The sequence below is a fragment of the Mesorhizobium sp. L103C105A0 genome, from assembly GCF_000502215.1.
Taxonomy (GTDB): domain Bacteria; phylum Pseudomonadota; class Alphaproteobacteria; order Rhizobiales; family Rhizobiaceae; genus Mesorhizobium.
On the sequence record NZ_AYXF01000017.1, the window covers coordinates 55,400 to 105,843 of the forward strand.

Annotated in this window: 57 protein-coding genes and 3 pseudogenes (1 of these 60 cut by a window edge); 11 read left to right on the plus strand and 49 right to left on the minus strand. The window is 62.2% G+C overall.

Annotated features, from left to right (window positions below; translation table 11 throughout):
* Together X727_RS137600 and X727_RS137595 are read right to left on the minus strand one after the other, a co-directional pair.
* Positions 1-550 carry the start of a bifunctional 2',3'-cyclic-nucleotide 2'-phosphodiesterase/3'-nucleotidase gene (locus tag X727_RS137600; RefSeq protein ID WP_023835253.1) on the minus strand. The gene continues 1,430 nt to the left of window position 1, outside the view, so the window shows 550 of its 1,980 coding nt (coding positions 1-550); its start codon is at positions 548-550; the stop codon falls past the left edge of the window.
* Between the two features lie 141 nt (positions 551-691).
* Positions 692-1,957, minus strand: a complete 1,266-nt coding sequence (locus X727_RS137595) for an NAD(P)/FAD-dependent oxidoreductase (protein ID WP_023668902.1) — start codon at positions 1,955-1,957, stop codon at positions 692-694.
* 177 nt (positions 1,958-2,134) lie between these two features.
* Here X727_RS137595 and X727_RS137590 point away from each other — a divergent pair, with 177 nt between their 5' ends.
* Entirely contained in the window at positions 2,135-2,800 is a 666-nt protein-coding gene (locus tag X727_RS137590) for a 5-formyltetrahydrofolate cyclo-ligase (RefSeq protein WP_023691270.1), read from the plus strand.
* Here X727_RS137590 and X727_RS137585 read toward each other — a convergent pair.
* Entirely contained in the window at positions 2,797-3,270 is a 474-nt protein-coding gene (locus X727_RS137585) for an Lrp/AsnC family transcriptional regulator (RefSeq protein ID WP_023668897.1), read from the minus strand. The two genes, X727_RS137590 and X727_RS137585, sit on opposite strands and share 4 nt — an antisense overlap.
* Positions 3,271-3,425: 155 nt before the next feature.
* Here X727_RS137585 and X727_RS01000000165150 point away from each other — a divergent pair.
* Positions 3,426-4,465 (plus strand): annotated as a pseudogene (locus X727_RS01000000165150) (alanine dehydrogenase).
* Positions 4,466-4,739: 274 nt separating this feature from the next.
* On the plus strand, positions 4,740-5,873 hold the full coding sequence (locus X727_RS137580; protein ID WP_155923624.1) for an outer membrane beta-barrel protein: 1,134 nt from the start codon (positions 4,740-4,742) through the stop codon (positions 5,871-5,873).
* Between the two features lie 387 nt (positions 5,874-6,260).
* Here X727_RS137580 and X727_RS137575 read toward each other — a convergent pair whose 3' ends face one another.
* The 6 genes and pseudogenes from X727_RS137575 to X727_RS137555 all read right to left on the minus strand — a co-directional run bounded on the left by X727_RS137575 (position 6,261) and on the right by X727_RS137555 (position 10,280).
* Positions 6,261-6,728, minus strand: coding sequence for a DUF1203 domain-containing protein (locus X727_RS137575; protein WP_023745030.1), 468 nt, complete (start codon positions 6,726-6,728; stop codon positions 6,261-6,263).
* 134 nt (positions 6,729-6,862) lie between these two features.
* A pseudogene (locus X727_RS1000000169255) lies at positions 6,863-6,955 on the minus strand (OmpA family protein); the annotation flags it as partial.
* 31 nt (positions 6,956-6,986) lie between these two features.
* Positions 6,987-7,550 (minus strand): GNAT family N-acetyltransferase, encoded by a 564-nt coding sequence (locus X727_RS137570; RefSeq protein ID WP_023682574.1) that lies wholly within the window; start codon positions 7,548-7,550, stop codon positions 6,987-6,989.
* A 5-nt stretch (positions 7,551-7,555) separates the two neighbouring features.
* Positions 7,556-8,407, minus strand: a complete 852-nt coding sequence (gene sseA / locus X727_RS137565; protein WP_023691267.1) for a 3-mercaptopyruvate sulfurtransferase — start codon at positions 8,405-8,407, stop codon at positions 7,556-7,558.
* 95 nt (positions 8,408-8,502) lie between these two features.
* Positions 8,503-9,246: an alanyl-tRNA editing protein gene (locus X727_RS137560; RefSeq protein WP_023745027.1), complete on the minus strand. Its 744-nt coding sequence runs from the start codon at positions 9,244-9,246 to the stop codon at positions 8,503-8,505.
* Entirely contained in the window at positions 9,246-10,280 is a 1,035-nt protein-coding gene (locus tag X727_RS137555) for a cysteine synthase A (protein ID WP_023672785.1), read from the minus strand. The genes X727_RS137560 and X727_RS137555 overlap by 1 nt, the downstream gene beginning before the upstream one ends.
* 323 nt (positions 10,281-10,603) lie before the next feature.
* On the opposite strand from X727_RS137555, the gene X727_RS137550 reads away from it, so the two are divergent.
* On the plus strand, positions 10,604-11,425 hold the full coding sequence (locus X727_RS137550; RefSeq protein ID WP_023672784.1) for an SDR family oxidoreductase: 822 nt from the start codon (positions 10,604-10,606) through the stop codon (positions 11,423-11,425).
* 70 nt (positions 11,426-11,495) lie between these two features.
* The gene (locus tag X727_RS137545) at positions 11,496-12,476 is read left to right on the plus strand and encodes an alpha/beta fold hydrolase (protein WP_023835255.1); all 981 of its coding nucleotides are present in this window, start codon (positions 11,496-11,498) and stop codon (positions 12,474-12,476) included.
* 94 nt (positions 12,477-12,570) lie between these two features.
* On the opposite strand, the gene X727_RS137540 is transcribed toward X727_RS137545, so the two are convergent.
* The gene (locus tag X727_RS137540; protein WP_023835256.1) at positions 12,571-14,007 is read right to left on the minus strand and encodes a DEAD/DEAH box helicase; all 1,437 of its coding nucleotides are present in this window, start codon (positions 14,005-14,007) and stop codon (positions 12,571-12,573) included.
* A 407-nt stretch (positions 14,008-14,414) separates the two neighbouring features.
* On the opposite strand from X727_RS137540, the gene X727_RS137535 reads away from it, so the two are divergent.
* Positions 14,415-15,947 (plus strand): acyl-CoA carboxylase subunit beta, encoded by a 1,533-nt coding sequence (locus X727_RS137535; protein ID WP_023734050.1) that lies wholly within the window; start codon positions 14,415-14,417, stop codon positions 15,945-15,947.
* Between the two features lie 6 nt (positions 15,948-15,953).
* Positions 15,954-17,024, plus strand: coding sequence for a M48 family metallopeptidase (locus tag X727_RS137530; protein ID WP_023835257.1), 1,071 nt, complete (start codon positions 15,954-15,956; stop codon positions 17,022-17,024).
* A gap of 25 nt (positions 17,025-17,049) precedes the next feature.
* Here the strand turns inward: X727_RS137530 and X727_RS137525 are convergent, their stop codons facing one another.
* Entirely contained in the window at positions 17,050-19,050 is a 2,001-nt protein-coding gene (locus tag X727_RS137525; RefSeq protein ID WP_023835258.1) for a hypothetical protein, read from the minus strand.
* Entirely contained in the window at positions 19,047-20,600 is a 1,554-nt protein-coding gene (locus X727_RS137520; RefSeq protein ID WP_023835259.1) for a bifunctional ADP-dependent NAD(P)H-hydrate dehydratase/NAD(P)H-hydrate epimerase, read from the minus strand. Before X727_RS137520 ends, X727_RS137525 begins: the two co-directional genes overlap by 4 nt.
* Before the next feature lie 385 nt (positions 20,601-20,985).
* Here X727_RS137520 and X727_RS137515 point away from each other — a divergent pair, with 385 nt between their 5' ends.
* Positions 20,986-21,324 (plus strand): P-II family nitrogen regulator, encoded by a 339-nt coding sequence (locus X727_RS137515; RefSeq protein WP_006205430.1) that lies wholly within the window; start codon positions 20,986-20,988, stop codon positions 21,322-21,324.
* A gap of 58 nt (positions 21,325-21,382) precedes the next feature.
* Positions 21,383-22,792, plus strand: coding sequence for a type I glutamate--ammonia ligase (gene glnA / locus X727_RS137510; RefSeq protein ID WP_023672775.1), 1,410 nt, complete (start codon positions 21,383-21,385; stop codon positions 22,790-22,792).
* Positions 22,793-22,930: 138 nt separating this feature from the next.
* Here glnA and X727_RS137505 read toward each other — a convergent pair whose 3' ends face one another.
* Positions 22,931-23,971, minus strand: coding sequence for a glutamine synthetase beta-grasp domain-containing protein (locus tag X727_RS137505; RefSeq protein ID WP_023688423.1), 1,041 nt, complete (start codon positions 23,969-23,971; stop codon positions 22,931-22,933).
* Positions 23,972-24,287: 316 nt separating this feature from the next.
* Here X727_RS137505 and X727_RS137500 point away from each other — a divergent pair, with 316 nt between their 5' ends.
* Positions 24,288-24,485 (plus strand): DUF2735 domain-containing protein, encoded by a 198-nt coding sequence (locus tag X727_RS137500; RefSeq protein ID WP_023688422.1) that lies wholly within the window; start codon positions 24,288-24,290, stop codon positions 24,483-24,485.
* Between the two features lie 93 nt (positions 24,486-24,578).
* On the opposite strand, the gene X727_RS137495 is transcribed toward X727_RS137500, so the two are convergent.
* From X727_RS137495 to X727_RS137460, 8 genes are all read right to left on the minus strand, one after another.
* Positions 24,579-26,465 (minus strand): MFS transporter, encoded by a 1,887-nt coding sequence (locus X727_RS137495; RefSeq protein ID WP_023682590.1) that lies wholly within the window; start codon positions 26,463-26,465, stop codon positions 24,579-24,581.
* Positions 26,466-26,643: 178 nt separating this feature from the next.
* Positions 26,644-27,435, minus strand: coding sequence for an ATP12 family chaperone protein (locus tag X727_RS137490; RefSeq protein ID WP_023755197.1), 792 nt, complete (start codon positions 27,433-27,435; stop codon positions 26,644-26,646).
* 11 nt (positions 27,436-27,446) lie between these two features.
* Entirely contained in the window at positions 27,447-28,364 is a 918-nt protein-coding gene (locus tag X727_RS137485; RefSeq protein ID WP_023835260.1) for a DMT family transporter, read from the minus strand.
* Positions 28,365-28,366: 2 nt separating this feature from the next.
* Positions 28,367-29,347 (minus strand): RluA family pseudouridine synthase, encoded by a 981-nt coding sequence (locus X727_RS137480; protein ID WP_023726804.1) that lies wholly within the window; start codon positions 29,345-29,347, stop codon positions 28,367-28,369.
* Positions 29,348-29,480: 133 nt separating this feature from the next.
* Positions 29,481-29,855, minus strand: coding sequence for a fluoride efflux transporter CrcB (gene crcB / locus X727_RS137475; protein ID WP_023688419.1), 375 nt, complete (start codon positions 29,853-29,855; stop codon positions 29,481-29,483).
* Between the two features lie 53 nt (positions 29,856-29,908).
* The gene (locus tag X727_RS137470; protein WP_023835261.1) at positions 29,909-30,739 is read right to left on the minus strand and encodes an aspartyl/asparaginyl beta-hydroxylase domain-containing protein; all 831 of its coding nucleotides are present in this window, start codon (positions 30,737-30,739) and stop codon (positions 29,909-29,911) included.
* Between the two features lie 183 nt (positions 30,740-30,922).
* A complete protein-coding gene (locus tag X727_RS137465) occupies positions 30,923-32,233 on the minus strand; it encodes a replication-associated recombination protein A (protein ID WP_023835262.1) in 1,311 nt (436 codons plus the stop codon).
* A gap of 47 nt (positions 32,234-32,280) precedes the next feature.
* Positions 32,281-33,774: a DegQ family serine endoprotease gene (locus tag X727_RS137460; protein ID WP_023835263.1), complete on the minus strand. Its 1,494-nt coding sequence runs from the start codon at positions 33,772-33,774 to the stop codon at positions 32,281-32,283.
* Positions 33,775-33,914: 140 nt separating this feature from the next.
* On the opposite strand from X727_RS137460, the gene X727_RS137455 reads away from it, so the two are divergent.
* Entirely contained in the window at positions 33,915-34,541 is a 627-nt protein-coding gene (locus X727_RS137455) for a hypothetical protein (protein WP_023752307.1), read from the plus strand.
* Positions 34,542-34,623: 82 nt separating this feature from the next.
* On the opposite strand, the gene rplQ is transcribed toward X727_RS137455, so the two are convergent.
* The 28 genes and pseudogenes from rplQ to tuf form a co-directional block, all read right to left on the minus strand.
* Positions 34,624-35,055 (minus strand): 50S ribosomal protein L17, encoded by a 432-nt coding sequence (rplQ, locus tag X727_RS137450; RefSeq protein WP_023691248.1) that lies wholly within the window; start codon positions 35,053-35,055, stop codon positions 34,624-34,626.
* Between the two features lie 101 nt (positions 35,056-35,156).
* Positions 35,157-36,167 (minus strand): DNA-directed RNA polymerase subunit alpha, encoded by a 1,011-nt coding sequence (locus tag X727_RS137445; RefSeq protein WP_023682599.1) that lies wholly within the window; start codon positions 36,165-36,167, stop codon positions 35,157-35,159.
* 102 nt (positions 36,168-36,269) lie between these two features.
* Positions 36,270-36,659 carry a 30S ribosomal protein S11 gene (gene rpsK / locus X727_RS137440; RefSeq protein WP_023825601.1) on the minus strand — a complete coding sequence of 130 codons (390 nt, stop codon included), beginning with the start codon at positions 36,657-36,659 and terminating at the stop codon, positions 36,270-36,272.
* A 126-nt stretch (positions 36,660-36,785) separates the two neighbouring features.
* Positions 36,786-37,154, minus strand: coding sequence for a 30S ribosomal protein S13 (rpsM, locus tag X727_RS137435; protein WP_006205445.1), 369 nt, complete (start codon positions 37,152-37,154; stop codon positions 36,786-36,788).
* 211 nt (positions 37,155-37,365) lie between these two features.
* On the minus strand, positions 37,366-37,974 hold the full coding sequence (locus X727_RS137430; RefSeq protein WP_023701778.1) for an adenylate kinase: 609 nt from the start codon (positions 37,972-37,974) through the stop codon (positions 37,366-37,368).
* Positions 37,971-39,311, minus strand: a complete 1,341-nt coding sequence (gene secY / locus X727_RS137425; protein WP_023672761.1) for a preprotein translocase subunit SecY — start codon at positions 39,309-39,311, stop codon at positions 37,971-37,973. The genes X727_RS137430 and secY overlap by 4 nt, the downstream gene beginning before the upstream one ends.
* A gap of 257 nt (positions 39,312-39,568) precedes the next feature.
* Entirely contained in the window at positions 39,569-40,039 is a 471-nt protein-coding gene (gene rplO, locus X727_RS137420; RefSeq protein ID WP_023672760.1) for a 50S ribosomal protein L15, read from the minus strand.
* A gap of 22 nt (positions 40,040-40,061) precedes the next feature.
* Positions 40,062-40,259: a 50S ribosomal protein L30 gene (rpmD, locus tag X727_RS137415; protein ID WP_006205449.1), complete on the minus strand. Its 198-nt coding sequence runs from the start codon at positions 40,257-40,259 to the stop codon at positions 40,062-40,064.
* Positions 40,260-40,283: 24 nt separating this feature from the next.
* The gene (gene rpsE / locus X727_RS137410; RefSeq protein WP_006333394.1) at positions 40,284-40,847 is read right to left on the minus strand and encodes a 30S ribosomal protein S5; all 564 of its coding nucleotides are present in this window, start codon (positions 40,845-40,847) and stop codon (positions 40,284-40,286) included.
* A gap of 154 nt (positions 40,848-41,001) precedes the next feature.
* On the minus strand, positions 41,002-41,361 hold the full coding sequence (rplR, locus tag X727_RS137405; protein WP_023682602.1) for a 50S ribosomal protein L18: 360 nt from the start codon (positions 41,359-41,361) through the stop codon (positions 41,002-41,004).
* Positions 41,362-41,501: 140 nt separating this feature from the next.
* The gene (rplF, locus tag X727_RS137400) at positions 41,502-42,035 is read right to left on the minus strand and encodes a 50S ribosomal protein L6 (RefSeq protein ID WP_023682603.1); all 534 of its coding nucleotides are present in this window, start codon (positions 42,033-42,035) and stop codon (positions 41,502-41,504) included.
* 41 nt (positions 42,036-42,076) lie between these two features.
* A complete protein-coding gene (gene rpsH / locus X727_RS137395; RefSeq protein ID WP_006205453.1) occupies positions 42,077-42,475 on the minus strand; it encodes a 30S ribosomal protein S8 in 399 nt (132 codons plus the stop codon).
* Between the two features lie 12 nt (positions 42,476-42,487).
* A complete protein-coding gene (gene rpsN, locus X727_RS137390; protein WP_010909282.1) occupies positions 42,488-42,793 on the minus strand; it encodes a 30S ribosomal protein S14 in 306 nt (101 codons plus the stop codon).
* Positions 42,794-42,820: 27 nt separating this feature from the next.
* Complete coding sequence (gene rplE, locus X727_RS137385) at positions 42,821-43,420, minus strand: 50S ribosomal protein L5 (protein ID WP_023672755.1); 600 nt, start codon at positions 43,418-43,420, stop codon at positions 42,821-42,823.
* On the minus strand, positions 43,413-43,727 hold the full coding sequence (gene rplX, locus X727_RS137380; RefSeq protein WP_013531428.1) for a 50S ribosomal protein L24: 315 nt from the start codon (positions 43,725-43,727) through the stop codon (positions 43,413-43,415). Before rplX ends, rplE begins: the two co-directional genes overlap by 8 nt.
* 12 nt (positions 43,728-43,739) lie before the next feature.
* Positions 43,740-44,108 (minus strand): 50S ribosomal protein L14, encoded by a 369-nt coding sequence (gene rplN, locus X727_RS137375; protein ID WP_006205457.1) that lies wholly within the window; start codon positions 44,106-44,108, stop codon positions 43,740-43,742.
* A gap of 72 nt (positions 44,109-44,180) precedes the next feature.
* A complete protein-coding gene (rpsQ, locus tag X727_RS137370) occupies positions 44,181-44,420 on the minus strand; it encodes a 30S ribosomal protein S17 (protein WP_010909280.1) in 240 nt (79 codons plus the stop codon).
* A gap of 11 nt (positions 44,421-44,431) precedes the next feature.
* Entirely contained in the window at positions 44,432-44,632 is a 201-nt protein-coding gene (gene rpmC / locus X727_RS137365; protein ID WP_006205459.1) for a 50S ribosomal protein L29, read from the minus strand.
* A gap of 13 nt (positions 44,633-44,645) precedes the next feature.
* Positions 44,646-45,059 (minus strand): 50S ribosomal protein L16, encoded by a 414-nt coding sequence (rplP, locus tag X727_RS137360; RefSeq protein ID WP_006205460.1) that lies wholly within the window; start codon positions 45,057-45,059, stop codon positions 44,646-44,648.
* A 26-nt stretch (positions 45,060-45,085) separates the two neighbouring features.
* Complete coding sequence (gene rpsC / locus X727_RS137355; protein ID WP_023672753.1) at positions 45,086-45,811, minus strand: 30S ribosomal protein S3; 726 nt, start codon at positions 45,809-45,811, stop codon at positions 45,086-45,088.
* Complete coding sequence (gene rplV, locus X727_RS137350) at positions 45,811-46,200, minus strand: 50S ribosomal protein L22 (RefSeq protein ID WP_006205462.1); 390 nt, start codon at positions 46,198-46,200, stop codon at positions 45,811-45,813. Before rplV ends, rpsC begins: the two co-directional genes overlap by 1 nt.
* A gap of 2 nt (positions 46,201-46,202) precedes the next feature.
* The gene (rpsS, locus tag X727_RS137345) at positions 46,203-46,481 is read right to left on the minus strand and encodes a 30S ribosomal protein S19 (RefSeq protein WP_006205463.1); all 279 of its coding nucleotides are present in this window, start codon (positions 46,479-46,481) and stop codon (positions 46,203-46,205) included.
* 16 nt (positions 46,482-46,497) lie between these two features.
* Positions 46,498-47,339, minus strand: a pseudogene (rplB, locus tag X727_RS01000000165155) (50S ribosomal protein L2).
* Between the two features lie 22 nt (positions 47,340-47,361).
* Entirely contained in the window at positions 47,362-47,655 is a 294-nt protein-coding gene (locus X727_RS137340; protein ID WP_023672751.1) for a 50S ribosomal protein L23, read from the minus strand.
* Positions 47,652-48,272 carry a 50S ribosomal protein L4 gene (gene rplD, locus X727_RS137335; RefSeq protein ID WP_023672750.1) on the minus strand — a complete coding sequence of 207 codons (621 nt, stop codon included), beginning with the start codon at positions 48,270-48,272 and terminating at the stop codon, positions 47,652-47,654. The genes X727_RS137340 and rplD overlap by 4 nt, the downstream gene beginning before the upstream one ends.
* On the minus strand, positions 48,272-49,000 hold the full coding sequence (gene rplC, locus X727_RS137330) for a 50S ribosomal protein L3 (RefSeq protein WP_023691244.1): 729 nt from the start codon (positions 48,998-49,000) through the stop codon (positions 48,272-48,274). The genes rplD and rplC overlap by 1 nt, the downstream gene beginning before the upstream one ends.
* A gap of 61 nt (positions 49,001-49,061) precedes the next feature.
* The gene (rpsJ, locus tag X727_RS137325; RefSeq protein WP_010909272.1) at positions 49,062-49,370 is read right to left on the minus strand and encodes a 30S ribosomal protein S10; all 309 of its coding nucleotides are present in this window, start codon (positions 49,368-49,370) and stop codon (positions 49,062-49,064) included.
* A 69-nt stretch (positions 49,371-49,439) separates the two neighbouring features.
* Positions 49,440-50,444 (minus strand): elongation factor Tu (gene tuf / locus X727_RS137320; protein WP_031204767.1); only part of this gene is annotated, 1,005 nt, incomplete at its 5' end.

Sequence of the window (50,444 nt, forward strand, 5' to 3'; positions counted from 1 at the left end):
TGTCGAGGATGACATAGGGCCTGAGGTAGAGCTTGTCGTCGCGCGGTTTGGCGGCAAGCTCGGTGCCGCGGATCAGATTGGCGCAGACGAAGGGGAAATTGGCTCCGGCCAGCACCTTGTCGAGGAACGACAGGCCGTAATTGAACTCGTGATTGCCGAGCGTCGAGCATTCATAGCCCAGCAGGTTCATGCCCTTCATGATCGGATGCAGATCGCCTTCCTTGAGGCCCTTCTCATAGGCGATGTAATCGCCCATCGGATTGCCCTGCAAAAGATCGCCATTGTCGATCAGCATCGCATTGGTGGCTTCCTTGCGCACCGCCGCGATCAGTGAGGCCGTCCGTGACAGGCCCATCGTGTCGTTGGCTTTGTCGGCGTAGTAGTCGTAAGGCAGCACATTCACATGAATGTCGGTGGTCTCCATGATCCTCAGATGCGCCTGATTGGCCTGCGCGCGGGCGGAAAACGGATGCAGCATGATCAGCGCCCCGCTGGCGGCCGTACCGGCAAGAAAACTACGGCGGGAGACGGGGTAATTGAGATGCGGCATTGGTTTTCCTTCCCAGCGACGTGACAAGATCCCAGCCCCGGGCGGAAGCTTCGCGCCGAAAACCGGCCATGTCCATCGGGAAGTCAGTCGATCAGCAAAAGGTGACGGCTGGATGAATATCCTTGGCCGCGGTTGAGAACCTCAGCCCTTGTCATCGTCGCCCTGGGTGATCAGCCGCGCGCTGCGCTGGCCGGTGAAATAGATCCATAGCCAGCTAAGCGACACCGAGAGCCGGTTGCGGAAACCGATCAGGAAGTAGATATGCGCCACGCCCCACAGCCACCAGGCAAGCCATCCCGTGAGCTTGATCGAGCCGAAATCGATCGCGGCTGCCCACTTGCCGATCGTCGCCAGGTCGCCGGCATGTTTGTAGCGGAAAGGCCGCGGCGCGCCATCGCCGGCCAGCCGCGCCCTGATCGTCGCGGCGACATGCTTGCCCTCCTGCTTGGCCGAGGGCGCCACGCCGGGCACCGGTTTGCCGTCCGGCCGCAAGACATGCGCGGTGTCGCCGATGACGAAGATTTCAGGACTGTTCGGCACGGTCAGATCGGGCTCGACCATTACCCTGCCCGCCCGGTCCACCGGCGCGCCCAGCCACTCTCCCGCGGGTGAAGCCGCCACGCCGGCGGCCCACAGGATGGTTCGCGCCGGCAGATGCGTATCGCCAAAGACGACGCCTTCGGCATCGAGGCGCGTGACGGCGCGGCCAAGCTCGACCGTGACGCCCCGCCGCTCCAGCGCCTTGCGCGCATAGTCGGACAGCTTTGGCGCGAAATTGGCTAGGATCCTGTCTCCGGCCTCGACCAGCACCACACGCGCCTCACGCGTGTCGATGTTGCGGAATTCGCCGCGCAGCGTTTCATGCGCGAGTTCGACAATGGTGCCGGCAAGCTCCACGCCGGTCGGGCCGCCGCCGACGATGACCAGTGTCAGCAGTGCCTGGCGCTTGGCCGGATCGGTCTCGCGCTCGGCCTGCTCGAAGGCGAGCAGGATGCGCCGCCGAATGGTGGTTGCGTCTTCAAGCGTCTTCAGCCCGGGCGCGAAAGGCTCCCATTCGTCGTGGCCGAAATAAGCATGACGCGCGCCGGTGGCGAGCACCAGCGTGTCGTAGGGAACAGAACTGCCGTCCTCAAGCAGCACGCGTTTGCCTGGACGGTCGACGCCGGTGACGTTGCCGAGCAGCGTCGTCACGTCCTCGCGCTTGCGCAGCAGATGACGGATCGGCCAGGCAACTTCCGAGGTCGCCAGCGAGGTGGTCGCCACCTGGTAGAGCAGCGGCTGGAAAAGGTGATGGTTGCGCTTGTCGATCATGGTGATGCGCACGGGTGCGCCGGCCAGCGCCCGCGTGAGTTCGAGACCGCCGAACCCTGCGCCGACGACAACGACATGATGGCTGGTTTCACTCATCGCATTCACCCCTGTTTGTCTCCCTCTATCTAGCGATTTTTGTGCACCGCAACAATGTCGCGGCGAGCTAGATTGCCGCTTAAGGCTGCCCAGGACTCGTCGCCGGATGTCGCGAATGCCTATGTCGGCAAGCATGGACGGGTATAGCCTTGCAGGCTGGAACCACGGGAGTGAAGCATGGCCAACGACGATGACAAAGATGGCAAAGGGCGGGGGCAATATTCTTCGCCGCCTTGCTTCATGCACGAACTCGATCCGGAATTTCGCGCGCCATTGACCGACTGGACCGATGTGCGCCGTTGGCGCAAGGCCGAGCGCGAGCGTCTGATCGCGGCACGGTTGGCGGTTTCCGCCGATGCGCGGGTGGCGATGTCGCGGGCTATCGCCGAAGGGCTCGACGCGGCAATCGGCGACATTGCCGGCCGCATGGTCAGCCTCTATTGGCCGTTTCGCGGCGAGCCGGACCTGCGGCCGTGGATGGCGTCGATCAACGAACGCGGCGGCCGCACGGCGCTGCCCATCGTGATCGAGAAAGGCCAGCCGCTGATCTTCCGCGCTTATGTGCCCGGCGACCGGCTGGAAAAAGGCATCTGGAACATCCCGATCCCGGCCGAAGGCGAGCCGGTGCTGCCCGACATCGTCATCTCGCCGATCGTCGGCATCGACCCGCGAAACTACCGCCTGGGCTATGGCGGTGGCTTCTTCGACCGCACGCTGGCTGCCATGCCGTTCAAGCCATTGGTCATCGGCGTCGGCTACGAACTGCAGCGCATAGCCACCATCTACCCGCAGCCGCACGACATCCCGATGGACCGGCTGGTGACCGAGGCTGCTCAGGGCTAGGCCAGTTCCGGCTTCATGCCCATGGCGGTCCGGTCGACGATCTCGCGCAAGGCGAACGATGAGTTGATCTTGGTCACATGCGGCATCGCCGACAGCCACTCCTTGTGGATGCGCTCATAGTCGACCAGGTCCTTGGCGGCGATGCGCAGGATGTAGTCGTATTCGCCCGACATCAGGTGGCACGACAGCACATTCGGGCAGCGCTTGATCGCCGCCTCGAAATCCGACAGCGTCTTTTCGAACTGCCCCGACAGCGATATGTGCACGATCGCCGTCATCTGGTGGCCGAGCGCGGCATTCGAAAGCCGGGCATGATAGCCGCGGATGGTGCCGGATTTCTCCAGATTGTCGAGCCGGCGCGAACAGGCCGACTGCGACAGGCCGACCCTTTCAGCGAGCGCCGCATTGGGTATGCGGCCATCCTTCTGCAGTGCCTCGAGAATGGCGATATCGATCCTGTCGAGCGGCATTTACAGTGATTCCTGCGAAAATTATGCAATTTCGCGCAACGATTATCGAAACACGTCACCTCGCGCAAGCGCATTCGCAAACACCTGCGCAACGATTCGTGGTTCACTCGGTTGATACAGGGAACGAGCCCGAAGGGCCGGATCAGGAGAAGACTATGCGCGTCGGCTGCCCCAAGGAAATCAAGAACCACGAATACCGAGTCGGCCTGACGCCGGGCTCCGTCCGCGAATATGTCGCGCATGGCCATGAAGTGCTGGTCGAAAGCGGCGCCGGCGCCGGCATCGGCGCCGATGACAATGCCTACCGCGCCGCCGGCGCCACCATCGCCAGGACCGCCGCCGACGTGTTCGCCAAGTCCGACATGATCGTCAAGGTCAAGGAGCCGCAGCCCAACGAATGGGCGCAGCTGCGCGAGGGCCAGATCCTCTACACCTATCTGCACCTGGCCCCGGATCCGGAGCAGACCAAGGGCCTGCTCGCGTCCGGCGTCACCGCAATCGCCTATGAGACCGTAACCGACGACCGCGGCGGNCACGCCGCTCTTCCGATCGGGACCCGGACCGGAAGCGCAAAACGCAGCTTGCCGGCGCGGCCATGCTCGGCGGCGGCGTCGTCGGCCTGCATGCCGCCCGCATGGCGGTCGGCCTCGGCGCCGACGTCACCATCATCGACCGCTCGATCCCGCGCCTGCGCCAGCTGGACGACCTCTTTACCGGCCGCGTCCACACCCGCTACTCCACAGTCGAGGCGCTTGAGGAAGAATGCTTCTCGGCCGACATCGTCGTCGGCGCCGTGCTCATCCCGGGTGCTGCTGCACCCAAGCTGGTCACTCGCGAAATGCTGTCGGGCATGAAGAAGGGCTCGGTGCTGGTCGACGTCGCTATCGACCAGGGCGGCTGCTTCGAGACTTCGCACGCCACCACCCATGCCGAGCCGACCTATGAGGTCGACGGCGTGATCCATTACTGCGTCGCCAACATGCCGGGCGCCGTGCCGGTGACCTCGGCGCACGCGCTCAACAACGCGACGCTGCATTATGGCCTGCAGCTGGCCGACAAGGGCCTGAAAGCGCTGGTCGACGACCACCATTTGCGCAACGGCCTCAATGTCCACAGGGGCAAGATCACCAATCGCGCCGTCGCCGAAGCACTCGGCTATGAGCTGGTCGAACCGAAAGTGGTTCTGGCTGCCTGACAGACGCCTTAATCGACTCAAGCAGTTCTGCCTCCCTCACCCGCCGGTTGCGCCGGCGGGTTTTTTATTGGCCGCGTGCTCACAAATTGCGGGCTCTAAGGCAACATCACGGCGAAACGGCCCGGCTTGGCGGTGCTTTTGCCTGCCGATGTGGCATTTTTGTCATTCCAATATTGGCGAGCGTCCTGTTAGAACACGGACGGGTTTGTTCTTATGCTAAGGGGCTAAAATGTTCATCTCTGCTAAATCCGTTCTTCTCGGGGCCGTTTCGGCAATGGCTTTGATATCGGTAGCGCATGCCGCCGATGTTGTGCAGCCGGTGGAAGAACCTGCCGGTTTCAACTGGAGCGGCGCCTATGTCGGCATCGGCGGCGGCTTCGGCGCCACCGTGCATCGCATCAGCGTCGACCCGGTGATCGACTTCAACGGGATCGGCGGCAACGGCGTGTTTGGCGAAATTACCGCCGGCTACGACTATATGGTCTCCGAGCGCTTCCTGCTCGGTGGCTTCATCGACGCCAACATCGGGAATATCGGTCCGTCGATCAGCCTTCCGGGCGCTGATATCGACCTGACGAACGCTTATGGCTTCGACGTCGGCTTGCGCGCCGGCTATCTCTTGAACCCCGATACGCTCGGCTATGTGCTCGGCGGCTACACCTGGAACCATTTCAAGCTCGAGGGTTCGGGCTTTGCCGACGGTCTCGATTTCACGGAGAACCGTGGCGGCTATGTCGTCGGCGTTGGCATGGAAACCGTGCTGCGCGGCAACTGGACGATTAAGACCGAGTACCGCTACGCCAACTATGGCGACGACTCGGTGGCTGACCTCGGCATTATTGGCGGCCCGGGAACCTCTCTGGATGTCGAGCCATCCAGCCACACCTTCCACATCGCGGCCAACTACCGCTTCGGCGCCCAGGATGGCGGTCTTGAAAATGCGATTCATNGCGGCGAAGGCGTGTTCGGCGAGGCGAGCATCGGTTACGACCATGATTTCGGCGGCTGGGTCGCCGGCGTTCTGGTCGACGCCCGCTATTCCGGCATACGCTCGAAGCTGGACATTCCGGGTGGGTCGATCAAGGGCGATACCGACTATGGCTTCGATGCCCTGGCCCGCATCGGCGCCAAGGTCAACGAATCGACGCTGGCCTATGTCCTCGGCGGTTACAGCTGGCAGCATTTCGACCTGCATGCCTCCTCGCCCGTTGGCGACATCGTCGACTGGGGCTCGAGCGGCTTCTCGGTCGGTGGCGGCCTGGAAACGGCCGTTTCCAGCAACATGACGCTTGGTCTCGAATACCGCTATTCGCAGTATGAGAAAGAGGATTTCGGGTCGGACGGCTTCCTCACCGACGAGCCTTCCTTCCAGACCGTTCGCGTCGGCGCGAAGTATAAATTCAACTAAACGCCGCACACACACACGGCAAAGGCCCGTCGGTCAATTCCGGCGGGCTTTTTCTTTGCGCAAAATTCCTGGCGCCGGCATTGAACAGGCTGGCGGACAACAAAAAAGCGGAGCCAAAGCCCCGCTTCCTCGTTGTCGAGATCGCCGCCGGTTCATCCGCGGTCGGCAAACCCATCGACACTCGTCTTTTAATGGACGAATGCGACGGGAGTGCGACAGTTCACCGGCAGTCGGCGCGCCACCAGGCCGGCGACAATCGCGGCGCTTGTGTGAAGTGCTTCACATCAGCCATTCGAAAAACATGTGCAGACAGGGATGCCAACTTGACGGCTCGTGCCGTCACACGGTTCCCAACTGCCCGCCAGACCACCGGCGGGCATCTTTTTGTCAGAAACGCTCGATGCGGCACTGATAACAATTGTTGCGCGCCGAGCGGACGTGGACATAGGCGATGTCAGCGCGCTCAAACAGCGTCTCTGCCCGCGCCGCAATGCCGCCAGTCGGAATGACGCCGCCGCTGCCATAGACGATGCGGTCATCCGCACCATAGCCGCGCACGATATAGCCGCTGCTCTCAAGCATCTCTGGAAGCGCTTCCGTCTCGGCTGCGCGTTCGCATTCCTGCGCATGCAGGAAGATCGGTCCTGTCTCGGCGTAAGGCTGCAACGCCGGAAATGGCCGATAGGCCATGATCAGATAGCCATCGCCTTCGGCGACGTTTCTCAGGCAATGCCGGCACGGCACCCCGTCGCCATCTGAAACCTTCCGCTCCGGCGTTTGCCCGTAGGCGTCCGGCCCGCCGCGCTGCAGCGCTCTCACATCTTCTGTCGGCAAGGCTTTGAACTGGACGGTCATGGCTAAATCTCCGGTGTGGTTGACCGGAAATTATGCCCCCGCCGAGGTGCTTCCCACCCGATTCCTGTCAACTGTCAGCAGCCCGGCCAGTCTCAGGCCGGACTGCTTCGGCATTGGGCAGGTCCCGCGCCGGCTCAGCGGATGAAATCGTCGAAGCGGCGCAGCGTCACCCGGCGCCTGCGCCAGTTCTCGTCCTGGGTCGGCACGAGCAGGAATTCCTCGCCATGAACGGTCGGTTCGGCCTTCAGTCGGAGAAAGTCACGGCCGCATGACGCTGGCCGAGCGCTCGGCGAACGACAGCGGATGCACGGTCTCCTTCTTTTGCGCCACCGGCGCAAAACCGAGCTTCTGGTAGAGCGGCAAGGCAGCCGGATGGTCGAGCGTGCAGGTCTGCACCGTTACCCGTTTCGGCCCATACGACCATGCTGCGGCAATCGCCGCACCGAGGAACCAACGGCCGATGCCTTGCCCGGTCGCATGTTCCATCATACCGAAATAAGCGAGCTCGACCTCTTCCGGCAGATGCGGCTTGAGGTCGAAGAACCCGGCTGGCGCGCCGTCAAGATAAAGCACCCGGATGTCGCGGTCCTCGCGGTGGATCCCGGCGGCAAGCTCGTCATCGTCCAGCCTCAGCACATTGACCCAGTGCCATTTGCGCCCGACCCGATCCATCAGATAGCGGTAGAAATGCAGCGGAATGTCCTTGGTCCTGAGCAGCGCGATCTGCCTGTTGTAGGGCAAGGGCGGCGAATAGGCCGGCGGCACATGCATTTCCAGAAACGTGACCGTAACCTCGATGTCGTCCAGCGCGCCATTTTCCATTGCCATCATTCCTTGCCCGTCACCACGGGCGTGTCTGCCAGCCCGCCCCATTCCGTCCATGAGCCGTCATAAAGGCGGTTGTCGGTGTGGCCGAGCGTCTCCAGCGCCAGAGTGACGACAGCCGCCGTGATGCCGGAACCGCAAGAGGTGACGACCGGTTTCGACAGATCGATACCGGCATCCTCAACGGCCTTGCGCAACTGGTCCTTCGACAACAGCGCGCCATCCTGTGACAGCGCCGAATAAGGCAAATTGTGCGCGCCGGGCATGTGGCCGGAGCGAACACCCGCGCGGGGCTCTGGCTCGGCGCCGGTGAAGCGGCCCGCGCCTCGGGCGTCCGCAATCTGGCTCTCGCCAGTCTCGACGATGCGGCGCATGTCGGCAAGGCTGGCGACGCGAGCGGCATCGAAATCGGCATGAAACACATTCGGCGCGATCTTGGTCGGCTCCGCCGTCACCGGCCGGCCCGCCGCCTTCCAGCGGTCGAAGCCGCCGTCGAGCACATAGACCTGGAACACGCCCATGACGCGGAACATCCACCAGGCGCGCGGCGCCGAGAAGAAACCCGGACCGTCATAGACGACAATGGTGTCGTCGGCCGAAATTCCCATGGCGCCTACATATTGCGCGAAATGCTGTGGCGAGGGCAGCGTGTGCGGCAGCTTGGCATCAGGATCGGAGGCCGCATCATGATCGAAGAATCGCGCACCCGGAATATGCGCAGCCTCATACTCGGCGCGCGCATCGCGCTTCTGCGCCGGCAGATACCAGGATGCATCGACGATCGTCAGGCCGGGCTCGCCAAGACGGCTCTGCAACCAGTCCGCATCGACGGTGAAAGGGCTGTCATCGGCCATTGTTCTTCTCCTGCTCCGCCTTGGCGAAGCATTGCTTCCTGTTGACCATGATCTTCCCCGAAAACCAGCTTCCACTTTTCGGGATCATGGTTCGTTCAAGCTACCGGCATTGGTCCGAAGCGAATGCGAAAACGCCGGTTTTCGCGGCCCTTCTTCTCGATCTTGCCGATATGGATTTCACCGACTTCGCCGGTGCTTTTGACATGGGTGCCGCCGCAGGGCTGGCTGTCGATCGAAGCGTTGTCGCCGATGCAGACCAGGCGGATCTTGCCGGTGCCGGCGGGCGGCCGGACAGTCTTGGATTTCACCAGGCCAGGATTGGCTGCCAGTTCCTCGTCGGTGATCAGCCTGATGAAGATCGGATGATCGGCTCGCACCAGTTCCATCAGCCCGGCGGTGACGTCTTCCCTGGTGAAGCCGGCATCGGGAGCGTCGAAGTCGACGCGGCTGTCATCTTCGGAAACCGCAGCACCGGTAATCGGAAACGGACAGACGACGGTGAGCAAATGGCAAGCTGCGTGCATGCGCATCAGGAGATGCCGCCGCTCCCAGTCGATGGCGAGTTTCACCCGCTCGCCGACCTCGGGTGCCGGCTGCTCCGGCGCCGGCACATGGATGATCTCGTCCTTGGTCTCGCCGGTGATGGTGGCGGCAATGGCGATGCGGCTGCCGTCGGCGCGCTCTAATGTTCCGGTATCGCCAGGCTGGCCGCCCGATGTGGCATAGAAGATGGTCCGGTCGAGAATGATGCCGCCGCGCTCGTTGATGGCGACAACAGTGGCGTCGGCCGCTCTGAGATAGGCGTCGTCGCGAAACAGCGCTTCTGTTCTGTGCGCCATCAGGCGACCTTCTCATACGGCACCGGAATTGTGCTGCGCTCATCCATCCAGCCCGGCACCGGCAGGTTCTTCTCGCGCAGGAATTCCGGGTTGAACAGCTTCGACTGGTAGCGCGTGCCATAGTCGGCAAGGATAGTCACGATGGTGTGGCCGGGGCCAAGCTCGCGCGCCAGCCGTATCGCGCCGGCAATGTTGATGCCGGTCGAACCGCCGACGCACAGGCCTTCTTCCTGGATCAGGTCGAAGACGATCGGCAGCGCTTCCTCGTCCGGCACCTGGAACGAGAAGTCCGGCGTGAACCCATCGAGATTTGCCGTGATGCGCCCCTGCCCTATCCCTTCGGTGATCGAGCTGCCGTCGGACTTCAATTCGCCACTCGTGTAGAAGGAATAGAGCGCCGCACCCAGCGGATCGGCGAGCGCGATCTTGACGTTGCTGCTCCTGGCCTTCAGCCCGAAGGCGACGCCGGCCAGCGTTCCGCCCGAACCCACCGCCGAGACGAAACCGTCGACCTTGCCGCCGGTCTGCGTCCAGATTTCTTCCGCCGTGGTGCGGATATGGCCGTCGCGATTGGCAACGTTGTCGAACTGGTTGGCCCAGATCGCGCCGTTCGGCTCCGACCTCGCCATCTGCTCGGCTAGCCGCCCGGACAGTTTCACGTAGTTGTTGGGGTTCTTGTAAGGCACCGCCGGCACTTCGATCAGCTCGGCGCCAAGCAGCTTGATCGTGTCCTTCTTTTCCTGGCTCTGGGTGTCGGGAATGACGATCACTGTGCGATAGCCCAGCGCCTTGGCAACCAGCGTCAGGCCGATGCCGGTATTGCCGGCCGTGCCTTCGACGATGACCCCGCCCGGCTTCAACAGCCCGCGCTGTTCGGCGTCGCGGATTATGAACAGGCCGGCGCGATCCTTGACCGACTGGCCGGGGTTCATGAACTCGGCCTTGCCCAGGATCTCGCAGCCGGTCTGCTCCGAGGCCTTGTTGAGGCGGATCAGGGGCGTGTTGCCGATCGCTTCGATCACAGAACGGGGCATCCGGGATTCCTTATGTAGCTGCGGCGAGACCCTAGAAACCCGAAGCTTGCGTTTCAAGGTAAGAATTCGCCTGGTCCAGAGCATGATGCCGAAAAGTGTGAGCGGTTTTCGGCCGACATCAACTCTATTCCCTTGATTCAGAGTCGGATGATGGCAGGTCTGTTCGATCTGCCATCATCCGACGCTGGGCGCATTTCGGGCACTGCAATCTCCCGCGGCCGGACATCGCGCGATGACGATCATTTCAACCAGTACGGAAAAGCGCTCTTTTCATTCGATTTTTTCACCGCTAGAGCACTAATGACAGATCGGCAGGGCGCAGAATGACACTTTACCGGGCCAACCCGAAGCACGGCGTCGCCTGGATAACCGGCGGCAGCAGCGGCATCGGCCGTGCGCTGGCAAAGGACCTCGCGGCAAAGGGCTTTGTCGTCGCGGTCACCGCACTCGACGGCGACCCACTCGACGCGCTCATCGTCGAGACGGCGCAGATGCCGGGACGTGTCGTGGCCTACCCTTGCGACGTCACCGATGAGCCGCGCATGGCAAGCACGGTGGCGGCGATTGAAAAGGAGCTCGGGCCGATCGTGCTCGCCGTCTTCAACGCCGGCAACTACATCGCCACGCCCGGCGAAGACCTCAGGGTCCGCGACTTTCGCCAGACCTTCGAGGTCAACTATTTCGGTATCATCAATGGCCTCGTCCCGCTCATGGAGCGCATGCGCATCCGTGCGCGCGGCCATATCGTGCTTGTCGGATCGGTCACAGCCTATTTCGGCTGGCCGACCACGGCGGCCTATGGCGGCTCGAAGGCGGCGATCAACATCCTGGCCGAGTCGCTGAAATACGATTTCGACAAGATGAATGTCCGGATCCAGGTGATGAATCCGGGCTTCATCGACACCCCGCTGACCGAAAAAAACATGCTGCCAATGCCGGGACTGATGCCGGTCAACCGCGCCTCGCGCCGCATGCTGCGCGGCATCGAGCATGGCGGCTTCGAGGTTACCTTCCCTCACCGGCTGAGCTGGGGGCTGAAGCTGCTGGCACTGCTGCCAAGGCCAGTCTGCCGGTGGTTCATCAGCACGGCGACCCGCTGGACAGGGCGGCCGCTGAATTTCGACCGCAAGCCGCCGAACGAATAGCTGTCCACAGCCCGGCTGTTGCCTGACTGCACCGGCCGCCATAGGCTTTAGAATTGTTGTGGTGTCTGAGATGGGGCGACGGATCGTGCTTGCGGTGCTGGGCGTCGTCATCATCCTTGTCCTGGCCCTCCTGCTTGGTCCGCGCGTTCCCGTCGACACAACAATCAGCTTCGACCCCAAGGTGATCGGCGACGATCCGCAAGCGTATATCGCGCGTGAAGAGGCTACCGTTCCCAACGTCCGCGACGCGCTCGAGAAAGAAATCATCTGGGCCGATCCGATGGTTCACGCCAGGACGGCATTGGCGATCGTCTATATCCATGGCTTTTCGGCATCGAAGGGCGAGGTTCGCCCGCTGGCCGACGAGGTCGCCGACCAACTCGACGCCAACCTTTTCTACACCCGCCTCACCGGTCATGGTCAGGACGGCGCTGCTATGGCGCAAGGCAGCGTCAATGCCTGGATCAACGACTATGAGGAGGCGCTCGCCATCGGCCGGGCCATCGGCGACAAGGTGATCGTCATCGGCACCTCGACCGGTGGATCGCTGGCGGCATGGGCGGCGACTGAGCCTGGCGCATCGGACGGCGTCGCTGCAATCGCATTCATCTCGCCGAATTTCGGCGTCAGGGCTGCAGGCGCCGAGCTGCTGACCATGCCCTGGGGCAGGCAGATCGCCGAGTTCGTCGGCGGCAAGGAGCGCAGCTTTACGACCCGCAACGCGCTGCACGAGAAACTCTGGACGCACACCTATCCAATGGCGGCCGTGCTACCGATGGCGGCGCTGACCAACCTTGCCTACGCAGCGCCTGTGGAGAAGGCAACCATACCGGCGCTGTTCATCTTCTCGGATTCCGACAAGGTGGTGCGCCAGGATCGCACCCGCGAAATCGCCGGCCGCTGGGGCGCACCGCATGAACTGGTGCCCGTCGACGACAATGGCGATCCCGACAACCACGTCATTGCCGGCGACGCGCTGTCGCCCTCGACCACGGCATTCCTGGCGCAGCGGATCGTCGTGTGGGTTCAGGCAACTACCGGGCAGCCCTAAACGAAAAAGGACGGCCGAAGCATTGCCCCGGCCGTCCTCATATTCAATCGTCAGCAATCAAGCCAGGCTCGACGAGCCTGACCGGTTCGTCTGATCAGGCAGCCCGCGCCGCGGGCCGCTTGCCGCCGAAGCGGCGCTTGTTGTTGCCCTTGAAGGCCTTGGCGCCTTCCGGCTTGCGCTCGCTTGCACCCGCAAAGGCCGGCTTGTCACCAAAACGCTTCTTGGCGAAGCCGTTGTTCTGGCCACCGGGCCGCCTGCCGTCGCGACGGCCATTGCGGTCGTTGCGATCATTGGCGGGCTCGAAGCGCTCGTTCTTTTCGGCCGGATTGCGCACCGGATCCGGGCTGCCGAGATGGTCGGCAACGATCGGCAGCTTGCTGCGGATGATGCGCTCGACCTGACGCAGCTTGCTGTTTTCGGAAGGATCGCAAAGCGTGATGGCGATGCCGTCCATGCCGTTACGGCCGGTACGGCCGATGCGGTGGACATAGCTTTCGGCCTCATCCGGCAGGTCGAAATTCACCACATGGCTGATGCCGGGAACGTCAATGCCGCGCGCCGCGATGTCGGTCGCCACAAGAATGCGCACCGAGCCCTCGCGGAAATCGTTGAGCGCCTTCTGGCGGGCGTTCTGCGACTTGTTGCCGTGGATGACGGCGGCCTTGAAGCCGTCGCGTTCGAGGTCCTTGGTCACCCGGTCGGCGCCATGTTTGGTGCGCGAAAAGATGATGACGGACTTCATCGCTTCGTCGGCGAGCATCGTCGACAGCACCTGGCGCTTCTGCTTGGTGCGGGCAAAGACAACGCCCTGCACGATTTCGGCAGCAGCGGTGCTCTGCGGCGCGACTTCGACGCGGATCGGGTTCTTCAACAGGCCCTTCGCCAGTTCGGCGATTTCATTGGGCATGGTGGCCGAGAACAGCACCGTCTGACGGTCGGGCGCGGTCGCCTTGGCGATCCGCTTGACGTCGTTGATGAAGCCCATGTCGAGCATGCGGTCGCCCTCGTCGAGCACCAGCCATTTGGTGTCGGAAAGGATGAGGTCGCCCTCGCGCACCAGGTCGGTCAGGCGGCCGGGCGTGGCGATCAGGATGTCGACGCCGGGCGCAACCTTCTTCACCTGGCTGAAGCGCGAGACGCCGCCAAGCACGAGAGCGGTTGAGACATGCGCGCCCTTGGCGAGGATCTTGATGGTGTCCTCGATCTGGACGGCGAGTTCGCGCGTCGGCGCCAGGATCAGCGCACGGGTGGTCTTGGCCCGGCGCTTGGTGCCGAGCGCGATGATCTTCGACAGGATCGGCAGCGCGAAGGCCGCGGTCTTGCCGGAGCCGGTCTGGGCGATGCCGAAGATATCACGGCCTTCCATCTGCGGCGGGATCGCCTGCGTCTGGATCGGCTTCGGCTCGGTGAAGCCGGCGCCATGCGTCGCCTTGAGCAGCGCGCCGGTGATCCCAAGAGCTGCGAAACCGGTAAGGTCCGCAGTGGTGCCGGTCGAGATTGCGTTACCGGCTGAGGTGTTTTCGTCGGTCAAAATAGTCTTCTTTCACGCGGTCTTGGCCGCAAACATCGATGGCGGCAGGGCGCAACCTGCCGTCGAAAAATTTGATATGAAACGACAAGGCGGGCGGACGGTAACGTCCACTCGGCTGCGCTGTCGTGCCCGCAGGCGTCATGCCACGGGGCTCTTTCGCCACTTCGTGATGTATCGGAAAGAGAGGCCGATATACCGGAAAGAGGGAAAACAGACGCAACCAGTCTCATTTGTCGAGAAGGCCGGAATCTCCGGCCCAAGCGCCTATGGGCTGCATATGGCTGAGTTCGCTCCGGAATGCAAGGGGCCACATGTTGCAGCGCAATAATCGAGGCCGAAAGCGGCGCTTGCACACGCCTGCAGGCATCATTACCACAAATGCAGCTGCCATTTCTGGAGACCGAGCGATGAAGGACGTGCTGAAGGAACTCGAGCGCCGCCGCGAGATCGCCCGCATGGGTGGCGGCCAGGCCCGCATCGACGCCCAGCACAAGAAGGGCAAGCTGACGGCGCGCGAACGTATCGAGGTCTTTCTCGACGAAGGCTCGTTCGAGGAGTTCGACATGTATGTCGAGCATCGCTCGACCGACTTCGGCATGGAGAAAACCAAGATCGCCGGCGATGGTGTCGTCACCGGCTGGGGCACCGTCAATGGCCGTCCGGTCTATCTCTTCGCCAAGGACTTTACCGTCTTCGGCGGCTCGCTGTCGGAGGCGCACGCCGAAAAGGTCATCAAGGTGCAGGAGATGGCGCTGCGTAATCGCGCGCCGATCATCGGCATCTACGACGCCGGCGGCGCCCGCATCCAGGAAGGCGTGGCGGCGCTAGGCGGCTATGCCGAGATCTTTCAGCGCAACGTGCTCGCATCCGGCGTCATTCCTCAGATTTCCGTGATCATGGGCCCGTGCGCCGGCGGCGACGTCTATTCGCCTGCGATGACCGACTTCATCTTCATGGTGCGCGACACCTCTTACATGTTCGTCACCGGGCCGGATGTGGTCAAAACGGTCACCAACGAGACGGTGACGGCCGAGAGCCTTGGCGGCGCGTCCGTCCACACGACGAAATCCTCGATCGCCGATGGCGCCTACGACAATGACGTCGAGGCGCTGTTGCAGATGCGCCGGCTGGTAGACCTTTTGCCCGCGTCAAATACGTCGGAGCTTCCTGAGATCGAGTGCTACCAGTCGGTCACCGACCATGATCTGTCGCTCGACCGGCTGATCCCAGACAACGCCAACAAGCCTTACGACATCAAGGAGCTGATCCTCAAAGTTGCCGATGAAGGCGATTTCTTCGAGATCCAGCAGAACTTTGCCAAGAACATCGTCACCGGTTTCGGCCGCGTCGAAGGCCGCACCGTCGGCTTCGTCGCCAACCAGCCGATGGTGCTGGCCGGCGTGCTCGATTCCGACGCAAGCCGCAAGGCGGCGCGCTTCGTGCGCTTCTGCGACTGTTTTTCCATTCCCATCGTCACCTTCGTCGACGTCCCCGGCTTCCTGCCCGGCACCGCGCAGGAATATGGCGGCCTGATCAAGCATGGCGCGAAACTCCTGTTTGCCTACGCCGAGGCGACCGTGCCGAAAATCACGGTCATCACCCGCAAAGCCTATGGCGGCGCCTATGACGTGATGGCCTCAAAACATCTGCGCGGCGATATGAACTATGCCTGGCCGACGGCGCAGATCGCGGTGATGGGGGCGAGAGGCGCGGTCGAGATCATCTACCGCAAGGATATTGGCGACGCCGAAAAGATCGCAGCTCACACAAAGGCTTACGAGGACCGTTTCCTGTCGCCCTTCGTCGCCGCCGAACGCGGCTATGTCGACGAGGTGATCATGCCGCATTCGACCCGCCGCCGCATTGCCCGGGCACTGCGCATGCTGCGCAACAAGGACATGCAGAACCCTTGGAAGAAGCACGACAACATCCCGTTGTAACATCCAATGTCGCGACTGATCATCAGCGCCGGTCGGCGGTTTGGCAGGTTCACGGTCCTGTTTTTTGTTGTTCCCGCTCTCATCATCTTCTGCGTCTGGATGTCCCTGCTCGACAACCATCCAATCTGGTTTATCGCCAGCGGCTTCGTCGTCATGCCGATCGCCACCACGGCCTTGGCATTTCTGTTCGGCACATTGTTTGCGGGCTTCCGACGCAGCAAGATCAAAGGCGTCAGTGAAGCAGAAGCGCCCGGCCTGTGGGCGCTGTGGCGGAGCGTCGCCGGACCGCACCGTGCTGCGCGCACGGTTGTCATACTAGAGGGCAACCTGAACGCCAGCGTGCGCGAAGAGCGCACGCTTCTCGGCCTTCTCGGCAATCGGCTGTTTCTAACCATTGGCATCCCTCTCCTCGCAGTGACCGATGAAAGAGCGCTTGCCGCGATCCTTGCCCATGAGGACGCGCATGTGCGCAACAAGGATACCAATGGCAGCCTCAATCTCGCTGAGTTCGAAAACGGTTTCGGATTTGTCTTCGAGTATGCCCCGCCCGGAACCACGATCACAGGCAGCCTGCTCCACGCCGCTATCGGCTGGCTGTCGCAATCGTTCGAGCGGGAAGAAATCCGGCTTTCGCGCGAAGCGGAGATCAAGGCAGATCGTCACGCGGCATCCTCCGGCGACGCCGAGCACGCCGCACGCGCGCTGTTGCTTCTTGCCACGGCAGACGTGCATTTCACGGAGACGGTCTATGACCCTTTGCAGCATGAATTGCGAGGTGCTTTGCGTCCGCCGCGACCGCCGCTCGAGCGCATGCTGGAAGCTGCCGGCCAGCTGCGAGAACCCATTTGCCTCGATGTTTGCGCCCGCAAGGCGTGGGCAAGCCCGGATGACGCAAAGTCCACCCATCCATCATTGGCTCAACGGCTGGCGGCGCTTGGCTACACGGAGCCGCCCGACCTGGACCCGATCGCCGTGACCGCGCTCTCGACGCTGCTGAACTCGAGCGTAGCACAGCGCCACATTTCGGAATTCGACACCAAATGGACTGCGCGGATGGAAGACTATCTCCAGCGCTGAACTGGTGGTCGCCCAACTCGCAGGCTCACTCCTCTTCCGCCGCCCCGAACCCCGCATCCCTGGGGGCGCTGGTCGCGCTCGCCCAGGGCGTCGCGTGATTATCGATGCGCATCTGGAAGATGAAATAGGTCGGCGAGCAGTAGCCGATGCCTTTCACCTTGGCAGCACCCGGCGTGTCCGGCGGCAGCGACTGGCACATATAGTCCTCGCGGCAGAAATGATCAGCCGAGCAGGCTGGACGGTTGCCGCGGTTGACCGCGCCGCCGAGGCACTGGTCGAAATTGTTGGTGGCGACGCAGGTGTCGAATTTCTTGCCGCCGACCATGCCGCAAATTTCCGATGGCATCGGCTTGCCCGTCTTGAATGCGGCGAAGCTGCGGTCCTTGTCGTCGCAGGCGCGATAAGCGATGCCTGCCGGTACGCCGATTTTCGGTGGCCGGCAGGTGTAGGCGGTCCGCGAAAAGGTCGGCGCAAAAGCCGCGAACTGGCCGGTGATCTTGTAGCGGTCGTTGAACGGCTGAGACGGGTTGCTGGCGATCGACCCGGTCAGGCAGGGATGGCCCGAAAACATCTTTGGACTGTCCGTGGGCAACAGACATTGCGCCAACGCGGTATGCACGCCTGAAGCCGTCGCGAGCGGCGTGCAGACGGTGCCGCCACCGCATTGCCAGGTCGCGCCGAAGCGTTTTGCATCATCCGGCATCAGGCACGGCATCGCCATCTCGGCCGGGGCGTAGTCGACATCGCCGGCATCGGTCCATGTCGCTGGCGGCGCGAAGGACAGCGGCCGGTAGCGGTTCGGCTCCTTGCCTTCTTCCGTCGCGCGCAGCCAGGCCTCACGTCGCGGAATCTCGGCATGGAGATGCGGCGAGATGCCGACCTCGATCCGGTTGAGAGGCGACGTCGTTTTGTCGTCGAGGCCGATGAAGTGAAAGCCGGCCGTCGAGCCCGCCTGGTGGCAGCCCTGGCAGGCGCCATTGTCCAGCCGCTCGACCAGCGCCTCCGGTGTCCGCACCAGCTTTAGCGCCGCATAGTCCAAGCCGGCGAAATCCGCTGGCTGGAACAGCGGCGTGAACGGATGGTTGGCCCGTCTCGCGCTGCCGAAGGTCGACCACGAGATGATTTTCTTCGCCAGGAATTCGTCGGGGATTTCGTAGACGCCGAGATCGACCGCCGCGACATTGGCGCTGACGTAGTCGGCGAGCCCCTTCTTGAGTGCAGCATCGTCGGAGAGCCGCGCGACGTCTGGCGTATTCTCCAGCGGATTCTCGCTGACGGTAGCGCCATCGATGCCGAAGATCCGCATCAGATAGGCCGCCTGCCCGCCGAACTCGGTCTCCTGGCCCGAGGGAAAGCGCACCACTTGCGCGTTGAGTTCGAGCTGTTTGAAAGTCAGTTCCTCCGGTGCCAGCGGCCCGCCGACCAGCCAGCCGGCATCGACGTTTTCGTCGATCTGCGGTGTCCAGCGCCCGGCAACGCCGACGCAGCCGCCATCGGCATCCGGCGCCACGCTGTAGACGGCGTTGAAATTGAATGGCAGCCGCGATGCCAGAACCTTGCCGTTCTTGCGGAAACTGTAGGCCAGGCGATAGACAAAGCGCACCTCGCCACAGCTCTTGTCACCTTGCAGCGCGGTGAAGTCACGCCGGTCCAGCCGGTTGACGACGCCGACCAGGCGGAAGCGCGCGGCCTCGGTCTTCAGCCAGCGCATATCCATGATGCGGCCGACATTGCCGTCGGTCACCTCGTAGAGCGTGCGCCCGCCGGCCTTTATCTCGGCCCGCAGCGTGGCAATATCGGCCGCCACCATGTCGACAACAGCACGATAGGCCGGCACCTCACTGTAGAGCGTCTTCAGATCGTCCGCGCCGTCGACGGCGAAAATGCCGGCGAAGCCAAACCCCTTGGCATCGAGGGCGGCGAGCACCGCCGGATCGTCGACGATGGTCACCGGCTGCTCAGCGCGCACGCCATGCGAGGCGAACAGCGCGATGATGGCTGCAATGGCGAGCGCGAAACGCTTCATCCGATCGGCACCTTCTGCCGCGCCTCGACAAGTTCACGCAGCACCGGCACCAGCGCCAGCGGCAGATCCTCGGCGATCAGACCCGGTCCGAAGCGGCTGCCGGCCTCGGCATGAATCCAGACCGCTGCGCAGGCGGCCTCGAATGCCTGCAGGCCCTGCGCCAGCAGCGCGGCGACAATGCCCGCCAGCACGTCGCCGGAACCGGCGGTGGCGAGCCATGGTGCACCATTGGCGTTGATCACCGCGCGGCCGTCCGGCGCCGCGATGACGGTGTCGGCGCCCTTGTAGACCATGATGGCGTTGGCTCGTTCAGCGGCTGCGCGCGCCTTGGCGAGTTTCGACTGCTTCTTGTCCTTCGCGATGTCGGGAAAAAGTCTGGCGAATTCGCCTTCATGCGGCGTCAGCACCAAAACCGCCGCCAACGGGAGCAGCGCGGCGTCGAACAGGGCCTGAGGCTGATGCGCCAATGACGTGATGGCGTCAGCATCCAAGACAATGGCAGGGCGCTGAATTCCGAATGAACTCGTCGACGTGCGGTTTAGGTCAGCGACCGTCGCGATCAATTGCAACGCGAAATCCCCCACCTTGGGTTTCGGCCCGAGCCCTGGTCCGAACACAAGTACTTCGGGGTGCCTCGCCGACAAAAATTCCTGCACTTCCTCCATCGAACCGGCCTCGCGCAGCATGATCGATGTCAGATGCGCGGCGTTTACCTGCATGGCATTTTCAGGCGAGAGCACGGTCACCGCCCCTGCCCCGGCTCTGGCTGCAGCCATCGCCGACAGCCGCGCCGCACCTGTCGCGCTCGGCCCGCCGGAAAAGACGCTGACGTGGCCGCGCTTATACTTATGTGTATCGACCGCCGTTTTCGGAAAACTGTATAGCCAGAAGTCAGGCGTGTTCTCGAACGTCTTGATCTTGAACTCATCGACGATCGCATCCGGAATGCCGATATCGGCGACGATGATCTCGCCGCAGAGGCTGCGCCCCGGCATCAGCAGATGGCCGGGCTTTTTCCGCACGAACGTCACCGTCACGTCGGCCTTGAAATAAGCGTTGCTCAAGCCGGTCTCGCCCGACACGCCAGAAGGCAGGTCGATTGACACCACAGGCACGCGCTCCGCCGCGGCCAATCCTGAGACGGCAGAGGCATGCAGGGATATCTTCTTCGACAATCCCGCACCATAGAGCGCGTCCACGACGACTTCACCCGGTTCCGGGTAGCAGTGTCCGATGTGCTCGACCGGCAGATTGCAGGCCTCGGAAGCTCGCGCCGCATCACTCCCGGGCTTCTGCTTGCCTTCGGCCCAGAGCGCCACATTCACACCAGCCTCGGCCAGCAACCGCGCTACAACATAGCCGTCGCCACCATTGTTGCCGGGGCCGCACAGCACGTGCACGCGGCTTGCTGCGGGATAGCGTGCCAGGACCACAGCAGCGACCGCTTCGCCGGCGCGCTGCATCAGGCCATAGCCGTCGAGCGGACCGGCCGCGATCGCCAGCCGGTCGGCCTCGCCCATCTCGGCCGGCGACAGGACTTCATTGCTCATGGATTGCCGATCCCGCATTTCGTTCAAGGCCGACCCCTTTGTCCCTATCGAGCATTGTCCAGTTTCGGATTCGAAGCAAACGGCCAGGTGCTGCGTTGGCGTGCGGCCAATCCTTTCGCAGACTGGTGCCACGGATCCGCGCGGGCCTGCAAAATGCGCAATCTGCCTAATTATCGTGCAGACGCCCGAAGCGGCAATGTGTAGGCTTCGGGCAGCTTTGCCGCAGCCGAAGCAGAGGATGACGCGAATGTGCATCCCGGCGCGGCGCGGCATTGGAATTGCGCGAAACCGCTTCGCGTGGGCTGAAATTGGCACGGTTCGTGCTTGATGGAGGCGCAAGCGGGGCGCACAACCCGTTTTTTTGGCAGTGGAGGCCACTTTTTACATGAAAAAGATCGAAGCGATCATCAAGCCGTTCAAGCTAGACGAAGTGAAGGAAGCGCTTCAGGAGGCCGGTCTGCAAGGCATTACCGTCACCGAGGCCAAGGGCTTTGGCCGCCAGAAAGGCCATACCGAACTCTATCGCGGCGCCGAATATGTCGTCGACTTCCTGCCCAAGGTGAAGATCGAAGTCGTGCTGGGCGACGACGCCGTCGAAGGCGCCATCGAAGCCATCCGCAAGGCGGCGCAGACCGGCCGCATCGGCGACGGCAAGATCTTCGTCTCCAATATCGAGGAGGTCGTTCGCATCCGTACCGGCGAAACGGGGATGGACGCCGTCTGAGCTTTCTGATTTCAGATTAACGTCTCCTCGAAACGTCATCACACAGGGAAGAAACGACATGACGACAGCCAAAGACATCATGAAGCAGATCAAGGACAACGACGTGAAATTCGTCGACCTGCGCTTCACCGATCCGAAGGGCAAGCTGCAGCACGTGACGATGGATGTCATCGAGGTCGAGGAAGACATGTTCGCCGACGGCGTCATGTTCGACGGCTCCTCGATCGCCGGCTGGAAGGCGATCAACGAGTCCGACATGGTGCTGATGCCCGATGCGGACACCGTCCACATGGATCCGTTCTTCGCCCAGTCGACCATGGTCATCCTGTGCGACATTCTCGATCCGGTCTCCGGCGAATCCTACAACCGCGATCCGCGCGGCACTGCCAAGAAGGCCGAGGCCTACATGAAGGCCGAAGGCATCGGCGACACCATCTATGTCGGCCCCGAAGCCGAGTTCTTCGTCTTCGACGACGTCAAGTACAAGGCCGATCCCTACAACACCGGGTTCAAGCTGGACTCGACCGAACTTCCGTCCAATGACGACACCGACTACGAGACCGGCAATCTCGGCCACCGCCCGCGCGTCAAGGGCGGCTACTTCCCTGTGCCGCCGATCGACAGCGCGCAGGACATGCGCTCCGAAATGCTGACCGTGCTCGCCGAAATGGGCGTGCGCGTCGAAAAACACCATCACGAGGTTGCCGCTGCCCAGCACGAGCTCGGCATCAAGTTCGACACGCTGGTCCGCAACGCCGACAAGATGCTGATCTACAAATATGTCGTGCACCAGGTCGCCAACGCCTATGGCAAGACGGCCACCTTCATGCCGAAGCCGATTTTCGGCGACAACGGCTCGGGCATGCACGTCCACCAGTCGATCTGGAAGAACGGCAAGCCGACCTTCGCCGGCAATGAATATGCCGGCCTGTCGGAGTCGTGCCTGTTCTACATCGGCGGCATCATCAAGCACGCCAAGGCCATCAACGCCTTCACCAACCCGCTGACCAACTCCTACAAGCGCCTTGTGCCTGGCTATGAAGCCCCGGTGCTGCTCGCCTACTCCGCGCGCAACCGTTCGGCCTCCTGCCGCATTCCGTTCGGCTCGTCGCCGAAAGCCAAGCGCGTCGAGGTCCGCTTCCCCGATCCGGGCGCGAACCCCTACCTCGCTTTCGCCGCCATGCTGATGGCCGGCCTCGACGGCATCAAGAACAAGATCCACCCGGGACAGCCGATGGACAAGGATCTTTACGATCTGCCGCCGAAGGAACTGAAGAAGATTCCGACCGTCTGCGGTTCGCTGCGCGAAGCGCTGCAAAGCTTGGACAAGGACCGCGGCTTCCTGAAAGCCGGCGGCGTCTTCGACGACGACCAGATCGACAGCTATATCGAGCTCAAGATGGCCGAAGTGATGCGCTTCGAAATGACCCCGCATCCGGTCGAATACGACATGTACTATTCGGTCTGAACGATAAGCCTCAGCGACAAGGAAAAACCCCGGTCGTCAGTTCAGACGCCGGGGTTTTTGTTTGACCAATAGCAGACCGTAGACGTGGTAGCAGCAGGCTACGGCGCAGGCTTACGAAGCCTGCGCCGCTATAGATGCTTAGGCAGCCGCCGAAACCTGCGCGCTGGTCGAAACCTCCGCGATGGTCTTCAGGATCTGCGAAGCGATCTGGTAGGGGTCGCCTTGCGAGTTCGGACGGCGGTCTTCCAGGTAACCCTTGTAGTCATTGTTGACGAAGGAATGCGGCACGCGGATCGAGGCGCCTCGGTCGGCGATGCCGTAGCTGAAGCGGTTCCACGGAGCGGTCTCATGCTTGCCGGTCAGGCGCTTGTCGTTGTCCGGGCCGTAGACGGCGATGTGGTCCATCAGGTTCTTGTCGAATTGAGCCATCAGCGCTTCAAAATAGGCCTTGCCGCCGACTTCGCGCATATAGGCGGTCGAGAAGTTGGCGTGCATGCCCGAGCCGTTCCAGTCGGTGTCGCCGAGCGGCTTGCAGTGATACTCGATGTCGATCTCGTACTTTTCGGTCAGGCGCTGCAAGAGATAGCGGGCCATCCACATCTGGTCGGCGGCCTTCTTGGAGCCTTTGCCGAAAATCTGGAATTCCCACTGGCCCTTGGCCACTTCGGCGTTGATGCCTTCATGGTTGATGCCTGCTGCGAGGCAAAGGTCGAGATGCTCCTCGACGATCTGGCGCGCGATCGGGCCGACATTCGAATAGCCGACGCCGGTGTAGTACGGGCCCTGCGGCGCCGGATAGCCGCTCTCGGGGAAGCCGAGCGGACGGCCGTCCTTGTAGAAGAAATACTCCTGCTCGAAGCCGAACCAGGCGCCTTCGTCGTCGAGGATGGTGGCGCGCTTGTTGGACACATGCGGCGTCACGCCATCTGGCATCATCACTTCGCACATCACCAGCACGCCATTGCTGCGGGCCGGATCCGGGAACACGGCGACCGGCTTCAGCACGCAGTCGGAGCTGTGGCCTTCGGCCTGCTGCGTCGAAGAACCGTCGAAGCCCCACAGCGGCAGCTGCTCGAGCGTCGGGAACTCGGCGAACTCCTTGACCTGGGTCTTGCCGCGAAGATTGGGGACCGGGGTGTAACCATCGAGCCAGATATACTCGAGCTTGTATTTCGTCATTCTAGAGCCTCTCGTTGCTTGATCACCGAACCTGGATGACGCCGGCGCGCCGAGCCATCCAGCAGCCCAGCTGCCGGTCGATAAAATGCAAATCGTGTGCCACTTCAGTTGGTCAGGGTGCGGCAAAAATGCCCTTTCATCCCGCCGGTGATGGCAAGCCGCCTAAGCAATGCGCCCGGATCAATCAAAGGCAGAATTTGCTTAAATAACAGGCAAATGCAGATCTTTCTTTAGGCATCTTGCCTAAAAGGATTGCAGGACCTACCTTGATGGAAAGATGAATCGAAGAGCCTCTCCAGAAGAAAGGAGACCGACCATGGAAATCACCTCAGCCCGTCCGTCGGCCAAAATCCTGATATTCCCGGCGGCATCGCGTGTAACTGCCTCAAATTTAGGCGTAAAGGCCAAGTTTGCGGCAGAGCTTGCTTCGCTGCGCGATCACCCGCTTGCCCATGGCGAGGCCTGGTATCATGAGGCCGCCATTGCGGAGGCCGAACAGCCTCGCAAGAGCTAGGCGTCTTCCGCGCTGATAGATCGAACAGGCCCACAAATCAAAAACCCGGCGCGATCGCTCGCGCCGGGTTTGTGTTTGATACAGAGCCGTCGGCTACTGCTTGGTATGCAGGTCGGTGCCGAGCGTATCCCTGACGAAGATCATGCCGATGATCAGCGTCACCGCCGCGATCACCACCGGATACCAAAGGCCGTAATAGATATCGCCCTTGTAGGCGCTGAACGCGAACACGATCGCGGGCAGCAGGCCGCCGAACCAGCCATTGCCGATGTGATAGGGCAGTGACATGCCGCTGTAGCGGATGCGTGTCGGGAACATCTCGACCAGGATCGCCGCGATCGGCCCGTAGACCATGGTCACGTAGAGGACCAGGATGAACAGGATGCCGATGACCTTTGCCCAGTTGACCTGTGCGGGGTCGGCAAACATCGCGAAGGCGCCCGCTGCCGGAACGCTGTAGACGGTCACCTCGGTGGCGCCCGCGGCTTCGTCCTTGGTCAGCACCTTGTCCTTGATCGCCTGTTCGGTCGGGACTGCGGTCTTTTCGCCGGCGCGGATGGCTGCCGCGTCGAGCTTCAGTTCAGGATTGGCCGCGACAAAGGCGTCGAGCTTCTGGTCGGCAACCTTGGCGGCAGCACGCTTCAGCGGATAACCGCCACCCTGAAGCGCGAGGTTGATACCCTTCTTGAAGGCAGCGTCACTGGCAGCCTTCTTGTCGCCCGCGGCCTTGGCATCATAAGACGCCACGGTTTCGCTGCCGATCATGACACTCGCCGGGGTCCCCGCCGCCGCCGTCGAGACGATGTCGTAAGGCACCGAGTTCTTGGCAAGGAAATCGGTCGCGATATCGCACGAACTGACCGGTACACGCGTGCCGGTCGGATTGAACTGGAAGTTGCAGTCTCCCGGAGCCGCCGTCACCGTGGCGCGCGTGTTCTGCTGTGCGGTGGCGAGCGCCGGATTGGCGGCCCAGGTCAACGCCTTGAACAGCGGGAAGGTGGTGACGACCGCCAGCGCAAGGCCGGCCATGATGATCGGCTTGCGGCCGATCTTGTCGGACAGCCAGCCGAAGAAGACGAAGAAGCCCGTACCGAGTGCCAGCGCAATGGCAATCATGATGTTCACCGACTGCGCGTCGACCTTGAGCACATTGGCCAGGAAGAACAGTGCGTAGAACTGACCATTGTACCAGACCACGGCCTGACCGGCGGTGAGGCCGAACAGCGCCAGGATGGCGATCTTGGCGTTTTTCCATTGGCCGAAGGCTTCCGACAGCGGCGCCTTGGAACTCTTGCCCTCCTCCTTCATGCGCAGGAAGGTCGGCGATTCCGAAAGCGACAGCCGGATCCAGACCGAAATGCCGAGCAGGATAGCCGAGACCAGGAACGGAATGCGCCATCCCCAGGCGTTGAAGGCGTCCTTGCTTACCGAATTCTGCACCAGCAGGATGACAATCAGCGACAGGAAAAGGCCGAGCGTCGCCGTCGTCTGGATCCATGAGGTGTAGAAGCCGCGACGGTCATCCGGCGCATGTTCCGCGACATAGGTCGCGGCGCCGCCGTACTCGCCGCCAAGCGCCAGGCCCTGCAGCATGCGAAGCGCGATCAACAGGATCGGCGCCAGAATGCCCAGTGTCTCTGAGCCCGGAAGCAGGCCGACAAGGAAAGTCGACAGACCCATGATCATGATGGTGACAAGGAATGTGTATTTGCGGCCGACGAGATCGCCGATGCGGCCGAACACCAGCGCGCCGAACGGGCGCACGATGAAGCCGGCGGCGAAGACCAGCAGCGTGAAGATGTAGCGGGTGCTTTCGGGAAACGAGTTGAAGAAGGTCAAGCCGATCGCGCCGGCCAACGCTCCGTAGAGATAGAAATCATACCATTCGAAAACCGCGCCCAGCGAGGAGGCGAAGATGACCTTCTTCTCCTCTCGTGTCATGCCGCGGCTGGCTCCGCCGGCGGTCGATGCCAATGCCATTGAACTGTCCTCCCGTGAATCGTCTGCCTTCGATGCTGGGCGTCATCGTCGGCGTTCCCTCCGAACGCGACTCGAACCCGACATCGGCGTAAAAAATGACAGAAAGCGACCGCCGGAGGCAGACAGACCTTGGATTTATGACTTTGGTATTAGGTGCAGCGCGGCAAAAGGCCGAGGATCAGGTCTTCAGCGCATCGAGCAGGCCGACGGCCGCCATCATGTCGCGCTTGCGGGCCGAGCGGCGTGCGACAGCCTCGGCATCCTGGCCCCAATGCTCGATCTGCCAGTCCTCGTCGACATGGCCGGCGGCCCAAGCCGCATCGCCATCGAGCGCACCGTAATCGACCGCCAGCGCCAGCAGCGCCGACCCGGTCAGCGAAGTCATGACATGGATTGCGGCCAGCCGCAGCGGCTCGGCACGCTGGGCAAGATGGGCGCCGAGGACGGCGATGCTTTCGCGCGGCTGCTCGACATGGATGATGCCCTCGGCGAGATTGAACCGAGCCCCTAATGTCGCCCTCGCCCAGTCGATCACCGGATCCCAATGCTGGTTCTGCCGCTCGACCAGCCGCTGCGGCGCGTCGGCGCGGTAGCAGGTCAGATCGGACGAGGCGAACCGCAAGACGTCCTCCAGCACCGCCTGCGGGTCGCTGGCGACGCCGTCGATGGCGGTGTTGACCAGACGCAACACCGGCATCGTGACCGGGTCGATGGTCTCGCCCTGTGCAGCGAACTCATTGGCGACCAGGGCGGCGGCCTTCTCGGTCGGCAGCGCCAGCAGCGCCTTGCCCGGCGTGCGCACCGGCTTGCCGTCGAGATGGACGGCAAAACCGTCTTCCACAGCTGCGACCGACACGTCCTTGTAGAAGCGCTTCGGCAGGTGCGTCTTCATCTGGATCTGCGCGCGGCGCACCGGATCCGGATCGGACAGATGCTTTCCCGCTTCGAGGTCGTTGAGGATGTCACGCATGGTCGAACTTTCTATCCAGGTACCTGCTTGCGCGCCGGCCGGTTGACGATGATCAGGCCGACAGCGATCAGCCCAAGCGCCACAAAGATCCTGGTCGTCGGCGCCTCGCCCAGAATGATAGCGCCGCAGAGGACGCCGAACACCGGCGACAGAAAAGCGAAGCTCGACAGGCCCGATGCCGGATAGCGCCTGAGCAGCCAGAACCACAGCACATAGGTGAAGGCAACTATATAGAGCGACTGGAACAGCAGCGCCAATGCCGGCAAGGCACTGACCGCGCGGATCGGCGGGCCGGCGAAAGGCATCACCAGGACACCGACAATGGCCGCACCGGCCAACTGATAAAGCAGCAATTTCTCGGCACTGGTCTCGACCAGTTTCGAACGCTTGATGACGATGCTGGTCGCCGCCCACAGGATACCGGAGCCGAGGCTGAGCAGATCGCCCATCAAGGTCATCTCGGTGCCGCCGGCAATCCCGTCGGAAAACACCGCCACCAGGCCGCAGAAGGCGAGAACGAGCCCGCCAAGCTTGCGCGCGTTGATACGCTCACCGAGCAGGAAATGGCCGCCGATCAGGACCCAGAACGGCATGGTGTTGACCAGCAGTGTGTTGCGAGCAACGGTCGTGTATTCCAGCCCGATATAGAGGCACAGGAACTCGACGCCGAACAGCACGCCGACAATGATGCCGGCGACAAGCGACCCGTCGGCCTTAAACAACCTGATGCCGCGCAGCCAGCACCAGCCGAGCACACAGAGCCCGCCAATGATCGAACGTGCGATCGAGACGAAAACCGGATCGAAGCCGGCATAGGAGATCTTGGCGGCGACGTAGTTCAGCCCCCAGGAAAAGGTCAGCCCGACCATGATGGAAGCAGCCGCCAGATCGACCGCATCGCGGCGATCCAATGCCGAGGCAACGGCCAATGTCAGTCCTCCGCGCTGGCGTCGTCGAAGCCGATCAGGTTCCAGCTCTGGCGCATATGCGGCGGCATCGGCGCGGTGACGTCGATGATGCCCTTGTCCGGGTGCGGAATGACGATGCGGCGCGCATGCAGATGCAGGCGGTTCTGAATGCCGCCCGGAAAGTCCCAGTTGGTGTCGGCCTCGAAATATTTGGGGTCGCCGAGGATCGGGCAGCCGATATAGGCGGCATGAACGCGCAGCTGGTGGGTGCGGCCAGTGTACGGCTCCATTTCCAGCCAGGTCATCGTCTGAGCCGCCTGCTCGATGATGCGATAGTAGGACACGGCGTGGTCGGCGCCCTTTTCGCCATGGGCTGCCACGCGCACGCGGTCGCCGTCCTCGGTCGGCTCCTTGATCAGCCAGGTCGAGATCTTGTCCTCACGCTTGGGCGGGACGCCCTTGACCAGCGCCCAATAGGTCTTCTTGGTCTCGCGCGCCCGGAATGACTCGGAAAGCTTCATCGCCGCAAGCCTGGTGCGGGCAACCACCAACACGCCCGACGTGTCGCGGTCGAGCCGGTGCACCAGGCGCGGCTTCTCGCCCTTCTGGCTGCGCCAGGCCTCCAGCATGTCGTCGACATTGCGGGTGACGCCCGAGCCGCCTTGCACCGCCAGGCCCGCCGGCTTGTTGAAGACGAAGACTTTTGGATCTTCGTGGATCAGCATCTTGGCCAGCACATCGGCGTCGCCCTGGTTGCGGATCGAGTAACCCGTAAGCGCACTCTCGCCCTTCTTGTCGACCTCGAGCGGCGGCACACGCACCACCTGGCCGGGCTCGACACGGCTGTCGGCCTTGACCCGGCCGCCATCGACGCGGATCTGGCCCGAGCGCAGCAACTTCTGCAGATGGCCAAAGCCGAGACCGGGGAAATGGGTCTTGAACCAGCGATCGAGCCGCATGCCCGCCTCGCCGGCCTCCACCGTGATCTGTTCTACGCCTGCCATGATTTTCGCTTTATCCGTTTCTAACGCGTGACCCCGAAAATCTACTCCGGCCTTCGGAAAGGATCATGCGCAAGATCAAAGTTTCTGCAGCGCGTCCAAAGGATGCGGCGTGCTCCAGGTCGGGGCAATAACACTATGAAACGGTTCTTGCGAGCCAAAGTCCCAGAAACAGGGCAATAATGGCGCCAACGACGCTGGCCAGCGCATATCCCAACGCCGGCAGCGTCGCTCCGCGCTCCCATAGGGTCGCGAAATCGAGCGAAAAGGCGGAGAAGGTGGTGAAGCCGCCAAGGATGCCGGTGGCGACGAACAGCCGGAGCTCATTGGAACCGCCGCGCCGCATCAGCGCGGCGATGAACAGCCCCATGGCAAAGGAGCCGACGATGTTGATCGCCATCGTCCCCCAGGGGTAGTTGGGACCGACGAGGCGCAAGGCGCCGATGTTGGTCAGGTGGCGGATGCCGGCGCCGATGCCGCCGCCGACCACAACAAGAAGCAGATTGAACATACCCGTTTACTGCCCGGCCAAGGCAGTGCGGTCAATCCCTTCAGACCAACGCCTCAGGTCGTCTCGACCTTCTTTGCCTTGCTCGAGCCGATCATCTTCCAGTTCTTGTAGAACATGGAATTGATGCGCTCGACGGTGACCGAAACGATGGCCAGAAGTCCGGCGATGAAGCCGGGGAACGGCGACGGCCGGATGATGTCCATGAACACGCAGTAGCGGCGTCCGTCATACTCGTTGACCGAGCGGTGCAGCAGCGTGTCGTCGAAAATATAGAGCGGGTTGTCGTGCCAGTAATTCCTGGCGCCGTTGCATTCGACGAAAACCTCTGCCTTCACCGGCAAGAGATTGTAAAGGATGCGCAGGCTGAGCCGCAGCGGTCCGAAATGCCAGGAAGTCGATTCCTTGCCTCTGAAGACAGACACGGCAATGGTCTTGATGTATTTGAAATCCTTGTTGAATTCCGCGACATTGTCGATCCGGTGCTTGCCGTACCACTGATAGACATACATGCCGCGACGACCGGTGCCGAAATTGGCGTCGATATCGGCGATGATCTCGTCCTTTCGCGCCTTGAAGACGTCAAGAACCTCGTTGACCTCGCGCTGATAATCGGCGGGAAACTGCTCCAGCTTCCACACGCCCGGGTTCCTGTAGCAAACGAGGTCCACCAGCAGATTGAAGGGCGACAGCAGCCAGGTGAAGATGCCATTGCCGAGGAAATAGCCGCGCAACAGCGACAGATCCCTATTGGCGTTGCGCAGTACATCGATCAGGCCGCAGACGATCCAGATCGCGGTCAGGATCGGAATGAAATAGAATCCGAGCGCGAGCAGCGGGACAGCAATCACAGCCTGGCGAAGCATTTTGCGAAGGGATTTTGTCATTTTCTGCTCGCGCGGCGCGCTGTCCCCGTTCCGAATTATCGCCCGTCCTGGCAGCCTCCCGGCCGAGTCATGCGACGTGATAGGGCTTTTTGTCATGCGGTACAATCACACTGCTGTGACTGGCGGGGACAGAATTTCAGTTCATCGCGGGCAGGCCGAGTTCGTCCCGTTTGTCCCGCGCACCTATTTTTCCCGCTCGCTGCGCAGCTTTGCCCAATAGTCCAGCCGTTTCTTGATATCGCGCTCGAAGCCGCGTTCGGGCGGATCGTAAAAGGTCTGCCGGCCCATCTTTTCGGGGAAATAGTCCTGGCCGGAAAAGGCATCGGGCTGGTCGTGATCGTAGCGGTAGCCGGCGCCGTAATCCTCCTCTTTCATCAGCTTGGTCGGCGCGTTGAGGATGTGCTTGGGCGGCAGCAGCGAACCGAACTCCTTCGCCGCCCGCGTGGCTGCCTTGAAGGCGGTATAGACGGCGTTGGATTTGGGCGCGGTGGCGAGATAGACGGTGGCCTCGGCGAAGGCCAGTTCGCCTTCGGGCGAGCCGAGATAGTCGTATGCGTCCTTGGCGGCGTTGGCCACGACCAGCGCCTGCGGGTCGGCGAGCCCGATATCCTCCATCGCCATGCGCACCAGGCGGCGGCCGAGATATAGCGGATCCTCGCCGGCGTCGAACATGCGGGCGAGATAGTAGAGCGCCGCGTCGGGATCGGACCCGCGCACCGATTTGTGCAGCGCCGAGATCAGATTGTAGTGGCCGTCCTGGCCCTTGTCGTAAATCGGCGCGCGGCGCTGCACGATGCGCTGCAACCCTTCGGGATCAAAAACCTCGCCGGGTTTGGCGGCGCGCCAGACTTCCTCAGCCAGCGTCAGCGAGGCCCGGCCGTCGCCATCGCTCATGCGGATGAGCATCGCCCGCGCCTCGTCGTCGAGCGGCAGCGCCCTGCCCTCCGTCTCCTCCGCCCGCGTCATCAGTTTGGCGATGCTGTCCTCGCCCAGCGAGTGAAACACCAGCACCCGCGCTCGCGACAGAAGCGCGGCGTTCAGCTCGAAGGACGGATTTTCGGTCGTGGCGCCGACCAGCACCACCGTGCCGTCCTCCATGACCGGGAGAAACGAATCCTGCTGGGCGCGGTTGAAGCGATGGATCTCGTCGACGAACAACAGCGTCTGGCGGCCATTGGTGCGGCGCAGCTTCGCTGCCTCGAACACTTTCTTCAGGTCGGCGACGCCGGAAAACACCGCCGATATCTGCTCGAAAGCAAGGCTTGTCTCACCGGCCAGCAGTCGCGCCACGGTTGTTTTGCCGGTGCCGGGTGGCCCCCAGAAAATCATCGAGCCGAGCGAACCGGAGTTGATGAGCCGCGTCAGTGCGCCGTCGGGGCCGGTCAGATGCTCCTGGCCGACGACCTCGCCAAGGTTTTTCGGGCGCAGCCGATCGGCCAAAGGCCGGCCGGGCGGCGCTCTTTCCGGTTCATCGACGCTGAACAGATCGGCCATCTAGGTCTTCTGGTTGGAGCACGATCCTCAGAAATGGGAAGATCGCCTCAGTAACGCAACACCTGGCGCAGTATCTGCCCGCCGCGCTCGACGGTAAAGCGCCACCAGCGCGTATCCTGCTGGGCAAGCTGCGCCAGTGTCGCCGCCGTATCGACGGTGCTGCCGTTCACCTCGCGCACGATGTCGCCGGGCTGGAAGCCGAAATCGGCAGCCGGCGAATCGCGGTTGATGTCGACCACGGTGACGCCCTTGAGGTCGGTGCGCAGGCCAAGCCGCTGGGCGAGCCTGGGCGACAGTTCCGCGACCTTGGCGCCGGAGAATGGGCTGCGGCCATGCAGCGTCACTTCCGACGCCTTGGCGCCTTCCGGCGCGCGCTCCAGTGCAATCTCCATCGTCGCCTGCTGGCCCTTGCTCAGGATGGCGAAGGTCGCCTTGGTGCCGATCGACAGGGTCGCCATGCGGTAGTCCAGCGCCTCGATGCCTTCGACGGTCGTGCCATTGAGCTGCAGCACGACGTCGCCGGGCTTCAGCCCTGCCTTGGCCGCCGGTCCGGCTTCCTCGACCGACGACACCAGCGCGCCGGTCGGCTTCTCCATGCCAAGCGATTCGGCGATCTGCGGTGTGACCGCTTCGAACTCGGCGCCTATATAGGGCCGCTCGAAGAAATCGAGCCCGGCCTTGGCCGCGTCGGCGAAGGCGCGCACCATGTTGGCCGGGATGGCAAAGCCGATGCCGATCGAGCCGCCGCTGCGGCTGTAGATGGCGGTGTTGATGCCGACCAGCTGGCCGCCCATGTTGATCAGCGCGCCGCCGGAATTGCCGGGATTGATGGCGGCGTCGGTCTGGATGAAGTAGCCCGAATCCGAAACGCCGATATGGCTGCGGGCAAGCGCCGACACGATGCCGCTGGTGGTGGTCTGGCCGACGCCGAACGGATTGCCGATGGCCAGCACCAGGTCGCCGACCTCGAGCGCGTCGGAATCGCCGATGGCGATCACCGGAAAGGGCTTGTCGGAGTTGATCTTGAGCACGGCGAGGTCAAGCGTCTCGTCCTTGAGCATGACCTTCGAGGTGAATTCGCGCCCGTCGGCGGTCGCGACCTTGACCTCGTCGGCATCCTTGATCACGTGGAAATTGGTGACGACGACGCCGCTTGGATCGACCAGCACGCCCGAGCCGAGCGATGATTGCGCGCGCGGCTGCGCGCGGCCGAAGAATTCCTCGAAGAAAGGATCGCCGTCGAAGGGCGACGTGACCTTGGCCGTCTGCGAAGCATAGACATTGACCACCGCCGGCGCCGTCTGCTTGACCAGGGGCGCAAACGACAGCTGTACCTCTTCGCGGCCGAACGGCACGCGCTTGTCGGGACCGGAGGTGCCGTTCTCGCCTTCGACGCCATGCAGGAGGTCGGTCAGCACATCGGAGAGCCCCGGATCGGCTGGCTTGGCGGCGTCCTCGGCCAGAGCCTGCCTGACTGTCGGCGCGGCTGCGAACGCCATCATGGCGAAGAGCAGAACAAGAGACAGTCGGTTGGCGCGCATTCGCGAATCCTCCAAGGCAAGTTCGGGGGCATTGTCCCGACGATTGTGCAAAATGAAAGGCTAAGCCGCTGAAATACGATTATTTTGGGCATCAAAGCAGCTATAGGTCGACTTGAAACTGAAAACCTTCGTCGGCCCTCATGAAAAAACAACTCCTGTCATTCCGTGACTTTTTGAAGACCGGCACTTTTGGGCCTGTTTTCCCTTCTCTGAAAATGATCGACATCGCCGGTATGCTAGGTCCGCCTGACGGCTGGATCACTGAACATGCAGAGACGATTCCGGTCTATTGGACTTTCGGAAAGCTCGAAATTTCCTTTGATGAAGAAGCACCTCATTGGATGAACTGGTTTCAGATCGAAGAAGCGGGCTATCTCGAAGGTGATTTTGAGGTTCTCACCGATCGCCTTGTGCTCTCATTGGATGGGTTCAGTGGAGAGACGACACCTTCGGAATTCTTGACTGCCGGCCTTTGGGCTCCAGAAGAGGCAGCGGTGTTCTACGCCGCCTTGAGCGACGAAATATTGCTGAACATCTGCGCGGGTCCCGTTCAGATTCATTTCCGAGTCGATACAGACTTCATCGAAGATGGGGACGCCCAAAAATACCTGACCAATTCCAACGTGTCGCGAGTGGTCAGCGATATAGATTCCCGCGCCACCCTCGACAGTATCTATTCCTATCCCCAACCGGCGTTCGAAGAGATCCCCGGCGCCTTCAATTGGAATCTGCTTAGCGGTCGCGACTACCTGATGCTTACTCGCTAAACGTAAGACACGCTAAACGTAGGACGCCGGTAACAAAAAGGGGCCCGAAGGCCCCTTGAAGTCATTCCTGAAAAACCGAGCCTTATGCGGCAGTGGCTTCCTCGTTGGCGCCTTCGGCTTCGAGGCGGGCGCGGTCGCCGGCGCCCTTGGCGTCGGTGTCGCGGTCGACGAACTCGATGACCGCCATGGCGGCATTGTCGCCGTGGCGGAAGCCCGCCTTCATGATGCGCAGATAGCCGCCGTTGCGGTCGGCGTAGCGCGGCGCAATCGTGTCGAACAAACGCTTGACGACGCCTTCATTGCCGATCTGGGCAATGACCTGGCGGCGCGCATGGAGGTCGCCGCGCTTGCCGAGCGTCACCAGCTTCTCGACGATCGGACGCAAATCCTTCGCCTTCGGCAGGGTGGTGACGATCTGCTCATGCTCGAGCAGCGACACGGCGAGGTTGGCGAACATCGACTTGCGATGGCTAATGCTTCGGGCGAAGCGGCGGCCTTTAAAACCGTGGCGCATGGCTCTTTTCCTTCAGTTGTTCAAGAGGCCACGGCCTCTGATGGTTTTCCGCATGACCGTCGGATCGAGCGGCCCACGCCGCCGATCCTTGGACTTCATGCTCAATATTGGTCTTCGTAACGCTTGGCGAGGTCTTCGATGTTTTCCGGCGGCCAGTCCGGCACTTCCATGCCGAGGTGCAGGCCCATCGCCGCGAGCACTTCTTTGATCTCGTTCAGCGACTTGCGGCCGAAGTTCGGGGTGCGCAGCATCTCGGCTTCGGTCTTCTGGATGAGATCGCCGATGTAGACGATGTTGTCGTTCTTCAGGCAGTTGGCCGAACGCACCGAAAGCTCGAGCTCGTCCACTTTCTTGAGCAGCGCCGGGTTGAAGGCGAGCTCGGTGACGGCCTCGGTGGCGACTTCCTTCTGCGGCTCGTCGAAATTGACGAACAGGCCAAGCTGGTCCTGCAGGATGCGGGCAGCGAATGCCACCGCGTCCTCGCCCGAGATCGAACCGTCGGTCTCGATGGTCATGGTCAGCTTGTCATAGTCGAGAACCTGGCCCTCGCGGGTGTTCTCGACCTTGTAGGAGACCTTCTTGACCGGCGAATACAGGCTGTCGACCGGGATCAGGCCGATCGGCGCGTCTTCGGCGCGGTTGCGGTCTGCCGGCACGTAACCCTTGCCGGTGTCGACTGTGAATTCCATACGGATTTCAGCGCCCTCGTCCAGCGTGCAGATGACGTGGTCGGGGTTGAGGATCTCGACGTCGCCAACCGTCTGGATGTCGCCAGCCAGAACCGCACCCGGGCCCTGCTTGCGAACGACCATGCGCTTGGGACCATCGCCTTCCATGCGGATGGCGATTTCCTTGATGTTGAGGACGATGTCGGTCACGTCCTCACGCACGCCGGCAATCGACGAGAATTCATGCAGAACGCCGTCGATCTGCACGGCGGTGACAGCCGCACCGCGCAGCGAAGACAAAAGCACGCGGCGCAGCGCGTTGCCGAGCGTCAGGCCGAAGCCACGCTCGAGCGGCTCGGCGACCAGCGTGGTCAGCGTCTTCTTCTTCGACGAGAACTCGATCTTGTTCGGCTTGATCAGTTCCTGCCAATTTTTCTGGATCATGATGCTTTCCTTCCGTTGACCCGCCACCATCCAATCGTGGCGGGCGACCTGGAGTGCCGTGGAGGAGCGCCTTGAGGCGCTCACGCGGCGTTCGGTAATGTCTTAGACGCGGCGCTTCTTACGCGGGCGGCAGCCATTGTGCGGGATCGGCGTCACATCACGGATCGAAGTGATGGTGAAGCCGGCCGCCTGCAGGGCGCGAAGCGCCGATTCACGACCGGAGCCGGGTCCGCAGACCTCGACTTCGAGCATGCGCATGCCGTGTTCCTGGGCCTTCTTGGCGACGTCTTCGGCAGCCATCTGGGCGGCGAACGGGGTCGACTTGCGCGAACCCTTGAAGCCCTGGGCACCGGCCGACGACCAGGCAATGGAATTGCCCTGCGCGTCGGTGATGGTGATCATCGTGTTGTTGAAGGTCGAATTGACGTGGGCAACGCCCGACGAGATGTTCTTGCGTTCGCGACGGCGAACACGAGCGGCGTCCTTGGCCATGATAGTCCTTTCAGTTGATCTCTACACCGCCGTAATGCCAGCGGCTCCACCTTTGAAAGCGAGTAGTGAATAGGGACTAGCGAATAGGGACCCCTACTCGCTAATGGCTACTCGCTATTCGCTCACTTACTTCTTCTTGCCGGCGATCGACTTGGCCGGGCCCTTGCGGGTGCGTGCATTGGTGTGCGTGCGCTGGCCGCGAACCGGCAGCGAACGGCGGTGACGCAGACCGCGGTAGCAGCCGAGGTCCATGAGACGCTTGATGTTCATCGACACTTCGCGGCGCAGGTCGCCTTCGACCTGGTAGTCGCGGTCGATGGTCTCGCGGATCTGCAGCACTTCCGCGTCGGTCAACTGGTTGACGCGGCGCTCGGCCGGGATGCCGACCTTGTCGACGATCTCCTGGGCGAACTTCTTGCCAATGCCGTGAATGTACTGAAGCGCAATGACGACGCGCTTGTTGGTCGGAATGTTGACGCCGGCTATACGAGCCATATTCTTCTCTTCTCCATGTGGGACCGGCCGGCCTTCAAAACAAGGCATGCGCGGCGCTGTTCAAATTACCCCGCGTCCGGTGGAGGCCGGCCCTTGCGGGAGTTCCCTAGTTTCAATGCGGCTGCCTTGCCCTTGCGGACAAGCAAGCCTCATGCCTGATAGGAAGACGGGCCGCCATAACCCAGCGAACCGTTCCAGTCAAGCGCAATCTTTACTTTACCGTAACGGTCTCCCGCGTCACCGCCGCGAGCAGCGCTTCAATCTCCGCCGTCACGGTGTCGACAGGAGCCATGCCGTCGACACTCCTAAGCGAGCGTTTGGCGTAATAATAGCCGATCAGCGGCGCCGTCTTCTTGTAATATTCCCGCAGGCGCTCTTCGAACACCACCGGATTGTCGTCCTTGCGCACCGGCTGTCCGGCGGCCTTGGCGTCGTCGGCGCGCTTGACGATGCGGCCGACCAACGCTTTGTCGTCGACGACGAACTCGATCACGGCATCGAGGCCAATGCCGCGCTCGGCGAGCATCGATTCAACCGCATCAGCCTGCACCAGCGTGCGCGGATATCCGTCGAGGATGAAACCGTTGGTGCAATCGGGCTGGTCGATGCGCTCGGCCACGATCGCGTTGACAATGGCGTCGGAAACCAGCTCGCCGGCATCCATCACCGCCTTGGCGCGCTTGCCGACTTCAGTGCCGGCCTGTACGGCGGCCCGCAGCATGTCGCCCGTCGACAGCTGCGGTATGCCGTATTTTTCTACCAGTCTTTGTGCTTGCGTCCCCTTGCCCGCTCCTGGCGGCCCAAGCAATATCAATCTCATCTGGCCTTCTTCCCCCCGCGCAGCTTCGACTTCTTGATCAGGCCCTCATACTGGTGCGCGATCAGGTGACCCTGGATCTGCGCCACCGTATCGAGGGTTACACTGACCACGATCAGAAGCGATGTGCCACCGAGGTAGAATGGTACGCCAGTCGCCGAAATCAGGAACTCGGGCAGCAGGCACACCAGCACCAGATAGATGGCGCCGACGACGGTGATGCGCGTCAGGACATAGTCGATGTAATCGGCGGTGCGCTCACCCGGACGGTAGCCCGGAATGAAGCCGGAATGCTTCTTGAGCTGGTCGGCGGTGTCCTTCGGATTGAACACGATGGCCGTGTAGAAGAAGGCGAAGAACACGATCATTGCCGCATAGAACAGCATGTAGAGCGGCTGGCCGTGGCCGAGCGAGGCGAGCACGGTGCTTGCCCAGGCCGGCAGGTTTGTCGTCTGCGAGAAGCCGGCGACCGTTGCCGGCAGCAAAAGCAGCGACGACGCGAAGATCGGCGGAATGACGCCCGACGTGTTGAGCTTCAGCGGCAGATGCGAGGTATCGCCCTGGAACATGCGGTTGCCGACCTGGCGCTTCGGATACTGGATCAGCAGGCGGCGCTGCGCGCGCTCGAAGAACACGATCAGCGCGATGACGATTATGGCCAGCACGATGATCGCGAGTATCAGCCCGGTCGATAGAGCGCCGGTGCGGCCGAGCTCCAGCGTGCCGGAGATGGCGCGCGGCAGGCCGGCGACGATGCCGGAGAAAATGATCAGCGAAATGCCGTTGCCGATGCCGCGGGCGGTGATCTGCTCGCCCAGCCACATCAGGAACATGGTGCCGCCAACCAGCGTGACGACGGTCGAGATGCGGAAGAACATGCCGGGATCGTTGACGATGCCGTTGCCGCCTTCCAGGCCCACCGAAATGCCGTAGGCCTGCACCAGCGCCAGGAGTACCGTGCCGTAGCGCGTGTACTGGTTGATGACCTTGCGGCCCTGCTCGCCTTCCTTTTTCAGCGCCTCCAGCGACGGAATGACCGAGGTCATCAGCTGCATGATGATGGAGGCTGAGATGTAAGGCATGATGCCGAGCGCGAAGATCGCCATGCGCTGCACGGCGCCGCCGGCGAACATGTTGAACATGCCGAGCACGCCCTTGGCCTGCGAAGAGAAGGCCTGCGCGAATGCATCCGGATTGATGCCGGGCAGCGGGATATAGGTGCCGAGGCGATAGACGAGCAGCGCGCCGACGGTGAACCAGATTCGCTTCTTCAGGTCCTCCGCCTTGGCGAAAGCCGCAAAATTCAGATTCGAGGCTAGTTGTTCAGCAGCCGAAGCCATGCCTGATTCTCCGCTAGAGCATGATGCCGAAAAGTGTGAAGCGGTTTTCGGACAACGTCATGCGCTACTTCTTTGATTTGTATGTCACGCTCGATGCCCGCAGCTCAGGCGGCGCGTGGCACCGAAGCTCACGAGATAAGCTCCGGGCTCTAAACATGCAAGCGGCCGCGTTGACGCGGCCGCCTAATTGATCGGATCAAAGCGCAATCGTGAACAAAAACGGATACCGTTCCTGCCGGCCGCGCTTCAAATTGCCGTTACTCCGCTGCCGCTTCCGGCAGCTTGACCGAACCGCCGGCCTTTTCGATCTTCTCGATCGCGGCCTTGGAGGCGCCGGCGACGTCGAAGGCAAGCTTTGCCTTGAGCTCGCCGTCCGAGAGGATGCGCACGCCGTCCTTGACGCGGCGGATGACGCCGGCGGCAACGAGTGCCTCGGCCGTCACGGTCGCCTTGGCGTCGAGCTTCTTGGCATCGAGCGCCGTCTGGATACGAGCCAGCGACACGACGACAAAGCTCTTGGCGAAGATGTTATTGAAGCCACGCTTCGGCAGGCGCCGATAGAGCGGCATCTGGCCGCCCTCGAAGCCGTTGATGGCAACGCCGGAGCGCGCCTTCTGGCCCTTGACGCCGCGACCGCCGGTCTTGCCGGAGCCGGAGCCGATGCCACGGCCGAGACGCTTCTTGGAGTGCGTCGCGCCGTCCTTGTCACGCAGATCGTTGAGTTTCATCTGGGTTCTCCTGCGCTTTTGCTCAGCCCTCGTCCACGACGCGGACGAGATGCTGGACGGCAGCGATCATGCCGCGCACCGAGGGAGTGTCCTCCAGCGTGCGCTGCTTGTGCATCTTGTTGAGGCCGAGGCCGACCAGCGTTGCGCGCTGTTCCTTCGGGCGGCGGATCGGCGAACCGATCTGCTCAACGGTGATGGTCTTGGTTGCTTTCTTGGCCATGGTCAAAATCCCTGGTCAGATCGACTATTCTTCAGCCGCAACGGCGGTGCCGCGGCGGGCCTGAAGGGTCGAATACTTGATGCCGCGCGCAGCAGCCACATCCTTGGGATGCATCTGGCTCTTTAGCGCGTCGAATGTGGCGCGAACCATGTTGTAGGGGTTCGACGAACCCATCGACTTGGCGACCACGTCATGCATGCCAAGCGTCTCGAAGACAGCGCGCATCGGGCCGCCGGCGATGATGCCGGTACCCTGCTTGGCAGCGCGCAGCAGCACGCGTCCGGCGCCCCAGCGTCCTTCGACGTCGTGGTGCAGCGTGCGGCCCGAGCGCAGCGGCACGAAAATCATGTCGCGCTTGGCCGACTCGGTTGCCTTGCGGATCGCTTCCGGCACTTCGCGCGCCTTGCCGTGACCGAAGCCGACGCGGCCCTTCTGGTCGCCGACGACGACGAGTGCTGCAAAACCGAAGCGACGGCCGCCCTTGACGACCTTGGCGACACGGTTGATGTGGACGAGCTTGTCCACCATGCCGTCATCGCGTTCTTCACGATCGCGGCCGCGGCCGCCATCCCTACGTTCCTGTGCCATATCCTGTTCCTTGTTTTTTTCCGGAAGCACGGTTGCTGATAAAATCCGGTGCGCCTCTTTGGGTCACCGGGGGCGAGTTATTTTTCCTTGCATGATCTTGTCCGAAAAGTCTGCAACTTTTTGCTGCGCTGACCTTCGGTTCGGGAACAGGCAATTAGAAGCTCAGACCGCCTTCACGGGCAGCCTCGGCCAGCGCCTTGACGCGGCCGTGATAGATGTAGGCGCCGCGGTCGAAGACGACTTCCTTGACGCCGGCCTTCGAAGCACGCTCGGCGATCAGCTTGCCAACAGCGGCTGCTGCCTCGGTGTCGGCGCCGGTCTTGAGCGAACCCTTGAGGTCCTTCTCGAGTGTCGATGCAGCCGCGATGGTATGGCCCTTGGCGTCGTCGATGACCTGCACGTAGATGTTCTTCGACGTGCGGTGAACCGAGAGACGCGGACGTTCGCCGGCGACCTTCTTGATCTGGCGGCGGACGCGCTGCGCGCGGCGCTGGATGGATTCCTTGGTAGCCATGATAGTCTTCCTTGCCTTCAAAAAACGGGGGCCGCCATGTGCGGTAGGCGAAAGCGCCTCCCGCGACCGCTCCCCGCGGCGTTGCACTTCTTTGGCTTGGCCTTTTCCGAAAAGTCTGCAACTTTTCGGGGCCAGGCTTACTACTTCTTCTTGCCTTCCTTGCGGACGATCTTCTCGCCGGCATAGCGGACACCCTTGCCCTTGTAGGGCTCGGGACCGCGATACTCGCGGATCTCGGCTGCAACCTGGCCGACCTGCTGCTTGTCGATGCCGGTCACGGTGATTTCCGTCGGCTTCGGCACGGTGATCGTGATGCCGGCCGGCGTCTCGTAAACGACGTCGTGGCTGAAGCCAAGCGCCAGCTGCAGGTTCTTGCCCTGGAGTGCCGCGCGATAGCCGACGCCGGTGATCTCGAGCTTCTTCTCGAAACCGTCCTTGACGCCCTGCAGGATGTTGACGATCTGCGTGCGCGACATGCCCCACTTGGAGCGGGCGGTCTTGGTCTGGTCGCGCGGCTGGACAGCGATTTCGCTGCCTTCCATCTTGACCAGCACTTCGTCGTTCACCACGAACTTCAGCTCGCCCTTGGGGCCCTTCGCCGTCACGGTCTGGCCGTTGACGGTCGCGGTCACGCCCTGCGGCAGCGAAACGGGTTTCTTTCCAATACGAGACATTTGGTTGTCCTCGTCACTTCTCTTGTTTCAGGTCTGCCGAATTAGAAAATCTGGCAGAGGATTTCGCCGCCGACATTCTGTTCGCGTGCTTCGTGATCGGCCATCACGCCCTTCGGCGTCGAAAGGATGGCGATGCCGAGGCCGTTGGCGACGTGCGGGATCGACTTGGCCGAGACGTAAACGCGGCGGCCAGGCTTCGAGACGCGGGCGATTTCGCGCACGACCGGAGCACCGTCGAAATACTTCAGCTCGATTTCGATTTCGGACTTGCCGTTGTCGAAGTCGGTCTGGCTGTAGTCGCGGATATAGCCTTCAGCCTTCAGCACGTCGAGGACGCGGGTACGCAGGCGCGAGGCCGGCGTCGAAACGCTCGACTTCTTACGGCCATACGCGTTGCGGATGCGGGTCAGCATATCGCCGAGAGGATCGCTCAATGACATGTTATGTCCTCCTTACCAGCTCGACTTGACCAGGCCCGGGATCTGGCCGTTATTGCCGAGATCACGAAGCGCGATGCGCGATACTTTGAGCTTGCGATAATAGGCGCGCGGACGGCCGGTAACTTCGCAGCGGTTGCGGATGCGGATCTTGGCCGAGTTGCGCGGCAGGGCAGCAAGCTTCAGCTGAGCGCGGAAACGCTCTTCCATCGGCTTGGACTGGTCCATGATGATCGCCTTGAGCGCTGCGCGCTTGGGACCGTACTGGTCGGCAAGCTTGCGGCGCCTGTTGTTCTTCTCGACTGAGCTGGTCTTTGCCATTTCAGATTTTTCCTTTTCTCGCTGCCGTTACTGGCGGAAGGGGAAGTTGAAGGCCTTGAGCAATGCCCTGGCTTCGTCGTCCGTCTTCGCAGTCGTACAAACGATGACGTCCATGCCCCAGATCTGATCAACCTTGTCGTAGTTGATCTCCGGGAACACGATGTGTTCCTTGATGCCCATGGCGTAGTTGCCACGGCCATCGAAGCTCTTCGGATTCAGTCCGCGAAAGTCGCGGACGCGCGGCAGTGCGATGTTCACGAGACGGTCGAGGAACTCGTACATGCGTTCCTTGCGCAGCGTGACCTTGGCGCCGATCGGCATCTTCTCGCGGACCTTGAAGCCGGCGATCGAATTACGGGCGCGGGTGACGACGGCCTTCTGGCCGGCGATCATCGCCAGGTCTTCGGCCGCGATCGAAGGCTTCTTCGAATCCGCGGTCGCTTCGCCGACGCCCATGTTCAGCACGATCTTGTCGATGCGCGGAACCTGCATCTCGTTCTCGTAGCCGAACTGCTCCTGCAGCGCCTTGCGGATGGTCTCGTTGTAGACCTGCTTGAGGCGCGGCGTGTTCTGGGCCTTGGACTGTTTGCTTTCAGCCTTGGGCTTCGTGGTTTGAGCCTTAGCCATTGATGACTTCTCCCGAGCGCTTGGCGACGCGCACCTTCTTGCCGTCCTTCTGGAAGATGAAGCCGACGCGGGTCGGCTTGCCATCCTTGGGGTCGGCCAGCGCGATGTTCGACAGCTGGATCGGCGCTTCCTTGGTGATGATCCCGCCCTCTTGGGACTGGGACTGCTTCTGGTGACGACGGATCATGTTGACGCCGCGCACCAGCGCGGTGTCTTCCTTCGGCTGAACCGAAAGGACTTCGCCCGAACGGCCCTTGTCCTTGCCGGCCAGCACGACGACCTTGTCGCCTTTTCTAATCTTTTGCATTGGTCCGGCTCCTTACAGCACTTCAGGCGCGAGCGAGATGATCTTCATGTGGTTCTTGGCGCGGAGTTCGCGCGGAACCGGTCCGAAGATACGCGTGCCGATCGGCTCTTTCTTGTTGTCGACGAGAACGGCCGCGTTCTTGTCGAAACGGATCACGCTGCCGTCCGGGCGGCGGATGTCCTTGGCCGTGCGAACCACGACCGCCTTCATCACATCGCCCTTCTTAACGCGGCCGCGCGGAATGGCTTCCTTGATCGACACCACGATGATGTCGCCTACGGAAGCGTATTTCCGCTTCGAGCCGCCCAGCACCTTGATGCACATGACACGACGGGCGCCTGAATTATCCGCGACGTCGAGGTTTGTTTGCATCTGAATCATGACTGGCCGCCTTCTTCTCTTCTAACGGGACGGGCTCAAAGCCCCTCCCCGGTCTGTCCAAAATTCGGTTTGTTACGCCTGGTCCGAAGACACGACGATCCAGCGCTTATCCTTGGAAATCGGCTTCGATTCCTGGATGAACACCTGATCGCCGACCTTGTGGGCGTTGTTCTCGTCGTGCGCCTTGTACTTCTTGGTCATGCGCACGGTCTTCTTCATCACGGGATGCGTGAAGCGCCGTTCGACCTTGACGACTACCGTCTTCTCGTTCTTGTCGCTGACGACAGTGCCCTGCAGAATGCGCTTTGGCATGATTTTCGTCCTTAAGCCTTCTTGGCCGCGGACTTTTCCGCAGCGATGGTCTTGATACGCGCAATGTCCTTGCGAACCTGCCGCACGCGCGCGGTCTTCTCGAGCTGGCCGGTGGCCTTCTGGAAGCGCAGGTTGAACTGCTCCTTCTTCAGGCTGGCCAGATCGTCGGTCAGCTGGTCCTGGGTCTTGGTCCGGATGTCTTCGGCTTTCATGATCAGCCCGTCCTTATTCTGCGATGCGCTGTACGAAGCGCGTCCTGACCGAGAGCTTGGCCGCGCCGAGACGCAGCGCCTCACGGGCGGTTTCTTCGTTGACGCCGTCGATCTCGAACATGATGCGGCCCGGCTTGACGCGCGCCGCCCAGTAATCGACAGCGCCCTTGCCCTTGCCCATGCGCACTTCGGTCGGCTTCGACGTCACCGGCACATCAGGGAAAATACGGATCCACACGCGGCCGGCACGCTTCATCTCACGAGTGATCGCGCGGCGGGCCGCCTCGATCTCACGCGCGGTGACGCGGTTCGGCTCAAGCGCCTTCAGCCCGAAACCACCGAAATCCAGGTTGGTGCCGCCCTTTGCGGTACCATGGATACGGCCCTTGAACTGCTTGCGGAACTTTGTGCGCTTTGGCTGCAGCATCGTTCTAACTCCAAATTCCTAAATAATCAGGCGTTTTCGCGACGACGACCGCGTTCGCGATCACCACCACCGCCATGCGCAGCATCACCCTCGGTCGCGCGACGCTCCGAAGCCATCGGATCGTGCTCGAGGATTTCGCCCTTGAACACCCAGACCTTGACGCCGCAGATGCCGTAAGCCGTGTGCGCTTCGGCCGTGCCATAGTCGACATCGGCGCGCAGCGTATGCAGCGGCACGCGGCCCTCGCGGTACCATTCCATGCGCGCAATCTCGGCGCCGCCGAGACGGCCGGCGCAGTTGATGCGGATGCCTTCGGCGCCCAGGCGCATGGCCGACTGAACGGCGCGCTTCATGGCGCGGCGGAAGGCGATACGACGCTCGAGCTGCTGGGCGATCGACTGGGCGACCAAGGTCGCGTCGATTTCCGGCTTGCGCACTTCAACGATGTTCAAGTGCGTCTCGGACTTCGTCATCTCCATCAGCTTCTTGCGAAGCTTTTCGATGTCGGCGCCCTTCTTGCCGATGATCAGGCCCGGGCGCGCCGCATGGATGGTGACGCGGCACTTCTTGTGCGGGCGCTCGATCACGACCTTCGAAATCGCAGCCTGCTTGAGTTCCTTTTCAAGATATTTGCGGATCTTGATGTCCTCATGCAGCAGTTTGCCGTACTCGCCGGTGTTCGCGAACCAGCGCGAATCCCAGGTGCGGTTGATGCCGAGGCGCAGACCGATCGGATTGACTTTCTGGCCCATTATGCGGCCTCCCCTTTTTCTTCGACTTCACGAACGACGATCGTGAGGTGCGAGAACGGCTTTTCGATACGGCTGGCGCGACCGCGGCCACGAGCATGGAACCGCTTCATGACGATCGACTTGCCGACATAGGCTTCCGCCACGATCAGCGCATCGACGTCAAGGTCGTGGTTGTTTTCCGCGTTGGCGATCGCCGATTCCAGCGTCTTCTTGACCGTGCCGGAAATCCGCTTGGCCGAGAATTCGAGATCGGAAAGCGCTGTCGCGACCTTCTTGCCGCGGATCAGCGCGGCAACCAGGTTCAGCTTCTGCGGGCTGATACGGATCGTGCGCAGAACGGCGCGCGCTTCGTTGTCAGCAAGCCTGCGCGGAGCTTTGGCCTTGCCCATGATTATTTCCTCTTCGCCTTCTTATCCGCGCCGTGACCGTAATAGGTCCGGGTCGGAGCGAATTCACCGAACTTGTGACCGACCATGTCCTCGTTCACCGAGACGGGAACATGCTTCTGGCCGTTGTAGACACCGAAGGTGAAGCCGACGAACTGCGGCAGGATGGTGGAGCGACGGCTCCACATCTTGATCACCTCATTGCGACCACCTTCACGAACCTTGTCCACCTTCTTGAGAAGGTAGCCGTCGATGAAGGGGCCTTTCCAAATAGAACGAGTCACTTGGCGTTACCTCTTCTTAGCTCTTGCGCTGATGGCGCGAGCGCAGGATGAACTTGTCGGTCGNTCGGTCGCCTTGTTGGACCGCGTCTTCTTGCCCTTGGTCGGCTTGCCCCACGGGCTGACCGGATGACGGCCACCGGAGGTGCGGCCTTCACCACCGCCATGCGGATGGTCGACCGGGTTCATGGTCACGCCGCGATTGTGCGGGCGCTTGCCGCGCCAGACCGTGCGGCCGGCCTTGCCGTCGTTGATGTTGCCGTGGTCGGGGTTCGACACGGCGCCGACGGTGGCCATGCAGGAGCCGTGAACGACACGCTGCTCGCCCGAATTGAGGCGCAGGATCGCCATGCCCTGGTCGCGACCGACCAGCTGGCCGTAGCCACCCGCCGAGCGGGCAACCTGGGCGCCCTTGCCCGGCTTCAGCTCGATGTTGTGGACGATCGTGCCGACCGGCATCGAGGCCAGCGGCATCGCATTGCCCGGCTTCACGTCGACCGATTCGCCGGCCACGATCTTATCGCCGGCGGCAAGGCGCTGCGGAGCGATGATGTAGGACAGCTCGCCATCGTCATACTTGATCAGCGCGATGAAGGCGGTGCGGTTCGGATCGTATTCAATGCGCTCGACCGTGCCGACGACGTCGAACTTGCGGCGCTTGAAGTCGATGATGCGGTACGAACGCTTGTGACCGCCGCCGATGAAGCGGGCCGTGATGCGGCCGTGATTGTTGCGGCCGCCCGACTTGGTCAGGCCTTCGGTCAGGCCCTTGACGGGCTTGCCCTTGTAGAGGCCCGAGCGGTCGACGATGACCAGCTGGCGGGTGCTCGGCGTTACCGGGTTGAATTTTTTAAGTGCCATGTTTCTGTCCTCGCGGCCTAGCTCAGAGACCCGTCGCGACGTCGATCGACTGGCCGTCGGCCAGCGTCACGATCGCCTTCTTGACGTCGCTCTGGCGGCCGATCGTGCCGCGGAAGCGCTTGATCTTGCCCTTGCGGACAAGCGTGTTCACGGCCGTAACCTTGACGCCAAACAGCGCTTCGACAGCAGCCTTGATTTCCGGCTTCGACGCCTTCTTGGCGACGTTGAAAACAACCTGGTTGTTCTCGGAAGCCATGGTCGACTTTTCGGTGATCGCCGGCGAGACGATCACGTCGTAATGACGGAGGTCGGTCATTTAAAGCGCTCCTCGAGAGCCTCGACGGCGGCCTTCGAAAGGACCAGCGTGCCGCGGCGCAGAATGTCGTAGACGTTGATGCCCTGGATGGGCAGCACGTCGATGTTCGGGATGTTGGTCGCCGCCAGCTTGAAGTTCTGGTCAAGCTCGGCACCGCCGATCACCAAGGCGTTGGTCAGGCCCAGCGTCGCGAAATTCGCGATCAGCGCCTTCGTCTTGGCCTCGGTCAGCTTCAGCTCGTCGATGATGATGATCGACGCGCTCTTGGCCTTGGCCGAGAGAGCATGCCGCAAGCCCAGAGCGCGCACCTTCTTCGGCAGATCGTGCTCGTGGCTGCGAACGACCGGGCCGTGGGCCTTGCCGCCGCCGCGGAACTGCGGAGCGCGTGCCGAATGGTGACGGGCGCGGCCCGTACCCTTCTGCTTGTACATCTTGGCGCCGGTGCGCGCGATTTCGGCGCGGCCCTTGGCCTTGTGCGTGCCCTGCTGGCGCTTGGCCAGCTGCCAGCGCACGACGCGCTGCAGGATGTCCTCGCGCGGATCAAGGCCGAAAATCTCCTCGGAGAGTTTCACCTTGCCGGCGTCCTTGCCGCCAAGCGTTGTGATCTTGAGATCCATTATTCTGCTCCCTCTGCGGCCGGAGCCTCGTTCGTGGCAGCGCTCGCTGCAGCAACCGGGCGGATCGCGGCAGGCTTCGGCGCATTGGCCGGCAGTGCCACCTTGGCCGCATCGCGGACCAGGATCCAGGCGCCCTTCGATCCGGGAACCGCACCGCGGATCAGGATCAGGCCGCGATCGGCGTCGGTCGAAACGATCTCGACATTCTGTGTGGTGACGCGGGTGTCGCCCATGTGGCCAGCCATATGCTTGCCCTTGAACACTTTGCCCGGATCCTGACGCTGGCCGGTCGAACCGTGCGTACGGTGCGAAACCGAGTTACCGTGCGTCGCGCGGCCACCACCCATGTGATGGCGCTTGATGACGCCCTGGAAACCCTTGCCGATCGTCGTGCCCGTCACATCGACCTTCTGGCCGGCGACGAAGTGCTCGACGGTGATCTCGGCGCCGACATCGATCATGTTGTCGGCGGAGACGCGGAACTCGGCGACCTTCGCCTTCGGCTCGACGGAAGCGGTCGCGAAATGGCCGCGCATCGCCTTCGACGTGTTCTTCACCTTGGCAAGGCCAACGCCGAGCTGGACGGCCGTATAGCCGTTCTTCTCCTGCGTGCGCTGAGCCACGACCTGGCAGTTCTCCATCTGGAGAACGGTGACGGGAACATGTTCCCCGGCATCATTATAGATGCGGGTCATTCCCACCTTCTTTGCAATCACACCTGAACGCATCGGTTCAATTCCTTTAGAGTTCCGGGCCAGGGGCACCGCCCCTTACCGCGCTCTCATTCCCTTAGAGCTTGATCTCGACGTCGACACCGGCGGCCAGATCGAGCTTCATCAAAGCATCGACCGTCTGCGGGGTCGGATCGACGATGTCGAGCAGACGCTTGTGCGTGCGCATCTCGAACTGCTCGCGGCTCTTCTTGTCGACGTGAGGCGACCGGTTGACCGTGAACTTTTCGATCCGCGTCGGCAGCGGAATGGGGCCGCGGACGTTTGCTCCGGTGCGCTTGGCCGTCGACACGATTTCTTTCGTCGAGGCGTCGAGCACGCGGTGATCAAACGCCTTCAGGCGGATGCGGATATTCTGTCCGTTCATGCGTCACTTCCTTGTTCTGGCGCGGCGCGGGCAAATCCTGCGCCCGCGACAGATCGGTTTAAGTCCAAATTACTCTTTGATGGTGACGACGATGCCGGCACCGACGGTACGGCCGCCTTCACGGATGGCGAAGCGCAGCTTCTCTTCCATGGCGATCGGCACGATCAGCTCGACATCGACCGTGATGTTGTCGCCGGGCATAACCATTTCCGTGCCTTCCGGCAGCGACACGATGCCGGTCACGTCGGTCGTGCGGAAGTAGAACTGCGGACGGTAGTTGGTGAAGAACGGCGTGTGACGGCCACCTTCGTCCTTGGTCAGGATGTAGGCTTCGGCCACGAACTTCTTGTGCGGCTTCACCGTACCGGGCTTGGCCAGAACCTGGCCGCGCTCGACGCCTTCACGATCAACGCCGCGCAGCAGCGCGCCGATGTTGTCGCCGGCCTGGCCCTGATCGAGCAGCTTGCGGAACATCTCGACGCCCGTGCAGGTCGTCTTGGTCGTCGGGCGGATGCCGATGATTTCCAGTTCCTCGCCGACCTTGACGATGCCGCGCTCGACGCGGCCGGTCACGACCGTGCCACGGCCCGAGATCGAGAACACGTCTTCGATCGGCATCAGGAACGGCTTGTCCAGCGGACGAACCGGCGTCGGGATATAGGCATCGACCGCAGCCATCAGCTCGCGGATCGCATCTTCGCCGATGGTCTTGTTGGAATCTTCGAGTGCTGCCAGCGCCGAACCCTTGACGATCGGAATGTCGTCGCCGGGGAACTCGTTCTTCGACAGAAGCTCGCGAACCTCGAGCTCGACCAGTTCGAGCAGCTCGGCATCGTCGACCTGGTCGACCTTGTTCAGGAACACCACGATCGACGGCACGCCGACCTGACGGGCAAGCAGGATGTGCTCGCGGGTCTGCGGCATCGGGCCGTCGGCGGCCGACACCACCAGGATTGCGCCGTCCATCTGCGCAGCACCGGTGATCATGTTCTTCACATAGTCGGCGTGGCCGGGGCAGTCGACATGGGCGTAGTGGCGCGCTGCCGTCTCGTATTCGACGTGCGCCGTCGAAAT

Excerpts from the sequence above, each read along its gene's own strand:
- X727_RS137545 (WP_023835255.1), top strand. The coding sequence starts at position 11,496 with ATGGGGCGACGGATCGTGCTTGCGGTGCTGGGCGTCGTCATCATCCTT.
- rpsQ (WP_010909280.1), bottom strand. The coding sequence starts at position 44,420 with ATGCCAAAGCGCATTCTGCAGGGCACTGTCGTCAGCGACAAGAACGAG.
- secY (WP_023672761.1), bottom strand. The coding sequence starts at position 39,311 with ATGGCTTCGGCTGCTGAACAACTAGCCTCGAATCTGAATTTTGCGGCT.
- rplD (WP_023672750.1), bottom strand. The coding sequence starts at position 48,272 with ATGGATCTCAAGATCACAACGCTTGGCGGCAAGGACGCCGGCAAGGTG.
- sseA (WP_023691267.1), bottom strand. The coding sequence starts at position 8,407 with ATGGCCGATGACAGCCCTTTCACCGTCGATGCGGACTGGTTGCAGAGC.
- X727_RS137535 (WP_023734050.1), top strand. The coding sequence starts at position 14,415 with ATGAAGGACGTGCTGAAGGAACTCGAGCGCCGCCGCGAGATCGCCCGC.
- X727_RS137495 (WP_023682590.1), bottom strand. The coding sequence starts at position 26,465 with ATGGCATTGGCATCGACCGCCGGCGGAGCCAGCCGCGGCATGACACGA.
- rpsK (WP_023825601.1), bottom strand. The coding sequence starts at position 36,659 with ATGGCCAAGGACGCCGCTCGTGTTCGCCGTCGCGAACGCAAGAACATC.
- rpsC (WP_023672753.1), bottom strand. The coding sequence starts at position 45,811 with ATGGGCCAGAAAGTCAATCCGATCGGTCTGCGCCTCGGCATCAACCGC.
- X727_RS137555 (WP_023672785.1), bottom strand. The coding sequence starts at position 10,280 with ATGCCCCGTTCTGTGATCGAAGCGATCGGCAACACGCCCCTGATCCGC.
- X727_RS137525 (WP_023835258.1), bottom strand. The coding sequence starts at position 19,050 with ATGAAGCGTTTCGCGCTCGCCATTGCAGCCATCATCGCGCTGTTCGCC.
- rplV (WP_006205462.1), bottom strand. The coding sequence starts at position 46,200 with ATGGGCAAGGCCAAAGCTCCGCGCAGGCTTGCTGACAACGAAGCGCGC.
- X727_RS137575 (WP_023745030.1), bottom strand. The coding sequence starts at position 6,728 with ATGACCGTCCAGTTCAAAGCCTTGCCGACAGAAGATGTGAGAGCGCTG.
- rpmC (WP_006205459.1), bottom strand. The coding sequence starts at position 44,632 with ATGAAAGCCGAAGACATCCGGACCAAGACCCAGGACCAGCTGACCGAC.
- rplP (WP_006205460.1), bottom strand. The coding sequence starts at position 45,059 with ATGCTGCAGCCAAAGCGCACAAAGTTCCGCAAGCAGTTCAAGGGCCGT.
- X727_RS137505 (WP_023688423.1), bottom strand. The coding sequence starts at position 23,971 with ATGACGAAATACAAGCTCGAGTATATCTGGCTCGATGGTTACACCCCG.
- X727_RS137520 (WP_023835259.1), bottom strand. The coding sequence starts at position 20,600 with ATGAGCAATGAAGTCCTGTCGCCGGCCGAGATGGGCGAGGCCGACCGG.
- rpsM (WP_006205445.1), bottom strand. The coding sequence starts at position 37,154 with ATGGCTCGTATAGCCGGCGTCAACATTCCGACCAACAAGCGCGTCGTC.
- X727_RS137570 (WP_023682574.1), bottom strand. The coding sequence starts at position 7,550 with ATGGAAAATGGCGCGCTGGACGACATCGAGGTTACGGTCACGTTTCTG.
- rpsN (WP_010909282.1), bottom strand. The coding sequence starts at position 42,793 with ATGGCAAAGACCAGCTCAGTCGAGAAGAACAACAGGCGCCGCAAGCTT.
- X727_RS137550 (WP_023672784.1), top strand. The coding sequence starts at position 10,604 with ATGACACTTTACCGGGCCAACCCGAAGCACGGCGTCGCCTGGATAACC.
- X727_RS137465 (WP_023835262.1), bottom strand. The coding sequence starts at position 32,233 with ATGGCCGATCTGTTCAGCGTCGATGAACCGGAAAGAGCGCCGCCCGGC.
- rpsE (WP_006333394.1), bottom strand. The coding sequence starts at position 40,847 with ATGGCACAGGAACGTAGGGATGGCGGCCGCGGCCGCGATCGTGAAGAA.
- X727_RS137530 (WP_023835257.1), top strand. The coding sequence starts at position 15,954 with ATGTCGCGACTGATCATCAGCGCCGGTCGGCGGTTTGGCAGGTTCACG.
- rpsH (WP_006205453.1), bottom strand. The coding sequence starts at position 42,475 with ATGTCATTGAGCGATCCTCTCGGCGATATGCTGACCCGCATCCGCAAC.
- X727_RS137590 (WP_023691270.1), top strand. The coding sequence starts at position 2,135 with ATGGCCAACGACGATGACAAAGATGGCAAAGGGCGGGGGCAATATTCT.
- X727_RS137455 (WP_023752307.1), top strand. The coding sequence starts at position 33,915 with ATGAAAAAACAACTCCTGTCATTCCGTGACTTTTTGAAGACCGGCACT.
- X727_RS137470 (WP_023835261.1), bottom strand. The coding sequence starts at position 30,739 with ATGACAAAATCCCTTCGCAAAATGCTTCGCCAGGCTGTGATTGCTGTC.
- rplR (WP_023682602.1), bottom strand. The coding sequence starts at position 41,361 with ATGGCTACCAAGGAATCCATCCAGCGCCGCGCGCAGCGCGTCCGCCGC.
- X727_RS137560 (WP_023745027.1), bottom strand. The coding sequence starts at position 9,246 with ATGGCGCACAGAACAGAAGCGCTGTTTCGCGACGACGCCTATCTCAGA.
- rplE (WP_023672755.1), bottom strand. The coding sequence starts at position 43,420 with ATGGCTAAGGCTCAAACCACGAAGCCCAAGGCTGAAAGCAAACAGTCC.
- rpmD (WP_006205449.1), bottom strand. The coding sequence starts at position 40,259 with ATGGCCAAGAAAGCAACCAAGACCATCACCGTTGAGCAGATCGGTTCG.
- rpsJ (WP_010909272.1), bottom strand. The coding sequence starts at position 49,370 with ATGAACGGACAGAATATCCGCATCCGCCTGAAGGCGTTTGATCACCGC.
- X727_RS137595 (WP_023668902.1), bottom strand. The coding sequence starts at position 1,957 with ATGAGTGAAACCAGCCATCATGTCGTTGTCGTCGGCGCAGGGTTCGGC.
- X727_RS137490 (WP_023755197.1), bottom strand. The coding sequence starts at position 27,435 with ATGCGTGACATCCTCAACGACCTCGAAGCGGGAAAGCATCTGTCCGAT.
- X727_RS137500 (WP_023688422.1), top strand. The coding sequence starts at position 24,288 with ATGGAAATCACCTCAGCCCGTCCGTCGGCCAAAATCCTGATATTCCCG.
- glnA (WP_023672775.1), top strand. The coding sequence starts at position 21,383 with ATGACGACAGCCAAAGACATCATGAAGCAGATCAAGGACAACGACGTG.
- X727_RS137445 (WP_023682599.1), bottom strand. The coding sequence starts at position 36,167 with ATGATCCAGAAAAATTGGCAGGAACTGATCAAGCCGAACAAGATCGAG.
- X727_RS137430 (WP_023701778.1), bottom strand. The coding sequence starts at position 37,974 with ATGAGATTGATATTGCTTGGGCCGCCAGGAGCGGGCAAGGGGACGCAA.
- rplF (WP_023682603.1), bottom strand. The coding sequence starts at position 42,035 with ATGTCTCGTATTGGAAAGAAACCCGTTTCGCTGCCGCAGGGCGTGACC.
- X727_RS137480 (WP_023726804.1), bottom strand. The coding sequence starts at position 29,347 with ATGGCAGGCGTAGAACAGATCACGGTGGAGGCCGGCGAGGCGGGCATG.
- X727_RS137515 (WP_006205430.1), top strand. The coding sequence starts at position 20,986 with ATGAAAAAGATCGAAGCGATCATCAAGCCGTTCAAGCTAGACGAAGTG.
- rplQ (WP_023691248.1), bottom strand. The coding sequence starts at position 35,055 with ATGCGCCACGGTTTTAAAGGCCGCCGCTTCGCCCGAAGCATTAGCCAT.
- rplN (WP_006205457.1), bottom strand. The coding sequence starts at position 44,108 with ATGATTCAGATGCAAACAAACCTCGACGTCGCGGATAATTCAGGCGCC.
- rplX (WP_013531428.1), bottom strand. The coding sequence starts at position 43,727 with ATGCAAAAGATTAGAAAAGGCGACAAGGTCGTCGTGCTGGCCGGCAAG.
- X727_RS137585 (WP_023668897.1), bottom strand. The coding sequence starts at position 3,270 with ATGCCGCTCGACAGGATCGATATCGCCATTCTCGAGGCACTGCAGAAG.
- X727_RS137460 (WP_023835263.1), bottom strand. The coding sequence starts at position 33,774 with ATGCGCGCCAACCGACTGTCTCTTGTTCTGCTCTTCGCCATGATGGCG.
- rplC (WP_023691244.1), bottom strand. The coding sequence starts at position 49,000 with ATGCGTTCAGGTGTGATTGCAAAGAAGGTGGGAATGACCCGCATCTAT.
- rplO (WP_023672760.1), bottom strand. The coding sequence starts at position 40,039 with ATGAAACTCAACGATCTGCGTGACAAGGACGGCGCGACGCACTCCAAG.
- X727_RS137340 (WP_023672751.1), bottom strand. The coding sequence starts at position 47,655 with ATGACCGACCTCCGTCATTACGACGTGATCGTCTCGCCGGCGATCACC.
- crcB (WP_023688419.1), bottom strand. The coding sequence starts at position 29,855 with ATGTTCAATCTGCTTCTTGTTGTGGTCGGCGGCGGCATCGGCGCCGGC.